The 53,639-nt window shown below is 71.8% G+C and carries 65 protein-coding genes (2 of these 65 running past the window's edge); 9 read left to right on the top strand and 56 right to left on the bottom strand.

Going from position 1 to position 53,639, the window contains the following annotated elements:
* From OF852_RS12560 to guaB, 7 genes are all read right to left on the bottom strand, one after another.
* Positions 1–695, bottom strand: the 5' portion of a protein-coding gene (locus OF852_RS12560; RefSeq protein WP_271119496.1) for an SURF1 family protein. 151 nt of this gene lie to the left of the window's left edge; only the first 695 of its 846 coding nucleotides appear in the window; the start codon lies at positions 693–695; its stop codon lies beyond the left edge, outside the window.
* Positions 673–2,064: a cation:proton antiporter gene (locus OF852_RS12555; protein ID WP_271119495.1), complete on the bottom strand. Its 1,392-nt coding sequence runs from the start codon at positions 2,062–2,064 to the stop codon at positions 673–675. Before OF852_RS12555 ends, OF852_RS12560 begins: the two co-directional genes overlap by 23 nt.
* Positions 2,065–2,067: 3 nt before the next feature.
* Positions 2,068–2,598 (bottom strand): cation:proton antiporter regulatory subunit, encoded by a 531-nt coding sequence (locus tag OF852_RS12550; protein ID WP_271119494.1) that lies wholly within the window; start codon positions 2,596–2,598, stop codon positions 2,068–2,070.
* A 113-nt stretch (positions 2,599–2,711) separates the two neighbouring features.
* Complete coding sequence (locus OF852_RS12545) at positions 2,712–4,487, bottom strand: glycerol-3-phosphate dehydrogenase/oxidase (RefSeq protein WP_271119493.1); 1,776 nt, start codon at positions 4,485–4,487, stop codon at positions 2,712–2,714.
* 105 nt (positions 4,488–4,592) lie between these two features.
* Positions 4,593–5,714 carry a GuaB3 family IMP dehydrogenase-related protein gene (locus tag OF852_RS12540; protein ID WP_271119492.1) on the bottom strand — a complete coding sequence of 374 codons (1,122 nt, stop codon included), beginning with the start codon at positions 5,712–5,714 and terminating at the stop codon, positions 4,593–4,595.
* Positions 5,711–6,745, bottom strand: coding sequence for a type IV toxin-antitoxin system AbiEi family antitoxin (locus OF852_RS12535; protein ID WP_271119491.1), 1,035 nt, complete (start codon positions 6,743–6,745; stop codon positions 5,711–5,713). Before OF852_RS12535 ends, OF852_RS12540 begins: the two co-directional genes overlap by 4 nt.
* A 198-nt stretch (positions 6,746–6,943) precedes the next feature.
* Positions 6,944–8,446 carry an IMP dehydrogenase gene (gene guaB / locus OF852_RS12530; RefSeq protein WP_271119490.1) on the bottom strand — a complete coding sequence of 501 codons (1,503 nt, stop codon included), beginning with the start codon at positions 8,444–8,446 and terminating at the stop codon, positions 6,944–6,946.
* A gap of 244 nt (positions 8,447–8,690) precedes the next feature.
* Here guaB and OF852_RS12525 point away from each other — a divergent pair, with 244 nt between their 5' ends.
* The 4 genes from OF852_RS12525 to OF852_RS12510 are packed head-to-tail and all read left to right on the top strand — an operon-like array spanning position 8,691 to position 12,741.
* Positions 8,691–10,019: a branched-chain amino acid ABC transporter permease gene (locus OF852_RS12525; RefSeq protein ID WP_271119489.1), complete on the top strand. Its 1,329-nt coding sequence runs from the start codon at positions 8,691–8,693 to the stop codon at positions 10,017–10,019.
* 10 nt (positions 10,020–10,029) lie between these two features.
* Complete coding sequence (locus OF852_RS12520; protein ID WP_271119488.1) at positions 10,030–11,007, top strand: branched-chain amino acid ABC transporter permease; 978 nt, start codon at positions 10,030–10,032, stop codon at positions 11,005–11,007.
* Positions 11,000–11,944 (top strand): ABC transporter ATP-binding protein, encoded by a 945-nt coding sequence (locus tag OF852_RS12515; RefSeq protein ID WP_271119487.1) that lies wholly within the window; start codon positions 11,000–11,002, stop codon positions 11,942–11,944. The genes OF852_RS12520 and OF852_RS12515 overlap by 8 nt, the downstream gene beginning before the upstream one ends.
* 59 nt (positions 11,945–12,003) lie before the next feature.
* Positions 12,004–12,741, top strand: coding sequence for an ABC transporter ATP-binding protein (locus OF852_RS12510; protein WP_271121177.1), 738 nt, complete (start codon positions 12,004–12,006; stop codon positions 12,739–12,741).
* Between the two features lie 293 nt (positions 12,742–13,034).
* Here OF852_RS12510 and OF852_RS12505 read toward each other — a convergent pair whose 3' ends face one another.
* From OF852_RS12505 to groES, 4 genes are all read right to left on the bottom strand, one after another.
* Positions 13,035–14,303: an ABC transporter substrate-binding protein gene (locus tag OF852_RS12505; RefSeq protein WP_271119486.1), complete on the bottom strand. Its 1,269-nt coding sequence runs from the start codon at positions 14,301–14,303 to the stop codon at positions 13,035–13,037.
* A 183-nt stretch (positions 14,304–14,486) separates the two neighbouring features.
* Complete coding sequence (locus tag OF852_RS12500; protein WP_271119485.1) at positions 14,487–15,776, bottom strand: ABC transporter substrate-binding protein; 1,290 nt, start codon at positions 15,774–15,776, stop codon at positions 14,487–14,489.
* Between the two features lie 26 nt (positions 15,777–15,802).
* The gene (gene rarD, locus OF852_RS12495; RefSeq protein ID WP_442908629.1) at positions 15,803–16,759 is read right to left on the bottom strand and encodes an EamA family transporter RarD; all 957 of its coding nucleotides are present in this window, start codon (positions 16,757–16,759) and stop codon (positions 15,803–15,805) included.
* 105 nt (positions 16,760–16,864) lie between these two features.
* Positions 16,865–17,161, bottom strand: coding sequence for a co-chaperone GroES (gene groES, locus OF852_RS12490; protein WP_271119484.1), 297 nt, complete (start codon positions 17,159–17,161; stop codon positions 16,865–16,867).
* 155 nt (positions 17,162–17,316) lie between these two features.
* On the opposite strand from groES, the gene OF852_RS12485 reads away from it, so the two are divergent.
* Positions 17,317–18,492: a class I SAM-dependent methyltransferase gene (locus OF852_RS12485; protein WP_271119483.1), complete on the top strand. Its 1,176-nt coding sequence runs from the start codon at positions 17,317–17,319 to the stop codon at positions 18,490–18,492.
* A 98-nt stretch (positions 18,493–18,590) separates the two neighbouring features.
* Here the strand turns inward: OF852_RS12485 and OF852_RS12480 are convergent, their stop codons facing one another.
* From OF852_RS12480 to glmS, 9 genes are all read right to left on the bottom strand, one after another.
* A complete protein-coding gene (locus OF852_RS12480; RefSeq protein ID WP_271119482.1) occupies positions 18,591–19,223 on the bottom strand; it encodes a DUF4190 domain-containing protein in 633 nt (210 codons plus the stop codon).
* Between the two features lie 106 nt (positions 19,224–19,329).
* Complete coding sequence (locus OF852_RS12475) at positions 19,330–19,638, bottom strand: DUF4190 domain-containing protein (RefSeq protein ID WP_271119481.1); 309 nt, start codon at positions 19,636–19,638, stop codon at positions 19,330–19,332.
* A gap of 132 nt (positions 19,639–19,770) precedes the next feature.
* Positions 19,771–20,841 carry a tRNA (adenosine(37)-N6)-threonylcarbamoyltransferase complex transferase subunit TsaD gene (gene tsaD / locus OF852_RS12470; protein ID WP_271119480.1) on the bottom strand — a complete coding sequence of 357 codons (1,071 nt, stop codon included), beginning with the start codon at positions 20,839–20,841 and terminating at the stop codon, positions 19,771–19,773.
* The gene (gene rimI, locus OF852_RS12465) at positions 20,838–21,323 is read right to left on the bottom strand and encodes a ribosomal protein S18-alanine N-acetyltransferase (RefSeq protein ID WP_271119479.1); all 486 of its coding nucleotides are present in this window, start codon (positions 21,321–21,323) and stop codon (positions 20,838–20,840) included. Before rimI ends, tsaD begins: the two co-directional genes overlap by 4 nt.
* Positions 21,320–21,931, bottom strand: coding sequence for a tRNA (adenosine(37)-N6)-threonylcarbamoyltransferase complex dimerization subunit type 1 TsaB (gene tsaB, locus OF852_RS12460; protein ID WP_271119478.1), 612 nt, complete (start codon positions 21,929–21,931; stop codon positions 21,320–21,322). The genes rimI and tsaB overlap by 4 nt, the downstream gene beginning before the upstream one ends.
* An 85-nt stretch (positions 21,932–22,016) precedes the next feature.
* A complete protein-coding gene (gene tsaE, locus OF852_RS12455; protein WP_271121175.1) occupies positions 22,017–22,460 on the bottom strand; it encodes a tRNA (adenosine(37)-N6)-threonylcarbamoyltransferase complex ATPase subunit type 1 TsaE in 444 nt (147 codons plus the stop codon).
* 50 nt (positions 22,461–22,510) lie between these two features.
* Positions 22,511–23,677 (bottom strand): alanine racemase, encoded by a 1,167-nt coding sequence (gene alr, locus OF852_RS12450; protein WP_271119477.1) that lies wholly within the window; start codon positions 23,675–23,677, stop codon positions 22,511–22,513.
* Positions 23,674–24,066 (bottom strand): holo-ACP synthase, encoded by a 393-nt coding sequence (locus tag OF852_RS12445; RefSeq protein ID WP_271119476.1) that lies wholly within the window; start codon positions 24,064–24,066, stop codon positions 23,674–23,676. The genes alr and OF852_RS12445 overlap by 4 nt, the downstream gene beginning before the upstream one ends.
* 4 nt (positions 24,067–24,070) lie before the next feature.
* Positions 24,071–25,921: a glutamine--fructose-6-phosphate transaminase (isomerizing) gene (glmS, locus tag OF852_RS12440; protein ID WP_271119475.1), complete on the bottom strand. Its 1,851-nt coding sequence runs from the start codon at positions 25,919–25,921 to the stop codon at positions 24,071–24,073.
* A gap of 48 nt (positions 25,922–25,969) precedes the next feature.
* Between glmS and coaA the strand changes: the two genes are divergently transcribed.
* A complete protein-coding gene (gene coaA / locus OF852_RS12435) occupies positions 25,970–26,911 on the top strand; it encodes a type I pantothenate kinase (protein ID WP_271119474.1) in 942 nt (313 codons plus the stop codon).
* Between the two features lie 159 nt (positions 26,912–27,070).
* On the opposite strand, the gene glmM is transcribed toward coaA, so the two are convergent.
* The 4 genes from glmM to truA form a co-directional block, all read right to left on the bottom strand.
* A complete protein-coding gene (glmM, locus tag OF852_RS12430; protein WP_271119473.1) occupies positions 27,071–28,435 on the bottom strand; it encodes a phosphoglucosamine mutase in 1,365 nt (454 codons plus the stop codon).
* Positions 28,436–28,452: 17 nt separating this feature from the next.
* On the bottom strand, positions 28,453–28,947 hold the full coding sequence (gene rpsI / locus OF852_RS12425) for a 30S ribosomal protein S9 (protein WP_271119472.1): 495 nt from the start codon (positions 28,945–28,947) through the stop codon (positions 28,453–28,455).
* Between the two features lie 28 nt (positions 28,948–28,975).
* Positions 28,976–29,422, bottom strand: a complete 447-nt coding sequence (gene rplM, locus OF852_RS12420; RefSeq protein ID WP_271119471.1) for a 50S ribosomal protein L13 — start codon at positions 29,420–29,422, stop codon at positions 28,976–28,978.
* 151 nt (positions 29,423–29,573) lie between these two features.
* Entirely contained in the window at positions 29,574–30,452 is an 879-nt protein-coding gene (gene truA, locus OF852_RS12415) for a tRNA pseudouridine(38-40) synthase TruA (RefSeq protein WP_271121174.1), read from the bottom strand.
* A 115-nt stretch (positions 30,453–30,567) separates the two neighbouring features.
* On the opposite strand from truA, the gene OF852_RS12410 reads away from it, so the two are divergent.
* The 3 genes from OF852_RS12410 to OF852_RS12400 all read left to right on the top strand — a co-directional run bounded on the left by OF852_RS12410 (position 30,568) and on the right by OF852_RS12400 (position 34,591).
* Complete coding sequence (locus tag OF852_RS12410) at positions 30,568–32,436, top strand: acyltransferase family protein (RefSeq protein ID WP_271119470.1); 1,869 nt, start codon at positions 30,568–30,570, stop codon at positions 32,434–32,436.
* A gap of 149 nt (positions 32,437–32,585) precedes the next feature.
* On the top strand, positions 32,586–32,942 hold the full coding sequence (locus tag OF852_RS12405; RefSeq protein WP_271119469.1) for a DUF485 domain-containing protein: 357 nt from the start codon (positions 32,586–32,588) through the stop codon (positions 32,940–32,942).
* Positions 32,939–34,591, top strand: a complete 1,653-nt coding sequence (locus tag OF852_RS12400; RefSeq protein ID WP_271119468.1) for a solute symporter family protein — start codon at positions 32,939–32,941, stop codon at positions 34,589–34,591. The genes OF852_RS12405 and OF852_RS12400 overlap by 4 nt, the downstream gene beginning before the upstream one ends.
* A gap of 64 nt (positions 34,592–34,655) precedes the next feature.
* Here OF852_RS12400 and OF852_RS12395 read toward each other — a convergent pair whose 3' ends face one another.
* The 32 genes from OF852_RS12395 to OF852_RS12240 all read right to left on the bottom strand — a co-directional run.
* A complete protein-coding gene (locus OF852_RS12395) occupies positions 34,656–35,678 on the bottom strand; it encodes a GNAT family N-acetyltransferase (RefSeq protein WP_271119467.1) in 1,023 nt (340 codons plus the stop codon).
* Between the two features lie 79 nt (positions 35,679–35,757).
* Positions 35,758–36,303 carry a 50S ribosomal protein L17 gene (gene rplQ, locus OF852_RS12390; protein ID WP_271119466.1) on the bottom strand — a complete coding sequence of 182 codons (546 nt, stop codon included), beginning with the start codon at positions 36,301–36,303 and terminating at the stop codon, positions 35,758–35,760.
* Between the two features lie 38 nt (positions 36,304–36,341).
* Entirely contained in the window at positions 36,342–37,334 is a 993-nt protein-coding gene (locus OF852_RS12385; protein WP_271119465.1) for a DNA-directed RNA polymerase subunit alpha, read from the bottom strand.
* A gap of 144 nt (positions 37,335–37,478) precedes the next feature.
* Positions 37,479–37,877 carry a 30S ribosomal protein S11 gene (rpsK, locus tag OF852_RS12380; protein WP_271119464.1) on the bottom strand — a complete coding sequence of 133 codons (399 nt, stop codon included), beginning with the start codon at positions 37,875–37,877 and terminating at the stop codon, positions 37,479–37,481.
* Positions 37,877–38,257, bottom strand: coding sequence for a 30S ribosomal protein S13 (gene rpsM / locus OF852_RS12375; protein ID WP_271119463.1), 381 nt, complete (start codon positions 38,255–38,257; stop codon positions 37,877–37,879). The genes rpsK and rpsM overlap by 1 nt, the downstream gene beginning before the upstream one ends.
* Positions 38,258–38,396: 139 nt before the next feature.
* A complete protein-coding gene (gene rpmJ / locus OF852_RS12370) occupies positions 38,397–38,513 on the bottom strand; it encodes a 50S ribosomal protein L36 (RefSeq protein ID WP_055821300.1) in 117 nt (38 codons plus the stop codon).
* A gap of 76 nt (positions 38,514–38,589) precedes the next feature.
* Positions 38,590–38,811, bottom strand: a complete 222-nt coding sequence (gene infA / locus OF852_RS12365) for a translation initiation factor IF-1 (RefSeq protein WP_100365313.1) — start codon at positions 38,809–38,811, stop codon at positions 38,590–38,592.
* A gap of 143 nt (positions 38,812–38,954) precedes the next feature.
* The gene (locus OF852_RS12360; RefSeq protein ID WP_271119462.1) at positions 38,955–39,548 is read right to left on the bottom strand and encodes an adenylate kinase; all 594 of its coding nucleotides are present in this window, start codon (positions 39,546–39,548) and stop codon (positions 38,955–38,957) included.
* Positions 39,545–40,873, bottom strand: a complete 1,329-nt coding sequence (gene secY, locus OF852_RS12355) for a preprotein translocase subunit SecY (RefSeq protein ID WP_271119461.1) — start codon at positions 40,871–40,873, stop codon at positions 39,545–39,547. Before secY ends, OF852_RS12360 begins: the two co-directional genes overlap by 4 nt.
* Before the next feature lie 84 nt (positions 40,874–40,957).
* Positions 40,958–41,725: a 50S ribosomal protein L15 gene (rplO, locus tag OF852_RS12350; RefSeq protein WP_271119460.1), complete on the bottom strand. Its 768-nt coding sequence runs from the start codon at positions 41,723–41,725 to the stop codon at positions 40,958–40,960.
* Positions 41,725–41,910, bottom strand: a complete 186-nt coding sequence (rpmD, locus tag OF852_RS12345) for a 50S ribosomal protein L30 (protein WP_271119459.1) — start codon at positions 41,908–41,910, stop codon at positions 41,725–41,727. Before rpmD ends, rplO begins: the two co-directional genes overlap by 1 nt.
* Positions 41,910–42,635: a 30S ribosomal protein S5 gene (gene rpsE, locus OF852_RS12340; protein WP_271121173.1), complete on the bottom strand. Its 726-nt coding sequence runs from the start codon at positions 42,633–42,635 to the stop codon at positions 41,910–41,912. The genes rpmD and rpsE overlap by 1 nt, the downstream gene beginning before the upstream one ends.
* Positions 42,636–42,664: 29 nt before the next feature.
* A complete protein-coding gene (gene rplR / locus OF852_RS12335) occupies positions 42,665–43,024 on the bottom strand; it encodes a 50S ribosomal protein L18 (protein ID WP_271119458.1) in 360 nt (119 codons plus the stop codon).
* Complete coding sequence (gene rplF / locus OF852_RS12330; protein ID WP_271119457.1) at positions 43,024–43,560, bottom strand: 50S ribosomal protein L6; 537 nt, start codon at positions 43,558–43,560, stop codon at positions 43,024–43,026. The genes rplR and rplF overlap by 1 nt, the downstream gene beginning before the upstream one ends.
* A gap of 6 nt (positions 43,561–43,566) precedes the next feature.
* The gene (gene rpsH / locus OF852_RS12325) at positions 43,567–43,965 is read right to left on the bottom strand and encodes a 30S ribosomal protein S8 (RefSeq protein ID WP_271119456.1); all 399 of its coding nucleotides are present in this window, start codon (positions 43,963–43,965) and stop codon (positions 43,567–43,569) included.
* A gap of 84 nt (positions 43,966–44,049) precedes the next feature.
* Positions 44,050–44,640, bottom strand: a complete 591-nt coding sequence (gene rplE / locus OF852_RS12320; protein WP_271119455.1) for a 50S ribosomal protein L5 — start codon at positions 44,638–44,640, stop codon at positions 44,050–44,052.
* Positions 44,640–44,999 carry a 50S ribosomal protein L24 gene (gene rplX / locus OF852_RS12315; RefSeq protein ID WP_271119454.1) on the bottom strand — a complete coding sequence of 120 codons (360 nt, stop codon included), beginning with the start codon at positions 44,997–44,999 and terminating at the stop codon, positions 44,640–44,642. The genes rplE and rplX overlap by 1 nt, the downstream gene beginning before the upstream one ends.
* Positions 45,000–45,002: 3 nt before the next feature.
* The gene (gene rplN, locus OF852_RS12310; RefSeq protein WP_271119453.1) at positions 45,003–45,371 is read right to left on the bottom strand and encodes a 50S ribosomal protein L14; all 369 of its coding nucleotides are present in this window, start codon (positions 45,369–45,371) and stop codon (positions 45,003–45,005) included.
* Positions 45,372–45,374: 3 nt separating this feature from the next.
* Positions 45,375–45,665: a 30S ribosomal protein S17 gene (gene rpsQ / locus OF852_RS12305; RefSeq protein WP_271119452.1), complete on the bottom strand. Its 291-nt coding sequence runs from the start codon at positions 45,663–45,665 to the stop codon at positions 45,375–45,377.
* Complete coding sequence (gene rpmC / locus OF852_RS12300; protein ID WP_271119451.1) at positions 45,665–45,982, bottom strand: 50S ribosomal protein L29; 318 nt, start codon at positions 45,980–45,982, stop codon at positions 45,665–45,667. The genes rpsQ and rpmC overlap by 1 nt, the downstream gene beginning before the upstream one ends.
* Positions 45,982–46,401 (bottom strand): 50S ribosomal protein L16, encoded by a 420-nt coding sequence (rplP, locus tag OF852_RS12295; RefSeq protein WP_271119450.1) that lies wholly within the window; start codon positions 46,399–46,401, stop codon positions 45,982–45,984. Before rplP ends, rpmC begins: the two co-directional genes overlap by 1 nt.
* Positions 46,402–46,403: 2 nt before the next feature.
* On the bottom strand, positions 46,404–47,159 hold the full coding sequence (gene rpsC / locus OF852_RS12290) for a 30S ribosomal protein S3 (protein WP_271119449.1): 756 nt from the start codon (positions 47,157–47,159) through the stop codon (positions 46,404–46,406).
* A complete protein-coding gene (gene rplV, locus OF852_RS12285; protein WP_271119448.1) occupies positions 47,159–47,566 on the bottom strand; it encodes a 50S ribosomal protein L22 in 408 nt (135 codons plus the stop codon). Before rplV ends, rpsC begins: the two co-directional genes overlap by 1 nt.
* Positions 47,567–47,588: 22 nt before the next feature.
* Positions 47,589–47,870, bottom strand: a complete 282-nt coding sequence (gene rpsS, locus OF852_RS12280) for a 30S ribosomal protein S19 (RefSeq protein ID WP_271119447.1) — start codon at positions 47,868–47,870, stop codon at positions 47,589–47,591.
* A gap of 12 nt (positions 47,871–47,882) precedes the next feature.
* On the bottom strand, positions 47,883–48,722 hold the full coding sequence (gene rplB / locus OF852_RS12275; RefSeq protein ID WP_271119446.1) for a 50S ribosomal protein L2: 840 nt from the start codon (positions 48,720–48,722) through the stop codon (positions 47,883–47,885).
* Positions 48,723–48,738: 16 nt separating this feature from the next.
* Positions 48,739–49,038, bottom strand: a complete 300-nt coding sequence (rplW, locus tag OF852_RS12270) for a 50S ribosomal protein L23 (RefSeq protein WP_271119445.1) — start codon at positions 49,036–49,038, stop codon at positions 48,739–48,741.
* On the bottom strand, positions 49,035–49,679 hold the full coding sequence (rplD, locus tag OF852_RS12265) for a 50S ribosomal protein L4 (protein ID WP_271119444.1): 645 nt from the start codon (positions 49,677–49,679) through the stop codon (positions 49,035–49,037). The genes rplW and rplD overlap by 4 nt, the downstream gene beginning before the upstream one ends.
* 2 nt (positions 49,680–49,681) lie before the next feature.
* A complete protein-coding gene (gene rplC / locus OF852_RS12260; protein ID WP_271119443.1) occupies positions 49,682–50,332 on the bottom strand; it encodes a 50S ribosomal protein L3 in 651 nt (216 codons plus the stop codon).
* Positions 50,333–50,360: 28 nt separating this feature from the next.
* On the bottom strand, positions 50,361–50,669 hold the full coding sequence (gene rpsJ, locus OF852_RS12255) for a 30S ribosomal protein S10 (RefSeq protein ID WP_141145294.1): 309 nt from the start codon (positions 50,667–50,669) through the stop codon (positions 50,361–50,363).
* Between the two features lie 445 nt (positions 50,670–51,114).
* A complete protein-coding gene (locus tag OF852_RS12250; RefSeq protein ID WP_271119442.1) occupies positions 51,115–52,014 on the bottom strand; it encodes a hypothetical protein in 900 nt (299 codons plus the stop codon).
* A gap of 213 nt (positions 52,015–52,227) precedes the next feature.
* Positions 52,228–53,373, bottom strand: a complete 1,146-nt coding sequence (hutI, locus tag OF852_RS12245) for an imidazolonepropionase (protein WP_271119441.1) — start codon at positions 53,371–53,373, stop codon at positions 52,228–52,230.
* Positions 53,370–53,639: the 3' portion of a formimidoylglutamate deiminase gene (locus OF852_RS12240; protein WP_271119440.1), read on the bottom strand. 1,083 nt of this gene lie beyond the right edge of the window; the window shows 270 of its 1,353 coding nt (coding positions 1,084–1,353); its start codon lies beyond the right edge, outside the window — the gene reads right to left on this strand; the stop codon is at positions 53,370–53,372. Before OF852_RS12240 ends, hutI begins: the two co-directional genes overlap by 4 nt.

Genomic DNA, 53,639 nt, shown 5'->3' with positions numbered 1-53,639 from the left:
TCGGGCGGCGGCGCGTCGATGAGCTCGAGGCCCTCGGGCGCCTGATCGAGCACGAGGTAGCCGCCGTACACGGGCCCGGGCTCCGGCCACAGGTTCACGAGCTCGGCGACCGAGAGCGCCGTGCGCTCGCCGCTGCGGAGCTCGCTCGTGTCGGGCGACTCGGTGCCGAGATAGCGGCCCGAGAGGGTCGTGGGTCCCGTCGGCAGCGCGGCGGCGGCGCGCTGCGCCTCGGCCTCGGTCGCCGCCCAGCCGGCCGCGACCGCGAGCGACTCCCCCGCATCCGTGACCGCGTGCGCGACGAGCCAGTACCCGGTGCCGCCCTCGTGGATGCGGCCGCTCAGCACCGTCTCCTCGCCCGGCGCGATGGCGGCGCGGACCTCGACGAGCTGCCCCTCCTGCTGACCCGTGGTCTGGGATCCGGTGGTCGCGATGTCCTCGAGCGGCACCGTCTCCTCCGTCGCGCGCTGCTCGACGTTCGCCGACTCGACGCTCCGCGAGACCTGCCACTGGGCGAGCGCCGCGAACGCGGCCGCGACCGCGAGGACGAGCGCGAGCGCGCCGATCCAGCGGGGCCGCCGCGCGATCCCCAGGAACTCGCGCCGGGTCATGCGGCGCGCCGGCGGCTGGGCGTGCTCGGCCGCGCCGGGCTGCGCGGGCGAGCCGGCCTCCCGCTCAGTACTCCGGGTCGCGCTCACGACGCCCCTCCCCTGTCGTCTCCGCGCCCGGCTCGACGTCGATCACGTCGCCCTCGAGCGAGTCGGTCAGCTCCTCGTCGTCGATGCCGCCCGGCACCGCGACCGGCATGTCGTCGCCGCGCATCGCCGCCTCCGCGAGCGCGAAGTCGAGGTCGCGGCCCGCATCCGGGCGTCCCGGCTCGGTCGCGAGCGCGCGGCGCCGCCGGCGTCGGACGAGCTCGCGCCCGACGCGGTCGGAGTTGTTCGCGATGAGCGGGCCGGCGATCGCCATGATGAGCACGTAGAGCCCCGCGAAGGGCGTGAGCCGCGGATCGAGGCCGGCCGCGGCGGCGAGGGTCGCGAGGATGAGCGCGAACTCGCCGCGGTTCGTGAGCATGGCGCCCACGTTGATGCCCTCGGCGGGCGTCAGCTTCGCGAGCACCGCGATGAGCTGCCCGCCCGCGAGGTTCACGACGATCGTGAGGACGACCGCGACGAGCACCGGGCCGATCACCTCGCCGAAGCCGGAGACGTCGAGCACGAGGCCGAAGTTGAGGAAGAAGAAGGCGCCGAAGAGGTCGCGCAGCGGCAGCGCGAGCTGCTCGATCCGCGCCCGGAACCGGCTCGCGCCGAGGACGAGCCCGATGAGGAAGGCGCCGATCGCATCCGAGACGCCGATGAGCTCGCCGATGCCGCCGAACGCGACCGCGAGGCCGAAGAAGAGCACCGTGAAGAGCTCGTCGTCCTTCGTCTGCACGATGCGCGACACCAGCCGCCCGCCCCAGCGCGCCGCCGCGAACATAATCGCGAGGAAGAGGAAGGAGACCGTGAGCTGGACGACGATCGGCCACGGGTCGGTCTCGCCGCTGAGCACGACCGAGACGATCGCGAGGTAGAGGGCGATGAAGACGTCCTCGACGACCGCGATGCCGAGGATCGTCGGCGTCTCGCGGTTCGCGAGCCGGCCCAGCTCGATGAGGAGCTTCGTGATGATCGCGCTCGAGGAGACGGCCGTCATCCCCGCGATGATGAGCGCCTCCCGCGCACCCCAGCCGACCCACATCCCGAAGGCGAAGCCGACCGTCATGTTGATGAGGATGCGCGAGCCGCCCGAGATGAGCAGGGCGCGGGCGTTGCCGAAGAACTCGTCCTGGTCGAACTCCAGTCCCAGGCTGAAGAGCAGGAAGATCAGGCCGAAGGTCGCGACGAGCTCGACGTTGTCGCTCGGCAGCTCGAGCGGGAAGAAGTCGCTCTCGGTCGAGAACAGCAGCCCCACGAGCATGTAGACGGGGATCGCGGGGAGGCCGATCCGCTTGCCCAGGCGCCCCAGCCCCCAGGCGAGCACGAAGAGCAGGCCGAGGACGAGGAGGTCCTGGCCGACGTGCTCCATGCTCTACGCCCCGCCGGGTGCGTCCGCAGGCGCCTTCGCCTTCATCTCCCCGGTCCGGTAGAAGTGGAAGGCCTTCGCGACCTTCTCGGGGCTCCCGGCGACGACGAGCGTGTCGCCGGGGAAGACCTTGAAGTCGTCGGCCGGCGCCGGGTTCGCGGACTCGCCGCGCACGACCGCCACGACCGTGAGCCCCACGAGCCCGCGGCTGATCATCGAGCCGAGCGGCTGACCCGCGATGTGGTCGTCGTAGTCGACCGAGAACCAGTCGATGGAGAGGCCCGGGAGGCTGTCGAGCGCGCTGAGGGACTCGGTGATCCGGGTGCCGCCCAGCAGCTCCGCGAGCGTGTGCGCCTCGTCGTCGTCGAGGCGGAGCGAGACCTTGCTCGCCTCCGCGTCGCCATCGGCGTCCGAGAAGGCGATGAGGTCGCTCTGGCCGGAGCGGTGCGTGATGACGCCCACCTTGCCGCCGTCCTGCGTCACGAAGGTGTGCAGGACGCCGACGCCGGGCAGCTTCACGCGGCGGACATCGACCATGGCAGGCTCCTCAGACTCGGGACGCGCTCGAGTCTAATCGCGTGCGCCGACGCCGGCCGGGCGGTTCGCCGTCGGCGTGCGGCGGCTCCCCCGATCGGCTCAGCGCGACGGCGTCAGCGCACCGGCTCCGAGCTCGGCTCGTCGGCCGCGCTCGGGAGGCTGGCGACATCCGCGATGTCGGGCGCCTCGAGGCGCACCCGGTCGGCGGCCTCGTCGTCCGGCTCCTCCTGGCTCGCGCGCTCGGCGGCGACCCGGCGCAGGTAGTTGTTGATCTCCTGCTCGATGCGGGCCTCGTCCCAGCCGAGCTCGGCGCCCATGAGCCGAGCCGCGACAGGCGCCGCGGCGACCCCGCGATCCCAGGACTCGATCGAGATACGGGTGCGGCGGGCCAGGACGTCCTCGAGGTGCAGGGCCCCCTCGTGGGTCGCCGCGTACACGACCTCCGCGCCGATGTAGTCGTCGGCGCCGGGCAGCGGCTCGAGGAGCTCCGGCCGCTCCCGGATGAGATCCAGCAGCTCGTCGGTGAGGACGCCGTAGCGGTTCAGCAGGTGCTCGACGCGCGCCTTGTGCACCTTGAAGGCGCGGGCGATCTTGCCGCGCTTGTTCCACGCCGCCTGGTAGCCCTCGGCTCCGAGGAGGCCGATGTTCTCGGTCACCGAGTCCGACCATCGGCCGTCGAGCGCCGCGACCGCCTCATCCACGGCGTCCTTCGCCATGACGCGGTATGTCGTCCACTTGCCGCCCGCGACGACCACGAGGCCCGGGACCGCGTGGGCGACGACGTGCTCGCGGCTGAGCTTCGAGGTCTGCTCGCTCTCGCCCGCGAGGAGGGGACGGAGCCCCGCATAGACGCCCTCGACATCCTCCCGGGTCAGCTTCACGGCGAGGACCTTGTTGACGTGGTCGAGCACGTAGTCGATGTCGGCCGCCGTCGCCGCCGGGTGCGCCTTGTCGAGGTGCCAGTCGGTGTCGGTCGTGCCGATGATCCAATGGCGGCCCCACGGGATGACGAACAGCACGCTCTTCTCCGTGCGGAGGATCATGCCGATCTTCGACTGGAAGCGATCGCGGGGGACCACGAGGTGGATGCCCTTCGAGGCCCGCACCTTGAACTGGCCGCGCTCGCCCACCATGGCCTGGGTGTCATCCGTCCAGACGCCGGTTGCGTTGACGACCTGCTTCGCCATGACGTCGAAGCGCTCGCCGGTCGCGAGGTCGTGCGCCTTCACGCCGACGACCCGCTGCCCGACCTTGATGAAGCCCTCCACCCGGACCCGGCTCGCGACATGCGCGCCGTAGAAGCTCGCCGTGCGCGCGAGCGTCGAGACGTAGCGCGCGTCGTCGACCTGCGCGTCGTAGTAGGTGAGGCCGCCCGTGAAGGCGTCCTTGTCGAGGCTCGGCATCGCGCGGAGCATCTGCGCCTTCGAGAGGTGCCGGTGGTGCGGGACGCCGGGCGGGCGGCCGCCGCTCCACGAGAAGAGGTCGTAGAGGAGCATGCCGGCGCCGATGTAGAAGCGCTCGAACACCGGCTTCGTCAGCGGGTAGAGGAAGCGAACCGGCTTCACGAGGTGCGGCGCGATGCGCTGCAGCAGCAGGCCGCGCTCGATGAGCGCCTCGCGCACCAGCCGGAAATCGAGCTGCTCGAGGTAGCGGATGCCGCCGTGCACGAGCTTCGAGGATCGGCTGGAGGTGCCGGAGGCCCAGTCGCGCGCCTCGAGCATGCCGACCCGGAGGCCGCGCGTCACGGCATCCAGCGCCGCGCCCGAGCCGACGATCCCGCCGCCGACGACGAGGATGTCGAGCTCCTTCGCCTTCATCGACTCGATCGCTGCGGCCCGCTCCTCCGGGCCCAGCTTCGAGGAACGCGTCACCGATCGTCTGCTCGCCATGAAGGCCTCCTCCGCCGGGGGTCTCCAGCCTACGCCGGACCCGCGTGATCCCGCCTGGACAGCGGCTGGGATGCGGCTCCGCGCCGCCGGTGCGCGCGGCCCGCGTCAGCTGTGCTGGTACGGGGCGATGACGACCTCGACCCGCTGGAACTCCTTGAGGTCGGAGTAGCCGGTCGTCGCCATCGAGCGCCGGAGGGCCCCGATGATGTTCGTGCGGCCGTCCGCGGTCTCGGCGGGGCCGAGCAGCAGCGTCTCGAGCGGCGCGACCGTGCCGACCTCGACGCGGTGGCCGCGCGGCAGCTCCGGGTGGTGCGCCTCGGCGCCCCAGTGCCAGCCGCCACCGGGCGCCTCCTCGGCGCGCGCGAGGACCGAGCCGAGCATGACGGCATCCGCCCCCATCGAGACGGCCTTCACGATGTCGCCGCTCGAGCCGAGCCCGCCGTCGGCGATGACGTGCACGTAGCGCCCGCCCGACTCGTCGAGGTAGTCGCGGCGCGCGCCCGCGACGTCGGCGACCGCGGTCGCCATGGGCGCGTGGATGCCGAGGCTCGCGCGCGTCGTGCTCGCGGCCCCGCCGCCGAAGCCGACGAGGACGCCCGCCGCACCCGTGCGCATGAGGTGGAGGGCGGCCGTGTAGGTCGCGGCGCCGCCGACGATCACCGGCACGTCGAGCTCGTAGATGAACTCCTTGAGGTTGAGCGGCTCGGTCGACTTCGAGACGTGCTCCGCGCTCACCGTGGTGCCGCGGATCACGAACAGGTCGACGCCGGCGTCCACGACCGTCTTCGAGTGCTCGGCGGTCCGCTGCGGGCTGAGCGCACCCGCGACCGGGACCCCGGCCTCCCGGATCTGGGCGAGGCGGTCCTTGATGAGGCCCGGCTTGATCGGCTCGGCGTAGAGCTGCTGCATGCGGCGGGTCGCCGTCTCGGGGTCGAGGCCGCGCAGCTCGCGGAGCACCGGCTCCGGATCCTCGTAGCGCGTCCACACGCCCTCGAGGTCGAGGACGCCGAGACCGCCGAGGCGCCCGATCGCGATCGCGATCTCTGGGCTCACGACCGAGTCCATGGGGGCCGCGAGCACCGGCATGTCGAAGGTGAAGGCGTCGATCGTCCAGCTGACGCTCACATCCCGCGGGTCGCGGGTGCGCCGGCTCGGCACGATCGCGATGTCGTCGAAGGCGAAGGCGCGGCGGGCGCGCTTGGCGCGGCCGATCTCGATGTCGCTCACCACCCCACCCTACCGGCGTGCCCTTCCGCGATAGACATGTCTCTCGCCGCGCGGACGGCCGTACGCGGCGGTCTGCGGAACACTTCAGATGTCTGCGCTCGCAGGCGCGGCACCCCGGCCGCCGCGAGGATCGCTGCCAGCTCCTGCGGCGCATCGAGGTGCCGCCACAGGATCCGCTCGACGCGCCGGACCTGTCGACGCAGCCGGTCCTCGCGCTTCTTCTCGCGCCAGAGGACCGCCGCGGGGTCGCCGCCCGACATCGCGGGATCGGCGTACTTCACGTGGCCGTCGAACTCTGCGACGACCGAGACGGACGGCCAGTGGAAGTCGACCCACATGTCGCCCTCGCGATCCGAGAACCTCGCCTGGAGCACGGGCGGCGCGAAGCCGAGCTCGTGGATGACGACGCGCGCTCGCGACTCGCCGACCGATTCGGATGCGGCATCGGCGAGCTCGAGGGCGCGCCGGATGCGCGCGAAGCCGGGCGAGCCGCCCGCGCGAGCCAGCTCCTCAGCGAGTGCCGCCGCTCCGACACCGGGGCCGAGCGTGCGAAGCGCCCAGTCGAGAACCGCCACGCCGCGCCACGAGCTCGAGGCTCTCGCGAGGTCGATCGCCGTCCGCGCGATCGAGGTCACGGGGATGCCGTCGACGAGCTGCGAGCGGACCGAGCCGCCTGCGATCGCGGTCCGGCGCACTCCGGATGCCGACGACCCTCCGCCGCGGTACGGCACCGCCATGGTGACGTCGTCCGGCCATCGAGCCGCTCCCGGCATCCCCCACACGGCTGCGGCCGACGGCCCGGCGATCGCGAAGGGCAGGGCGGCCCGGCGGGCGACGGCCCTCGCCGCGAGCACGTGACGCTCCTCGCCCGGGAGCGGGTCCCAGACCTCCCGCGGGCAGTAGGCGCCGCGCCGCACACGGATGAGTCGACCGGCGCGGCACTCGCGGATGAGATCGAGCGGATCGTCGCCGCGGGCACGGGTGTCGTCGGCGTAGAGGAGCGGGTCGGTTCGCGATTCGATCGCCGTCATGCCGCGAGCGTCGCGCATGCCGGGGCGCTGTCGCTGCGCGCCGGCGCTGATCGTGGAGCGAACGCCGCGGGAGCACCTGTGGAGGACGGCCACGGGGCATGCCCCTGACGGCCGCGGAGGACACTCGCACTTCGCCGCGGACACCCGTACATACGTGTCCGGGGCGCAATAGACATGTCTATTGCGCCCGGATGAGCGCTAGCGGGTGTAGTTGGGGGCCTCGACGGTCATCTGGATGTCGTGGGGGTGCGACTCCTTGAGGCCGGCCGGCGTGATGCGGACGAAGCGGCCGCGCGACTTGAGCTCGGGGATGGTGCGCGCGCCCACGTAGAACATCGACTGCCGGAGGCCCCCGACGAGCTGGTAGACGGTCGCGGCGAGCGCCCCGCGGTAGGCGACGCGGCCCTCGATGCCCTCCGGGATGAGCTGCGCGTCCGAGGGGACGTCGGCCTGGAAGTAGCGGTCCCGCGAGTACGAGGTCTTCTTGCCGCGCGTCTGGAGCGCGCCGAGCGAGCCCATGCCGCGGTAGTTCTTGAACTGCTTGCCGCCCACGTAGATCAGCTCGCCCGGGCTCTCGTCGGTGCCCGCGAGCAGCGAGCCGAGCATGACCGTGTCGGCGCCCGCGACGAGCGCCTTCGCGATGTCGCCCGAGTACTGGAGGCCGCCGTCGGCGATCACGGGGATGCCGAGCTCGCGCGCGGCGAGCGAGGCCTCGTAGACGGCGGTCACCTGGGGCACGCCAACGCCGGCGACGACGCGCGTCGTGCAGATCGAGCCCGGTCCGACGCCGACCTTGATCGCGTCGGCACCCGCATCCACGAGGGCCTGCGCCCCCGAGCGGGTCGCGACGTTGCCGCCGATGACGTCGACGCCCGCGAAGGCCGGGTCGCCCTTGAGGCGGCGGATGATCTCGAGCACACCGGACGAGTCGCCGTTCGCGGTGTCGACGACGATCGCGTCGACCCCGGCGTCGAGCAGGGCGCCGGCGCGGTCCCAGGCGTCGCCGAAGAAGCCGATCGCGGCGCCGACGCGGAGGCGGCCCGCGTCGTCCTTCGTCGCGTTCGGGTACTTCTCCGTCTTCTCGAAGTCCTTGACGGTGATGAGCCCGCGCAGCCGGCCGGACTCGTCGACGAGGGGCAGCTTCTCGATCTTGTGCTGCGCGAAGATCGCGATCGCCTCGTCGGGATCGATGCCGACCGGCGCCGTCACGAGCGGGGCCGTCGTCATGACGTCGCGGACCAGCGTCGAGTCCTTCTCGAAGGGCGAGACGAAGCGCATGTCGCGGTTCGTGATGATGCCGACGAGCCGGCCGTCGCCCTCGACGACGGGGAGGCCGGAGACCCGGAACTGCCCGCACAGGGCGTCCACCTCGGCGACCGTCGCATCCGGCGTCGTCGTCACGGGGTTCGAGATCATGCCCGACTCGGAGCGCTTCACCTTGTCGACGTGGGTCGCCTGCTCGTCGATGGAGAGGTTGCGGTGGAGGATGCCGATGCCGCCCTGCCGCGCCATCGCGATCGCCATGCGCGACTCGGTCACGGTGTCCATGGCGCTCGAGGCGAGCGGCGACGCGACCGTGATCCGCTTCGTCAGCCGCGAGGAGGTGTCCGCCTCGCTGGGGATGACGTCGGTGTGCCCCGGCAGGAGCATGACGTCGTCGTACGTGAGTCCGACGAAGCCGAACGGATCGGGCTGGTCCATGAAACCCCTTGCCTTGCGCTGCTGAGATCACCGGATGCGCCGTCGGATTCCGGTATCACATCTTAACCATCCGAGCGGGTCAGGATTCCCGCGCGGGAAGGTAAGGTCGGGACCGGTCGGTCGCGATTGTGGACAACTCCGGTGTCGGAAACACGGTCGTCACAAACCGCAAGTAATGTCAGCGCGACGGTGCGCGGCGGCACACGCAGGATCGCGTGCGCGGGCGTGCCGTCTTGGAGGTTCAGTGACACTCACCCGCAGGCCACGGCCGTCGACGATCCGACGCACCCTGGTCACCATCGGCACAGCCCTCGCGGCCGCCGCCCTCGCCCTCACCATGGCGGGTCCGGCATCCGCGACGGAGAGCCCCGAGCCCAGCCCGACGCCGACCGGCGACTTCACGACGGAGTTCCAGGTCGGCGGCACGATCCGCAGCGGCGACGAGCCGCTCGAGGGCGTCGAGGTGCTCGTGGCCGGCGACGGATTCGAGGAGACGGGCGTGACCGGCGCCGACGGCAAGTGGTCCGTCGCGCTCCCCGGCCGCGGCGAGTACACGGCGACGCTCGTCGTCGAGTCGCTGCCCGACGGCGTCGCGCCGCGCGACCCCGACAACATCGAGCGGCAGGTCTCGATCGGCACGACGAACACGGTCAACGTGCTCTTCCCGACCGGCGAGGGGTCGACCGCGCAGCGCAATCCCCTCGACCAGCTCTGGGCGAAGCTGATCTACGGCCTCAACTTCGGCCTCCTCCTCGCGCTCGCCGCGATCGGCATCTCGCTGATCTTCGGCACGACCGGCGTCAACAACTTCGCCCACGGCGAGATGCTGACGCTCGGCGCGATCGTCTTCTGGGCCTTCGTGACGGCCGGCATCCCGGTCGTCGTCGCGGCGCTCATCACGCTCGCGATCTCGGCCGCCTTCGGCTGGATCCAGGATGCCTGGCTGTTCAAGCCGCTCAGGCGCCGCGGCGTGGGGCTCGTGCAGGTCCTCATCGTGACGATCGGCCTCTCGATCGTGCTCCGCTACGGGTACCTCTACTTCTACGGCGGCGGCACGGAGAACATCCCGACGGGCTTCAACGAGACCGCATCGCTCGGCCCGGTGACCCTGCAGGTGTCCTCCTTCGTGAGCATGGGCATCAGCATCGCGGTGCTGATCCTCGTCGGGCTGTTCCTCACGCGCACCCGCATCGGCAAGGCGACGCGCGCCGTCAGCGACAACGCCGCGCTCGCGGCGAGCTCCGGCATCAACGTCGACCGGGTGATCCGGATCGTGTGGGTGCTCGCGGCGACCCTGACCGGCCTCTCGGGCATCCTCTACGGCATCTTCCGCGGGGTCACCTGGGACATGGGCTTCGCGATCCTGCTGCTGCTGTTCGCCTCGGTCACCCTCGGCGGGCTCGGCAGCGCATTCGGCGCCCTCGTCGGCGCCCTCATCATCGGCATCTTCACGGAGCTCGCGACCTTCGTGGTCGACCCCGACCTCCGCTATGCCGTGGCCCTCATCGTCCTGATCCTCGTGCTCCTGTTCCGCCCCCAGGGCGTGCTCGGGCGCAAGGAGCGGATCGGCTAGGAGACGGAACATGGACTTCGGATCGATCCTCCTCAGCGCGGGAACCGCGCTCATCTCGCCCACCACGGCGGCGTACGCGCTCGCCGCGATCGGGCTCGGCGTGCACTTCGGGTACGCGGGGCTCCTCAACTTCGGCCAGGCCGGCTTCATGGCGGTCGGCGCCTACACCTTCGCGATCACGACGCTCACGCTCGGGTTCCCGTTCTGGCTCGCGATCCTCGCGACCATCGTGGCGGCCTCGGTCTTCGCGCTGATCCTCGGCATCCCGACGCTGCGGCTCCGGGCCGACTACCTCGCGATCGTGACGATCGCGGCCGCCGAGATCGTGCGCTTCATCGTCACGACCTCGACCGGCGGCCTCGACGACACGACGGGCGGCGCCTCGGGCCTCAACGGCTACAACGCCGAGTTCGCAGGCATGAACCCGCTGCCCGCCGGCACCTCGCTGCTGGGCCTCTCGGGCACGCCGCTCTGGGGCGCGATCTTCGGCTGGGCGCTCGTCATCATCGCCACGGTCCTCGTCTGGGCCCTCATGCGCAGCCCCTGGGGGCGCGTCGTGAAGGGCATCCGCGAGGACGAGGATGCGGTGCGCAGCCTCGGCAAGAACGTCTACTCGTACAAGATGCAGGCGCTCGTGCTCGGCGGCGTCATGGGTGCGATGGCCGGCGTGATCTTCATCCTGCCGCGCGCCGTCCAGCCCGGGAACTACGGCACGGCCCTGACCTTCTTCATCTGGACCGCGCTGCTCCTCGGCGGCGCCGCCACCGTCTTCGGGCCGATCGTCGGCGCGATGATCTTCTGGGGCGTCCTCACCCTGTCCGACGGCCTCCTCCGCGGCCTCGTCGCGGCGGACGTGCTCACGTTCATCTCGTCGACCCAGGTGGGGCAGATCCGCTTCATCATCGTCGGCATCGCGCTGATGCTCCTGGTCGTGTTCAGGCCGCAGGGCATCTTCGGCAACAAGAAGGAGCTGTCGTTCAATGTCTGATGCGACCAGCACGACGACCGCCGCGACGCACCCGCTCGTCAAGGGCGAGGTCCGGCCCGGCTGCGAGAAGGTCGACCCGATCGTCGTCGCCCACCACGTGACCCGCCAGTTCGGCGGCCTCACCGCGGTGGACGTGGATCACGTGGAGATCCCGCGCGGCGCCATCACGGCCCTCATCGGCCCGAACGGCGCCGGCAAGACGACCTTCTTCAACCTGCTGACCGGCTTCGACAAGCCGAACACCGGCTCGTGGAGCTTCGAGGGCCGCGACCTCGCCCGCGTCCCCGCCTTCAAGGTGGCGCGCTCGGGCATGGTCCGCACCTTCCAGCTGACGAAGTCCCTCGGCCGGCTCTCGGTGCTCCAGAACATGCTCCTCGGCGCCACGAAGCAGGGGGGCGAGAACCTCTTCAAGGCGCTCATCCCGGCGCTCTGGCGCGACAAGGAGGCGGAGATCACCGCGAAGGCGGACGAGCTGCTCGCCCGCTTCAAGCTCGACGCGAAGCGCGAGGACTACGCGGCCTCCCTCTCGGGCGGCCAGCGCAAGCTCCTCGAGATGGCGCGGGCGCTCATGAGCGATCCGGTGCTCGTGATGCTCGACGAGCCGATGGCGGGCGTCAACCCGGCGCTGACGCAGTCGCTCCTCGGGCACATCAAGGACCTCAAGGCGGAGGGCATGAGCGTGCTCTTCGTCGAGCACGACATGCACATGGTCCGCCACATCTCGGACTGGGTGATCGTCATGGCCGAGGGCCGGGTCGTCGCCGAGGGCCCGCCCGAGACCGTCATGGAGGACCAGGCGGTCATCGACGCGTACCTCGGCGCGCACCACGACACCGACCTCGGCGACATGACGAGCGCCGACCGCGCGGAGATCGCGAGCGAGGCCGAGCACGAGGCCGAGGCGGAGACCGCCGAGGCCGAGGAGGGGAAGAGCTGATGGCCGAATCCGTGACCACCGCGAGCACCGCGACGGACTCCCGCACCGACACCCCGGTGATGCGGACCGACGACCTCGTCGCCGGCTACCTCCCGGGCGTCAACATCCTCAACGGCTGCACGGTCGACGCCTACGACGGCGAGCTGATCGGCATCATCGGCCCGAACGGCGCCGGCAAGTCGACGCTCCTCAAGGCGATCTTCGGCCTCGTGAAGATCCGCGGCGGCAAGGTCCTGCTCAAGGGCGAGGACATCACCTCGCTCAAGGCGGACAAGCTCGTCACCAAGGGCGTCGGCATGGTGCCGCAGAACAACAACGTCTTCCCGAGCCTCTCCATCCAGGAGAACCTCGAGATGGGCATGTTCCAGCGCCCGAAGCTCTTCCAGGAGCGCTTCGAGTTCGTCTCGACCCTGTTCCCGGAGCTCGTGAAGCGCCGCAGCCAGCGCGCCGGCTCCCTCTCGGGCGGCGAGCGCCAGATGGTCGCCATGAGCCGCGCGCTCATGATGGACCCCTCGGTGCTGCTCCTCGACGAGCCGTCCGCAGGCCTCTCGCCGGTCCGCCAGGACGAGACCTTCCTGCGCGTCGCGGAGATCAACCGGGCGGGTGTGACGGTCATCATGGTCGAGCAGAACGCCCGCCGCTGCCTGCAGATCTGCCACCGGGCCTACGTGCTCGATCAGGGCAAGGACGCGTACACGGGCACGGGCCGCGAGCTGCTCAACGACCCGCGCGTGACCGAGCTCTACCTGGGCACGCTCGCGAAGGACGTCGACGCGGAGCGCGCCGCCAAGAAGTAGCGCGGACGCGATCGCGGAAGGGCGGGTGCCTCGGCACCCGCCCTTCCGCATGTCCGCACGCCGCACCGCCCCCTCCCGCGCTCCGCTTCCCCTTCCCGTCCCCGCGTGCCGAGACGTGAGTTGTCACATATCGCCCTTCAGGTGGCCTCTGGAGGGCGGAATCCGACAACTCGAGGCTCTCGAGGCTCTCGGGACGGGCGGGGGATGTGCGGGTGGAGTGGGGTGCACAGGGCCCGGGGACGCCGAAGGGCCCCGGCGCGCTGCGCCGGGGCCCTCGGGGTGTGCGAGGTCGATCAGCCCGCGAGGCTGCCGAACTCCGCGTTGAGGAGCGTGTACGTGTTGTCGGCACCGTACTGGTAGATGCCGATGTACGCCTCGGTCGGGTCGCCGTTCTCATCGAAGGTGATGGGTCCGGAGACGCCCTCGTAGTCGATGTCGGTCCCGGCCTCGATCAGCTCGAGGCAGTCGGCGAAGGTCGAGCACTTCTCGCCCTCCTTGGAGACCGACTCGAGGTTCTGCTTGATCGCCTCGGGGTCGTCGTTGCCGGCCTGGGCCGCCGCGAGGGCCGCGACGATGACCGCGTCATAGGACTCGGGAGCGTACGAGAAGTCGGACAGTCCGGAGTCGATCTCCTTCAGGCGCGCCTGGAAGTCGTCCTTCGCCGGGTTGCCGGGCAGCGTGCCCTTGGCGCCCTCGAGCGTGCCCTCCGGGAAGGAGTAGTCGTTCGAGAGGTTGCCGTCGACGAAGTAGACCTTCGAGCTGTCGAAGCCCTGCGTGTTGACGAGCTCGGGGACGATCGACGCCGTCTCCTCGAAGGCGATGACCGCGACCGCGTCGGCGCCCGCGCCGAGGATCTCGTCGACCTGCGTGGTGAACACGGTGTCGCCCGCGTTGTAGGAGACCTCGGAGGTGACGGTGCCGCCGGCCGACTCGATGGCCGCCTTCGCGTTGTCCTTGAGTCCCTCGCCGTAGGGGTCGTTGATGTAGATGATGCCGACGTTCTCGTTGCCGTCGCCGACCATGAGGTTGCCGAGCACGCGGCCCTGGAGCACGTCCGAGGGGGCGGTGCGCCAGTAGATGCCGTTGTCGTCGTAGTCCGTGAACTCCGGTGCCGTGTTGGCGGGGGAGATCTGGATGATGTTCGCGTCGACGAGCTGGTCGATGAAGGTCTTCGAGACGCCGGAGCTCGCGGCGCCGATGACGACGTCCACCTTCTCCTGGACGAGCTCGGAGGCCGAGGTCGTCGCGATGTCGGTGGTCGCGTCGCCCGAGTCGCGCTCGGTGAGCTTCGTCTCGAAGGGGAACGCGTCGCCGGCCTCCTCGATCTCCTGGACCGCGAGCTTGACGCCCGCGATCTCGGGCGGGCCGAGGAAGGCGAGGTTGCCGGTCTCCGGGAGGATCGTGCCGACCGAGAAGACGCCATCGCCCTCGGGGATCTCGGCGGACGGCTCCTCGGCCTCCGGGGTGCTGGCACACGAGGCCAGCAGCAGGGCGCCGGCGCCGAGTGCGAGGAACTTGGCCCCGGTCGAGAACCCGCGGGTCCCCTTCGAGAATGCGCTCATCATGCTCCTTGATGATCTGTGAGATGAGACAGGACACTGCGGGGCGATGCACCCCGACGTGTCCTGTCACGGTACGGAACCCCGTGCTCCGGCACAATACGGACGTGTTACGGGGGTGTAACGCGGCCCAATCGTTATATTCCGTGACCTTCATAGGGCGGCGGCGGGCCGGACGGCGCCCGCTCAGCCGGCGACCGCATCCCCGATCGGGCGCCAGGTGCCGTCCTCCCGATAGCGCACGAGCGTGAGGCGCGGGTCGAGCAGGATGCCGTCCGCCCCGGCCGCGAGCGAGCCGGCGAGCCCGTCGTAGTCGGGGTCGCTCCCGGCCGCGAGCACCCCGAGGCACTCGGCCGGGTCGCCGCAGCGGATGCCGCCCGCCGCGACCCCGGGCAGCGCCCCCGCGATCGACTCGCCGCCGTCGTCGCCGGCGACCGCCGCGGCGAGCCCGATGAGCACGGCCGCGTCGTAGGCCTCGGCGGCGTAGCGCGCGGAGGCGAGGTCGGCATCGACCTGACGGAGCCGGCGCTCGACGGCGCGCGGCAGGCGCACCCCGTCGAGGACCGCGCGGACGCCGGCCGCCTCGCCGTCCTCGAGCCGCCGCGAGAGGTCGCCCGCGTTCGTCGCGGTCAGCCAGAGGCGCTCGCCCGCGAGCCGCCGCGCGTGGAGCGCGCGCACGAGCGCCGCCGTGACCTCGCCGTCGCCGTCCTGCGTCGCCACCACGACCGCATCCGGCCGGAGGTCCGCGGCGCGACGCGCGACCGCCGCCGCACCCCGGCCGCGCTGCGGCGCGTCGAGCACCTCGACCCGCACCCCCGCCGCCTCGAGCGGCTGCCGCAGGGGCGCGAGGAGCGAGCGGCTCTCGGCGTCCTCCCCCGCGACCACCGCGACCGACTCCACGTCGCCCTCCGCGAGGAGCTGCGCGGCGAGCGCGGGCCCCTGCTGCGCGAGCGTCGCGACCGTGCGGTGCAGGATCCACCCCGTCGCCTCGTCGGGGGCGACCGGCAGCGTCGCCGAGGGGCTCACGAGCGGGATGCCGCGGGCGGCGGCGAGCGGGAGGGCGCGCTGCGCGACGCGCGAGGTCGCCGGCCCGACGATCGCGTCGACGCCCGCCTCGGCGAGCGCGTCGATCGCCTCCGCGAGGTCGTCCTCGCCGCCGTCGCCGGTGCTCCGCACGACGACCCGGGGCGCCTGGCCGCCGGCGCGGCCGAGGTCGCGGGCCGCGAGGCGGACGCCCGCCGCGATCGGCGCGGCGAGGAACTCGCGCGTGCCCGCGCGGGGCACGAGCACGCCGAGGCGGAGCTCGCCGTCGCCGGACGGCGCGGGGCCCGTCGAGGGCGCGGGCGACGGGGATGCGCGCGAGGGGGAGCCCGCCGGTGCCGGGGCGCCCGTGCACCCCGCGAGGAGGGCGAGGACCGCGAGCGAGGCGACCGCCGCGCCGGGGCGCCACCGCATCCCGTGCCGGCCGCCGCTCATGTCGGCACCCTATCGGCGGCCGCGCCTCAGACGCGCTCGAGCGAGGCCCGGCGCGGTCCGCGGCCGGCGACGATCATGTCGATCGTGAGGATCGCGAGCGCGATCCAGACGAGCCCGAAGCCGATCCAGCGCTCGAGCGGCATCGGCTCGTGCATGATGACCACGCCGACGAGCAGCTGCAGCACGGGCGCGAAGTACTGGGTGAGCCCGAGCACGGTGAGCGAGAGGCGCCGCGCGCCGGCCGCGAAGAAGAGGAGCGGCACGGCGGTGACGGCACCCGCGGCGAGCAGGAGGAGGGTGTGCCCCGCGCCCTCGCTCGCGATCGTGAGGCCGACCACGCCGTTCACGACGAACAGCTGCACGACCGCCACCGGCACGAGCCACATGGTCTCGAGCGTGAGGCCGCTCACCGCATCCACCCGGCCCCCGACGCGCTTCTTGATGAAGCCGTACACGCCGAAGGAGCCGGCCAGGGCGAGCGAGATCCACGGGAACTGCCCGTAGCCGATCGCGATGACGAGCACGGCGGCGAAGGAGACGCCCACCGCGACCCACTGCCAGCGCCGCAGCCGCTCGCGGAGCACGATGACGCCGAGCAGGACCGTCACGATCGGGTTGATGAAGTAGCCGAGCGAGGCCTCGACGATGTGGCCCGTCGTCGAGGCGAGGACATAGACCTGCCAGTTGACGTAGATGAGCGCGCCGGCGCCCGCGAGCGTGAGCATGACGCGCCGGTCGCGGGCGAGCGCCATGAGCGGACGCCACGCGCGCGTCGCCGTGATGAGCAGCGCGCAGAAGACGAGCGAGAAGAGGATGCGCCAGCCGACGATCTCGAAGGCGCTCGCCACCGAGAGGAGGACGAAGTAGACCGGCAGGAATCCCCAGAGGACGTAGGCGCCGATCGCGAACAGGAGGCCGGCGCCGGATCCGGCTCCCGCCTCCGCGGGCTGAGCGGGGGCTCCGGGAGCGGGCGGCGGGGTCACCGACTCAGGCTAGTGGCCGCCCCCGACCGGCACCGGACGGCGGAGACGCGGAACGGCCCCGTGGCAGGACCACGGGGCCGTTCGGCAGGACTTCGAGGATGCGGGCTAGCGCTCCACGACCGCGAGCACGTCGCGGGCCGAGAGGACGAGGAGGTCCTCGCCGCCGACCTTGACCTCGGTGCCGCCGTACTTCGAGTAGATGACCTTGTCGCCCACGGCCACGTCCACCGGGACGCGGTTGCCGTTGTCGTCGACGCGGCCGGGGCCGACGGCCACGACCTCGCCCTCCTGGGGCTTCTCCTTGGCGGTGTCGGGGATGACCAGGCCCGACGCGGTGACCTGCTCCGCCTCGACCTGGCGGATGACGATGCGATCCTCGAGCGGCTTGATGGAAACCGACACGGCTGACCTCTGCTTTCGCTTGCTCAAACTCTGGGGCTGGCACCCGCTGCTTGCGAGTGCCAGACAACTCTAGCGGGCAACTGGCAGTCTCTCAACGCGAGTGCCAGGACGGGATGCCGGATCCGGGCCGCGCGACCCGGTGGGAGGATGGGGCGATGGATACCGCCGAGCTGCGCGCGCTCCTCTCGCCCGAGGGGCTCCGCCTCCTCGACGAGGTCGGCGGCATCGGCGCGCAGGCCGACGTCGTGCGCGCCGTCTCCAGGCTGCGCAAGGCCGGCCACCCGCCGGAGCTCGTCGCCGCCGTCCTCACGCAGGCGCGCCTCCGCGAGAAGGCGCGCGCGAAGTTCGGCGACTTCGCCGGGCGGATGCTGTTCACCCCCGCCGGGCTCGAGCAGGCGACGCGGCTGCGGGTCGCCTCCCTCCACGCGGGGCGCTACCAGCGGGCGGGGATCGGGCACGTCCACGACCTCGGCTGCGGGATCGGCGGCGACGCGCTCGCGCTGGCCGCCCTCGGCATCCGCGTGACCGCCGTCGAGCGCGACGAGGCGACCGCCGCGGTCGCCGCCTACAATCTCGCCCCGTTCCCCGGCGCCGAGGTCGTGGGCGCCGACGCGGAGGACATCGGCCTCGAGGATGCGGAGGGGCTCTGGCTGGACCCGGCGCGCCGCGAGGGCGCCCGCCGCCTCGCCGATCCCGCGGACTGGTCCCCCTCGCTCGACGTCGCCTTCGATCTCGCGACCCGCATCCCGACCGGCATCAAGCTCGGACCCGGCCTCGACCGCGACCTCATCCCCGAGGGCCTCGAGGCGCAGTGGGTCTCGATCGACCGCGAGGTCGTCGAGCTCGCGCTCTGGTCGGGTCCGCTCGCGCGACCCGGGGTGGGCCGCGCCGCGCTCGTGCTCCGCGAGGGCGCCGCCCACGAGATGACGGCGCCCGCCGACCGCGAGGACGCCCCGGTCGGCCCGCTCGGCGCGTGGCTGTACGAGCCCGACGGCGCGGTGATCCGCGCCCGGCTCATCGGCGACCTCGCCCGCGCGGTCGAGGGGCGGATGCTCGACCCGCAGATCGCCTGGATCACGGCCGACGAGCCGATCGACACCCCCTTCGCGCAGCGCTTCCGCGTGCTCGAGGAGCTGCCGCTCGATCCCCGCGTCCTCAAGCGCGAGCTCGCGGCGCGCGGCATCGGCACGATCGAGATCAAGACGCGCGGCGTCGACCTCGACCCCGCCGAGCTGCGCCGGCGGCTCGCGCCGAAGGGCGCGGGCCGCGCGACGCTCGTGCTCACGCGGCGCGGGGCGGCGCGGATCGCGATCCTCGCCGAGCGGGCCTAGGCGTCCTCCCGTTCTGCAGGAGTTCCGGACGCCGGGGCCGTCGATCGGCGCGTGAAGGCCGGATCTCCCGCAGAACGGAGCGCTCGCGGCGGCGGTGGCTACGGGCCGTAGGTGCCCGAGCCGGCGGCGGCGCCCGCGCCGATCAGGACGAGGATCGGCAGCAGGATGCCCACCACGAACACGAAGAGCCAGAGGGCGATGCCCGCGTAGCCGGTGATGAGCCCGGTGATCGCGAAGCCGCGGCCGGCCGGCTCGCGCTTGAGACCCATGTGGCCGAGGATGACGCCCGCGATCGAGCCGATGAACGGCAGGATGATGAGGCCCGCGATGCCCGCGGCCATGGCGATGATGCTGAGCGTCTTCGGCGGCGCCGGTGCGTAGCTCTGCTGGTAGGCGGGCGCCGCGTAGCCGGGCTGCGCGGGCTGGCCGTAGACGGCCTGCTGCGCGGGCTGGCCGTAGCCGGGCTGCTGACCGTAGCCGGGCTGCTGACCGTATGCGGGCTGCGCCGGCTGGCCGTAGCCGGGCTGTGCCGGCTGACCGTAGGGGTCGACCTCGGGGCGGCTCGCGTCCGGGGCGGGAGGCGTGACCGGCGCCGCGGGGGCGGCCGGGGCCTCGGGAGCGGACGGGGCGCCCGCGGCGCGCGTCGTCGTCTCCTCGTCGATGGCGGACGTCGCGGCGTCGTCGGACCGCTCGCCGTCCTTGGGGGCGTCGGGAATCGGGGGGATGCTCACCTGAGGAGGCTACCGCGTCCAGGCCCTTGCCCGACAGGGGGCGGACACGCGGGAGGGGGCCGCCGGCGCGATGCCGACGGCCCCCTCCGCACGCGTGCTCAGCGGATCAGTAGCCGCTGGGGTAGGTCGCCGCGGCGCCGGCGAGCGCGATGCTCGCGATGATCGCGATGATGCCGCCGACGATGCCGATGTAGCCGAGGATGAGGCCCGCGAGCGCGAGGCCGCGGCCGCCCTCGCCCGTGCGCTTGATCTGGCCGAGCGCGATGTGACCGCAGATCACGGCGCCGAGCGAGACGACGAACGCGAGCACGAGCGACACGATCGCGAGGACGTTCGTCTTCTGCGCGACGGGGGCGCCGGCGGCGTAGGGGGTCGGCTCGGGCTGGGCCGCACCGTACGGGGTGGGGTCGGTCATGGAGGGGCTCCTTGAGAGATGAGGGATGCGCGTGATGCGCGTGAACAGTGTGTCAGCGCCGCAGAAGGGGTGTCAACGTGGAGGACTCCCCATGACCCCGCGGCACCGGTGCCGATCGGATGCCCGTCCCGCTCAGGAGCGGATGGCGGTGACCGGCAGCGTGGAGTCCGCGCCGAAGTCGAGCGTCGACGGGGCGTGGCCGCCCATCACGAGCCGGGCGCCGAGCGCCGCGATCATCGCGCCGTTGTCGGTGCAGAGGCTGAGCGGCGGGATCCGCAGCTCGATGCCGGCCGCATCCGCCCGCTCCCGGGCGAGCTCGCGCAGGCGCGCGTTCGCGACGACGCCGCCGCCGAGGAGCAGCCGCGGCACCCCGAGCTCGCGGCAGGCGTCGATCGCCTTCGCGGTGAGCACATCGGCGACCGCCTCGCGGAAGCCGGCCGCGACATCCGCCGTCGGCACCTCCTCGCCGCGGTCGCGGGCGCCCTCCACCCAGCGCGCGACCGCCGTCTTGAGGCCCGAGAAGGAGAAGTCCCAGCGGTGGCGCTCGCGGTCCTTGGGGGCCGTCAGCCCGCGCGGGAAGCGGATCGCGGCCGGGTCGCCGCCGATCGCCGCGCGATCGATCTGCGGACCGCCCGGGTACGGCAGGCCGAGCAGCCGCGCGACCTTGTCGAAGGCCTCCCCCGCGGCGTCGTCGATCGTCTCCCCCAGCAGCTCGACGTCCCGCTCGAGATCGCGGACCAGGAGCAGCGAGGTGTGCCCGCCGCTCACGAGCAGCGCGACCGTCGGCGTCTCGAGCGGGCCCGACGCCCCGTCGCCGGTCGCGAGGAGGTCGGCGCCGACATGGCCGACGAGGTGGTTGACGGCGTAGAGCGGCTTCTCGAGGCCGATCGCGAGCGCCTTCGCCGCGCCGACCCCGACCATGAGCGCGCCCGCGAGGCCGGGGCCGTTCGTCACCGCGATCGCGTCGAGCTCGGCGAGCGACACCCGGGCCTCCGCGAGCGCCTGCTCGATCGCGGGCGCCATCGCCTCGAGGTGGGCGCGCGCCGCGACCTCGGGGACGACGCCGCCGTAGCGGGCCTGCTCCTCCATCGAGGAGGCGATCACGTTCGCGAGCAGGCGGTCGCCGCGCACGATCCCGACGCCCGTCTCGTCGCAGCTCGTCTCGATCCCGAGGACGAGCGGCGCGGATGCGGCGGCGCTCACGAGGGCCGCCCCGTCGCCGGGAGGGTGCGCGGCGCCGGCACCTCGAGCCGCATAATGAGCGCGTCGACGACGCCCCGGTAGTAGCGGGGGCGGACGGCGATCTGCTCGAAGCCGAGCCGCTCGTAGAGGGCCTGCGCGCCCGGGTTGTCGGCACGGACCTCGAGGAACACCTCGAGCGCACGCCGCTCGCGCGCCTCGCCGATGAGCGCGAGCATGAGCGCACGGCCGAGCCCGCCGCGCCGGGCCTCGGGCACGACCGCGATCGTCTGCACGTCGGCCTGGCCCGAGCCGCGGGGGGCGAGGAGGCCCGCGTAGCCGATCACGGCATCCCCCTCGACCGCGACGAGGTACCAGCCGTGCTCGCCGGCGAGCTCGCGCTCCATCGAGTCGCGCGACCAGGCGTCGTCGGGGAAGGTCGCCTCCTCGATCGCCATGATCGCGTCGAGGTCGTCCGTGCCCGCCCGACGGAGGTGCGGCGTCATGCCGTGACCCGCTTCGGCTGGAGCTGCGGGGTCGCGTCCGGCGGGCGGAGGTAGAGCGGCTCGCCCTGGGCGAGCGCGAGGCCGGGCGCCTCGCCCCGCTCGAGGCGGAGCGCGAGCCGCCCGAGCGCACCCGCGTCGACGAGCGCGGCGTCGATGCGCTCGAGCTCGGCGTACCCGGGCACGACCGTCTCGAGCGCGTCCGGCGTCGCGAGCTCGGGGCCGTGCGTGCGCCGGCCGCCCTCGTAGCGCGACCAGGCCACCTCGCGGCGGCGGGCATCCGTCACGACGAGCGCCGGGCCGGATGCGTCGAGCGCGACCGCGTCGTGGCTCACCACGGGGAGGACGCGGGCGCCGACCGCGAGGGCGAGGACCCGTCCCGCGGCGATGCCGACGCGGAGGCCCGTGAAGGGGCCGGGGCCCATGCCGACCGCGACGGCGTCGAGGTCGCGGGCGCGGATCCCGGCCTCGGCGAGGGCCGCCTCGATCGCGCGGCCGATGAGCTCGGCGTGGCCGCGGGTGCCGGGGTCGCCGGCCCTGGCGAGGACGACGCCCTCCCGATCGACGACGGCGACGCTCGTCCCCGTGGAGGAGTCGATCGCGAGCAGCACCCCCCGAGCCTACGCCGCCTCCCGCGAGGTGGGTTTCTCCGCGTCCGCCGCGCGGATCCGCGCGGCGGACGCGGAGAAACCCACCTCAGGCGGTCAGCGCGGCGACGAGCCCCGCCCAGCGGGCGCCGTGGCCCTCGACGACGACGCGGCGCGGCTCGTCCTCCGCCTCCGGGTCGCCGCCCGTCGGCCGCTCGATCGCGACCGCGATCCACGCCTCGGCGACGCCGTCGACCTTGCCGGCACCCCACTCGACGACCGTGATGCTGCCGTCCCAGTCGATGTCGAGGTCGTCGAGCTCGCGCGCGCTCGCGAGGCGGTACGCGTCGATGTGCACGAGCGGCGCCCCGCCGGACTCGCGCGGGTGCGTGCGCGCGAGCACGAAGGTCGGGCTCGTGACCGCGCCGCGGACGCCCAGCGCCGCCCCGAGCCCGCGGGTCAGCGTCGTCTTCCCGGCCCCGAGCTCGCCGTCGAGCAGCACGAGGTCGCCCGCGCGCAGCAGCCCCGCGAGTCGCGCGCCGAGCCGCTCCATGGCGGCCGCATCCGGCACCGTGAGCTCCAGCCGCCCCGCGGGCTCGGGGCTCACGCCTCCGCCTCGGCCGCGCCCTCGGGGCCACCGACGTGCACGCGCTCGACGCGCCCGCCGACGCGCGTCACGAGCTCGTAGTCGATCGTGCCGACCGCATCCGCCCACGCCTCGACGGACGGGGCGCCCGCCGCGGGGTCGCCCCACAGCACGGCGCGGTCGCCGACCTCGACGGGGGCGTCGCCGATGTCGACGACGAGCTGGTCCATCGCGACCCGGCCCGCGATCGTGAAGCGCTCGCCGCGGATCACGACGATGCCGCGATCGGAGGCGGCGCGCGGGATGCCGTCGCCGTAGCCGAGCGGGAGGAGCGCGAGCCCGGTCTCGCGCGGCGCCCGCCAGGTGAGGCCGTAGGAGACGCCGTGGCCGGCGGGCACGCGCCGCACCGCGACGACCTCGGCGCTGAGCTCCATGACGGGCTCCAGGCCGAGAGGTGCGACGTCGACGCGCGGGTCCGGCGAGAGGCCGTAGCTCGCGATGCCGAGGCGGACGAGGTCGAGCCTCGTCTCGGGGAGGGCGAGCGCCCCCGCGGAGGCGGCGAGATGCCGCAGCTCGGGCTCGACGCCCTCGCCGCGGGCGAGCTCGACGAGGCGCTCGAAGGCGGCGAGCTGCCCGAGGTCCTCCTCGCGGTCGGTGTTGGAGAGGTGGCTGAAGAGCCCCACGACGCGGACCCGCCCGGCGTGCTCGAGCTCGGCGGCGCGCCGGAACACGGCCTCCACGTCCCGCGGCGGGATGCCGTTGCGGCCGAGCCCGGTGTCGAGCTTGAGGTGCACGCGCACCGGCCCGTCGGCCCCGCCGGCGTCCCCCGCGTCGGCGGCGCGCTCCAGCTGCAGCAGCGAGCTCAGCCCCAGGTCGATGCCGGCGGCCGCCCCCGCGCGGAAGTCGGCCCCCGTCCCGTGCAGCCAGGCGAGCAGCGGCGCGCGCACCCCGCCGCGGCGCAGCGCGAGCGCCTCCTCGAGGTCGGCGGTGCCGAGCCAGTCGGCGCCGGCCGCCTCGGCGGCGAGCGCCGCGGGGAGCGCGCCGTGCCCGTAGGCCTGCGCCTTCACGACGACCATGACCTTCGCGGGCGCGACCGCCTCCCGCAGCCGCACGACGTTGCGGCCGAGCGCGTCGAGGTCGATGCGCGCCTCGCGGGTGCGGCGCCCGTCCGCGGCCCGGGTCACGAGCCCGCCCCGGGGCCGCGCTCGGGCGCCGTCTCCGGCGCCGTCTCGGCGACGACCATCGCGATCGCGACGCCGGCATCGTGCGACATCGTGAGGTGGATGCGGGCGGCGCCCCGGCGCTCGGCGATCGCCTTCGCGGCCCCCGAGAGCCGGAAGGACGGGTCGCCGTCGGCGTCGGCCGTGACCACCATGTCGTGCCAGCGGATGCCGGTGGTGTCGCCGAGCGCCTTCATGAGCGCCTCCTTCGCGGCGAAGCGGCCCGCGAGCGAGCGGAGGGGCCGATCGCGTTCGCTCTCGGCGAACAGGCGCTCGCGGAGGGCCGGGGTGCGGCCGACCGCGCGCTCGAAGCGCGCCAGGTCGACGACATCCACCCCGATCCCGACGATCACGGCACTACTCGACCGTGACGGACTTCGCGAGATTGCGCGGCTGGTCGACGTCGAGGCCCTTCGCCGCGGCGAGCTCCATCCCGAAGATGTGCAGGGGCACGACCGCGAGCAGCGGCTCGACGAGCGGCGCCGCGAGCGGGATGCGGATGACCTCGTCCGCGAAGGGGACGACCGCGACATCCCCGAGCTCCGCGATCGCGATGACACGGGCGCCGCGGGCGCGGATCTCCTGGATGTTCGAGACCACCTTCGGGTGCAGCGAGGAGGGCTCGCGCGGGCTCGGCACGACCACGAAGACGACCTGGCCGGGCTCGATGAGCGCGATCGGCCCGTGCTTGAGCTCGCCCGCCGCGAAGCCCTCCGCGTGGATGTAGGCGAGCTCCTTGAGCTTGAGCGCGCCCTCGAGCGCGATCGGGTAGCCGACGTGCCGGCCGAGGAAGAGCACCGACTGGGTGTCGCCCATCCAGCCCGCGAGCTCCGCGATGCGCGCCGAGCTCGACTCGACGACCGCGGCCAGCTTCTCCGGCAGCGCCTGCAGCTCCTCCAGCCGCTCGGCCGCCTGCTCCTCGGTCGAGACGCCGCGCACCTCCGCGAGATGGAGCGCGAGCAGGTAGAGCGCCGTCGCCTGCGCGACGAACGCCTTCGTCGACGCGACCGCGACCTCGGGTCCCGCGTGGGTGTAGAGGACGGCGTCGGACTCGCGCGGGATCGTCGCGCCCTGCGCGTTGCAGATCGAGAGCGTGCGCGCGCCCGCCTCGCGGGCGTACTTGACCGCCATGAGCGTGTCCATGGTCTCGCCCGACTGGCTGACGCTCACGACGAGGGTGCGGGAGGTGAGCACCGGGTCGCGGTAGCGGAACTCGTGCGAGAGCTCCACGTCCACGGGCACCCGCGCCCAGGCCTCGATCGCGTACTTGCCGAGCATGCCCGCATAGGAGGCCGTGCCGCAGGCGATCACGATGATGCGGTCGATGTCGGCGAGCGCGCCCGCGAGCGGCTCGAGCTCCGGCAGGACGACCGCGCCGTCGACGATGCGGCCGCGCAGCGTGTTCGCGACGGCGTCCGGCTCCTCCGAGATCTCCTTCTTCATGAACGACGGCCAGCCGCCCTTCTCGGCCGCCGAGGCATCCCAGGCGACCTCGAACTCCTTCGCCTCGACGGGCGCGCCGGCGAAGTCGGTGACCTCGACGGAGTCGGGGCGGATCGCGACGAGCTGGTCCTGGCCGATCTCCATGGCGCGGCGGGTGTGCTCGACGAAGGCCGCGACATCCGAGCCGAGGAAGTTCTCGCCGTCGCCGAGCCCGATCACGAGCGGGGAGTTGCGGCGCGCGCCGACCACGACGCCCGGCTCGTCGCGGTGCATGACGAGCAGGGTGAAGGCGCCGTCGAGGCGGTTCACGACCGAGCGCAGGGCCGCCTGGAGGTCGCCCGTCTCCCGGTAGGCGCGGCCGACGAGCAGCGCCGCGACCTCGGTGTCGGTCTCGGACTCGAAGGCCTCGCCCGCATCCAGGAGCTCCTGCTTGAGCTCCGCGAAGTTCTCGATGATGCCGTTGTGGATGAGCGCGAGCCGGCCCCCGTCGCCGAGGTGCGGGTGCGCGTTGCCGTCGGTGGGGCCGCCGTGGGTCGCCCAGCGGGTGTGGCCGATGCCGGTGCGGCCGTCGGCGATCGGCGCCTCCTGCAGGTCGTCCGTCAGGACGCTCAGCTTGCCCGCGCGCTTGCGCGTGGCGAGCTCGCCGGACTCGTCGAGGATCGCGACCCCGGCCGAGTCGTAGCCCCGGTACTCGAGGCGCTTGAGGCCGCCGAGGAGGACGTCGATGCTGCTGCCCGGGCCCACGTAGCCCACGATTCCGCACATTCCGCCGATTCTAGCGGCGGCGCCTGCGAGGACTACGCTTGAGCACCGATGAGCGACAGCGGCGGGACGCCCTCCCCCTTCCTCGACCTGCCCCGCCGGGACTGGGCCGAGCTCGCCCCCAACACGCCGAATCCCCTCACCGAGTTCGAGATCGCGCAGCTCCGCGGCCTCGGCGACAGCCTCGACCTCAGCGAGGTGGGCGAGGTGTACGTGCCGCTCAGCCGGCTCATCAACCTCTACGCCGCGAACGCGAAGGCGCTCCACGCGGCGACCCGCGGCTTCCTGGGCCAGGGCGGCGGCGCCCCGACGCCCTTCGTGATCGGGATCGCGGGCTCCGTCGCGGTCGGCAAGTCCACCATCGCGCGACTGCTCCGCGAGCTCCTCGCCCGCTGGGACGACACGCCCCGCGTCGAGCTCATCACGACCGACGGCTTCCTCCACCCGAACGCCGAGCTCGAGCGGCGCGGCATCCTCACCCGCAAGGGCTTCCCCGAGAGCTACGACCGGCGGGCGCTGCTCCGCTTCGTCAGCCGCGTCAAGGGCGGCGCGGCCGAGGTGCGCGCGCCCTTCTACTCGCACCTGCGCTACGACATCGTGCCGGACGCCGAGATCGTCGTGAACCGGCCCGACATCCTCATCGTCGAGGGCCTCAACGTGCTCCAGCCGCCGGCGCCCGGCCGCCGTCTCGCCGTGAGCGACCTCTTCGACTTCACGATCTACGTCGACGCCCGCACCGCTGACATCGAGCGCTGGTACGTCGACCGCTTCCTGCGCCTCCAGCGCGGCGCCTTCGCCGACCCGGGCTCGTACTTCCACCGCTACGCCTCGCTCTCGGAGGAGCAGGCGGTCAGCCGCGCGCGCGAGATCTGGCGCACCATCAACGAGCCGAACCTCGTCCAGAACGTGCTGCCGACGCGGCCGCGCGCGGACCTCGTGCTCCGGAAGGGCGCGGACCACCAGGTCGCCGCGGTGCAGCTCCGCAAGATCTAGCGGCACTCGGCCGCGACGTGTCGACGTGTCGACGTGTCGATCCGCGGCACCCGAGGTGCGGGTTTCTCCGCATTCGCGGCGCGGATCCGCGCGGCGGATGCGGAGAAACGCCCTTCGGGACGGGCGGGCGGGGCGGGGCGGGCGGACGGGCGGCGCGGCTCAGACCGCGAGGTTGGCGCGCACCGCGTCCGCGATGTCGGCCGCGAGCCGGTCGGCCGTCGCCTGCGAGGTCGCCTCGACCATGACCCGCACGAGCGGCTCCGTGCCCGAGGGACGCAGCAGCACACGGCCGCCGTCGCCGAGCTCGGCCTCCGCCGCCTCGACCGCCCGGCGCACGCCCGCATCCTCGCCGAGCAGAGCGCGGTCGACGCCGGAGACGTTCACGAGCACCTGCGGCAGCACCGTCATGACGCCCGCGAGCTCCGCGAGCGAGCGACCCGTGCGCACCATCTCGGCGACGATCTGGAGACCCGTCAGGATGCCGTCGCCCGTCGTCGCGTGACGGCGGAACACGATGTGGCCCGACTGCTCGCCGCCGAGCGCGAGGTCGTGCTCGGCGAGCGCCTCGAGCACGTAGCGGTCGCCGACCGCCGTCTCGAGCACGCGGATGCCCCGCTCCTGCATCGCGATGCGGAGCCCGAGGTTCGACATGACGGTCGCCACGAGCGTGTCGCCGGTGAGCTCGCCGCGCGACTGCATCGCGACCGCGAGGACCGCCATGAGCTGGTCGCCGTCGACGACCCGGCCCTCGGCATCCACCGCGAGGCAGCGGTCCGCGTCGCCGTCGTGCGCGATGCCGAGATCGGCGCCGACCTCGAGGACCTTCGCCTGCAGCTGCTCGAGATGGGTCGAGCCGATGCCGTCGTTGATGTTGACGCCGTCCGGGTCCGCGCCGATGACCGTCACGGTCGCGCCGGCATCGGTGAAGACCTGCGGCGAGACGCCGGCGGCGGCGCCGTGCGCGCAGTCGAGGACGACGTGGATGCCGTCCAGCGACACGTCCAGCGTCGAGAGCAGGTGGAGGAGGTAGCGGTCCTCGGCGTCGGAGAAGCGGCGGATGCGGCCGACGCCCGCGCCCGTGGGGAGGAGATGCGGGAGGCCGAGGGCCGCCTCGATCCGGTCCTCGACCTCGTCGGGGAGCTTCACGCCGCCGAGGGCGAAGAACTTGATGCCGTTGTCGGGCATCGGGTTGTGGGAGGCCGAGACCATGACCCCGAAATCGGCGCCCGTGTCGCCCACGAGGTAGGCGGCCGCCGGCGTCGGCACGACGCCCGCATCGAGCACGTCGATGCCGGAGCTCGCGAGGCCGGCGGCGACCGCGGCCGAGATGAACTCGCCGCTGACGCGGGGGTCGCGCGCGAGGACGGCACGCGGACGACGACCGCGGGCGCGGTTCTCGTCGGCGTGCCGACCCTGCGTGAGCACGACCGCCGCCGCCTGGGCGAGGCCCAGGGCGAGGTCCGCGGTGATGATCTCGCCGTTGGCGAGCCCGCGGACCCCGTCCGTGCCGAAGAGGCGAGGCATCCCGGTGCCCGTCGCGACTAGCGCTTCGAGAACTGCGAGGCCTTGCGCGCCTTCTTGAGACCGGCCTTCTTGCGCTCGATGACGCGCGCGTCGCGCGTGAGGAAGCCGGCCTTCTTGAGGGCGGGGCGGTTGTTCTCGCGGTCGATCTCGTTGAGCGCGCGCGCGATCGCGAGGCGCAGGGCGCCCGCCTGGCCCGAGGGGCCGCCGCCCGTGATGCGGGCCGTCACGTCGTAGCTGCCGAGGAGCTCGAGGACCTTGAACGGGTCGTTGATGAGCTGCTGGTGGAGCTTGTTCGGGAAGTAGTCCTCGAGCGCACGGCCGTTGACCGCGTAGCCGCCGTTGCCGGGGACGAGGCGCACGCGCGCGATCGCCTCCTTGCGACGGCCGACGGCCGCGCCGGACACGTTGAGGACGGGGCGCGGCGTGGAGGCCGCTGCGGTCTCACCCGCGGGGGTCTCGGTCGAGTAGTTCCCGAGAACCTCGCCGGAGATGGAGTCTTCGATCTTCGCCATCAGTCGATTCCTTCGATCGGGGCGGGCGCTACTGCGCGACCTGGGTCAGGGTGTAGGACGTGGGCTGCTGGGCCGCGTGGGGGTGCTCGGCACCCGCGTAGACCTTCAGCTTCTTGATCTGGGCACGGCCCAGCGAGTTCTTCGGGAGCATGCCGCGGATGGCCTTCTCGACCGCGCGCGCCGGGTGCTTCTCGAGGAGCTCCGTGTACGAGGTCGCGGTGAGGCCGCCCGGGTAGCCCGAGTGGCGGTAGGCCATCTTCTTCTCGAGCTTGGCGCCGGTGAGGGCGACCTTCTCGGCGTTGACGATGATCACGAAGTCGCCCATGTCCATGTGGGGGGCGAAGGTGGGCTTGTGCTTGCCCCGCAGGAGGGCCGCAGCGTGGCTGGCGAGTCGGCCGAGCACGACATCCGTCGCGTCGATGACGACCCAGTTCCGCTGGACATCCGCCGGCTTGGGGCTGAAGGTGCGCGTCACAGGAGCAACCGCTTTCTTGGTCGAGTTGGTCGTGAATCCCGCTCCGATGTGCGTTCGACGCCGATGGCGTGGAACCCGACGGTGGAGGGCTTCGACATCATCTGCGCGGTGCAGACAACCTGCCCAGAGTAGTCGCTGATCGAGCGGCCCGTCAAACCGGGCGCAGGGGGTCCTCGCGCCGGGCGCGGGTCTGCGCCGCGCGGTCCGCGAGCTCCGCGTCATCCGGGTAGCCGACCTCGGTGAGCACCAGCCCCTTCGCGGGCACGACCTTGAAGGCGGAGCTGCGCTCGCGCGCATCCCTGAGCACGACGAGCTCGGCCGGATCCAGCCGCCCCTCCCCCACCGCGACCGAGGCGCCCACGAGCGCCCGCACCATGCTGTGGCAGAAGGCGTCGGCCTGGAGGTGCGCGACCAGGACGCCCTCCGCATCGCGCCGCCACGCGAAGTCCTGCAGGGTGCGGATCGTCGTCGCGCCCTCGCGCGGCTTGCAGTAGGAGGCGAAGTCGTGGAGGCCCGTGAGCGAGGCGGCCGCGATCCGCATCGCCTCGAGGTCGAGCTCGGCGGGGATGCGGAGGGTCGCGTTCCGGCGCAGCGGGTCCTGCACCGCGAGCCGGTCGGCGATGCGGTACTCGTAGCGGCGCCAGATCGCCGAGAAGCGCGCGTCGAAGCCGGGCGGCGCGATCCGCGCCGAGCGCACGAGCACATCCGCATCGAGCCCCTGGATGCCGTTGAGGCGCCGCGCGATCGCCGCGACCCCGAGCGGCCCGCGCGGGTCCTCGCCGCCGCGGTGCGGCCGCTCGAGCGAGGCGAGCTGCGCGGCCGTGAGATCGAGGTGGGCGACCTGCCCGCTCGCGTGGACGCCCGCATCCGTCCGCCCCGCGACCGTGAGCAGCGGGGTCGGCGCGTGCCGGCGGAAGATCGTCGCGAGCCCCGTCTCGAGCTCGCCCTGCACGGTCCGCAGCCCCGGCTGCCGGCTCCAGCCGGAGAAGGCGGTGCCGTCGTAGGCGACGTCGAGGCGGATGCGGGTCAGCGGCCCGAGCGGCGACGCCGCCTCCGACTCGCCCGAGGCCTCCCGGCCGGCCCCCTGCGCATCCACGACGCCGAGTCTAGGGCGACGGCGGCGCCGCGTATCCTCGTTCACGCCCATGACCCCGAGCGACGACCACCCGAGCCCCGGCCCGCCGCCGCGCTTCCGCATCCGCGGACTCGACGGCCTCCGCGCGCTCGCGGTCGCGCTCGTCGTCGTCGCCCACCTCTTCGACGGCGCGATGCCGGGCGGCTTCCTCGGCGTCGACGTGTTCTTCGTCATCAGCGGCGCGCTCATCACGACCCTGCTGCTGCGCGAGCGGGCCGAGCACGGCCGCATCCGGCTGGGGGCCTTCTGGCGCCGCCGCGCCCGTCGCCTCCTGCCGGCGCTCGCCCTCGTCGTGCTCGGCGCCTGCGCCGCCGCCTGGGCCCTCGGCGGCGACGTGCTCGTCGGGCTGTGGAGGCAGGTCGCGGGGGCGGCGAGCTTCAGCCTCAACTGGCTGCTCGTCGCCGAGGGCGGCGACTACTTCGACGACACGGCGCCCGAGCTGCTCCGCAACCTCTGGTCGCTCGCGGTCGAGGAGCAGTTCTACCTGCTCTGGCCGCTCGCGGTGCTGCTCATCGTGCGCCTGTCGCGCGCGGTCCGGATCGCGCTCGTCGCCGCGCTGCTCGCCGCCTCCTCGACCGCCGCCTGGCTCCTCGCCGACACGGGGGCGCGCGTGTACTACGGCACCGACACGCACGCCGGCGGCCTCCTCGCGGGGGCGCTCGTCGCCCTCCTCGCCGAGCGGATGCCGGAGACGCAGCTGGGTCTCTCCCGCTGGCAGCGGCGCACCGCGCCCTGGCTCGGGCTGCTCGCGGTCGCGGGCGTCGTCGCGCTCGCGGTCGTGCTCCCGGACGACGAGGCGGCCGCGGCGCGGGGCGGCATCCTCGCGGCGGTCGTGCTCTCCGCGCTCGCGGTGTGGGCGCTCATGCTGCCCGGCTCCATGCTCGGCACGCTGCTCGAGCGGCGGCCGCTGCGCTGGGTGGGCGAGCGGAGCTACGGCCTCTACCTCTGGCACTGGCCCGCCGTCGTGCTGCTCGCGCAGGCGGTGCCCGACTGGGGTCCCGGCGGCGACTGGCCGTGGCTGCGCGGCGTCGCGGCGCTCGCCATCACGGTGCTCGCGGCGGCGCTGTCGTACCGGCTCGCCGAGATGCCGGTGCGCCGACTCGGCTTCCGCGGGGCGCTCCGCGCGATGGGCGGCCGGATGCGGGGGTCGCGTCGCGCGCTCGCCGCCGGCATCGCGGTCATCGCCCTGCTCGCGGGCGCGGGCACCGCGAGCGGGCTCGCCCTCGCCGCCGACCCCGGCGTCGGCGAGACGCAGGCGCAGATCGAGGCCGGCGAGTCGGCGATCCGCGACGGCGACGCGAGCCCGGCGCCCGGGCCCGAGGCGCCCGACGCCGACCGGGTGGAGCCGTACCGCGGCGAGCAGATCGTGGCGATCGGCGACTCCGTCACGGTCGCGGCGGCCGACGAGCTGCAGCGGCGCCTCCCCGGCATCCTCGTCGAGGCCGCCGTGTCGCGGCAGATGCGCGAGGCCCCGGACCTCGTGCGGGCGCTGCGGGACGCGGGCCGGCTGCGCGAGGTCCTCGTCCTCGCGCTCGGCACGAACGGCTCCATCGGCGCCGACACCCTGGAGCGCGTCCGCGAGCTCATCGGCCCCGAGCGGGTGCTCGTCGTCGTGAACGTGCAGGCACCCCGCGGCTGGACGGAGGGCGTCAACCGCACGCTCGAGTCCTTCGCGGCGCGCTACCGCAACGTCGAGCTCGCGAACTGGCACTCGAGCGCGCAGCGCATCCTCGGCGAGCTCAACAGCGACCGCATCCACTTCGGCCCGGCGGGGGCGCGGGCGTGGACGAAGACCGTCCGGCAGGCGCTGCTCCGGCTCGCCGCCCTCCCGCCGCTGCGCGACGAGCGGGACGACGCGGGCACGCCGATCCCGCGCTGAGTCCCGTGTGCGACGCACGACACTCGTCGCGCACGCGTCTCGACATGTCGCGATCGCCCCCGTTAGGGTGACACCTGGATCGAGGCGACGACGCCGACATGCTCCCTGCGGTCGGCCGGATCGCGCCGCGATCGTGACGAGGAGGTCACATGTCCGGCACATCCCCGGCTCCCGGCGCGGACGGCGCCGAGCGCGGCCCCGTCGACTTCGAGGCGGTCGCCGCCTCCGAGCGGTTCCAGCGCCTCCGCCGGACCCACCGCCGCTTCGTGTTCCCGCTCGCGGTGCTGTTCCTCGTCTGGTACTTCGTCTACGTGCTGCTCGCGGCCTACGCGCACGACCTCATGTCGACGCCGGTGATCGGCGACGTCAACCTCGGCCTCCTGCTCGGGCTCGGCCAGTTCGTCACCACCTTCGCCATCACGATGGGCTACGTCGCCTTCGCGAACCGCAAGCTCGACCCGCTCGCGACCGAGATCCGCACCGAGCTCGAGGAGGTCTCGAGGTGACCGCCGTGCTGCCCCTCGCCACCGCGCCCGCGCAGGCCGAGAACAACCCCGTCCTCAACATCTCGATCTTCCTCGCCTTCGTGATCGTGACGCTCGTCATCGTCTTCCGGGCGAGCCGCAACAACCGCTCCGCCGCCGACTACTACGCCGCCGGGCGCTCCTTCACCGGCCCGCAGAACGGCGTCGCGATCTCGGGCGACTATCTCTCGGCCGCATCCTTCCTCGGCATCTGCGGCGCGATCGCCGTCAACGGATATGACGGCTTCCTCTACTCGATCGGCTTCCTCGTCGCCTGGCTCGTCGCGCTCCTGCTCGTCGCCGAGCTCATGCGCAACACCGGCAAGTTCACGATGGCCGACGTGCTCTCGTTCCGCCTCAAGCAGGGCCCGGTGCGCACCGCGGCGGCCGTCACGACGCTCGTCGTCTGCTTCTTCTACCTGCTCGCGCAGATGGCGGGCGCCGGCGGCCTCGTCGCGCTGCTCCTCGGCATCACCGACAAGACCCTCGTCGGCGTCGTGATCGCGGTCGTGGGCGTGCTCATGATCCTCTACGTCCTCATCGGCGGGATGAAGGGCACGACCTGGGTGCAGATCGTCAAGGCGGTGCTGCTCGTCGGCGGCGCCGGCATCATGTCGATCTGGGTGCTCGCGGTCAACGGCTTCGACTTCTCGGCGCTGCTCGAGAAGGCGGTCACGGTCTACGGCGGCAGCGAGCAGGCGGCGGCGGTCGGGGCGACCGGCACCTCGATCCTGGAGCCCGGCCTGCAGTACGGTGCGAACCCGCTCGACTTCGTCTCGCTCGCCCTCGCCCTCGTGCTCGGCACCGCCGGCCTCCCCCACGTGCTGATGCGCTTCTACACGGTGCCGACGGCGAAGGAGGCCCGGCGCAGCGTCGTCTGGGCGATCTGGATCATCGGCGTCTTCTACCTCTTCACGCTCGTGCTCGGCTACGGCGCCGCGGCGCTCGTCGGCCCCGATGCGATCCTCGCGGCGCCCGGCGGCGTGAACTCGGCGGCGCCCCTGCTCGCGCTGCAGCTCGGCGGCCCGGTGCTGCTCGGCATCATCTCGGCGGTCGCGTTCGCGACGATCCTCGCGGTCGTCGCCGGCCTCACGATCACCGCGGCGACGAGCTTCGCCCACGACATCTACGCGAACGTGCTCAAGAAGGGCGATGGATCCGGCTCCGGCTCCGTCGACGAGGTCAAGATCGCGCGCCGGACGGTCGTCGTGATCGGCATCGTCGCGATCCTCGGCGGCATCCTCGCGCAGGGCCAGAACGTGGCGTTCCTCGTCGCGCTCGCCTTCGCGGTCGCCGCGAGCGCGAACCTGCCGACGATCCTCTTCTCGCTGTTCTGGAAGCGCTTCACGACGCGCGGCGCGGTGTGGAGCATGGTCGCGGGGCTCAGCTCGGCGATCGTGCTCATCATCTTCTCGCCCGCCGTCTCCGGCGGGGCGACGCCGATGATCCAGGGCGTCGACTTCCACTGGTTCCCGCTCTCGAACCCGGGCATCGTGTCGATCCCGATCGGATTCCTCGCGGGCATCGTCGGGACGCTCGCCTCGAAGCCGACCGAGTCGGCGAAGCTGCGGGCCGAGATGGAGGTCCGGTCGATGACCGGGCACGGCGCCGAGAAGGCCGCCGAGCACTGAGACAGGGTGCCCGCATCCGCCTGGGATGCGGGCACTCCTCCACCCCGACGGTCGAGCGGCGCGCCTAGAACTCGATCGTGAGCGACGCGCTCCGCTGCGCCTCGGTGAAGCCCAGGGCCGCGTAGAGGCCGGTCGCGCCCGTCGGCGACTCGCTGTCGACGTCGAGCACCGCCCGCTCGAGTCCCGCGTCCCGGCTCGCGCGCAGCACCTCGGCGAGCAGCGCGGGCGCCACGCCGCGCCGCCGGTGCTCGCGGACCGTGCCGACGAGCCCGATGTACGCACCCGAGAACCCCTGCGCCGGGGTGTCCTCGGGGTTGTGCTCGACGAGCACGAAGCCCGCGACGCTCCCGTCGGGCGCGAGCGCCACCCTGGACAGGTCCGGCCGCTGCACCTCGCGGCGCATCGCGGAGGCCCACACCTCGGGGGCGCTCGGCTGACTCGACCAGTGGTCCCGGAAGGCGTCGTTGCGCGCGAGCCGCGTGGCCTCGTGCAGCTCTGAGGAGAGCGGCACGATCTGGTACCCCGCGAGCTCCCGCGCCGCGATCGGCTCGGCCAGGTCCCGGTGGAGATCCTGGAACCAGCGGGCGATGCGGAAGCCGCCGTGCTCGAGGAGCCTGACCTGCGGCCCCTCGACGTCGTAGGCCCAGGTCTGGAACCAGCCGGGCACCCGGTCGTCGAGCGCGCGCAGCTGCTCCGCGCCCCGGGCGAGCTGCCAGTCGAGGATGCGGCGGCCGATCCCCCGGCCGCGGTCGTCCGGGCGGACGCCGCCGAGGAGGATCGACTTCTGGATCGTCTCCTGGCCCGGATACCGGAGCGCCAGCCCGTAGCCGAGGACGCGCCCGGTGCCGTCGTGGGCGACGAGGCTGTCGCGGTCGAGATCGGCGAAGTCGGCGCGCAGGTCCTCCTCGACCTCCTCGCGCGGGATCGTGAAGTGCGGGTGCTCGGCCCGGCCGACGTCGGCGATCGCGTCGTGCAGCGCATCGACGTCGTCCAGCGCCGCCGGGCGCCAGTGCACGCCGTCGGGACCGGCGGGGATGCCGGGCACCCCGAGCGCGGGGACCCGGTCGGAGAGGGGCGGGAGCGTCATCCCTCCACCGTAGCCCCGGCCGGAGATGCCGCGAGGGCCCCGACCGGACGGTCGGGGCCCTCGTGCGGTGCTGCGGGAGCTACTTCGTGTCGCCCTCGGCGGCGTCCTCGGCGGGCGCCTCCTCGGCCGGCGTCTCCTCGGCGTCGGTCGCGGTCTCCTCGACCTCGGTCTCCTCGGCCGGGGTCTCCTCGACCGGGGTCTCCTCGACGGCGGGCGTCACCTCGGCGCGCGCGGCCGACTTCTTCGACGACGCGGGCTTCTTCGAGACGGGCTCGAGCACGAGCTCGATGACCGCCATGGGCGCGTTGTCGCCCTTGCGGTAGCCGGTCTTGATGATGCGGGTGTAGCCGCCCTCGCGCTCGGCGACCTGCGGCGCGATCTCCGTGAAGAGCTCGTGCACGACGCCCTTGTCGCCGATGATGCCGAGCACGCGACGGCGCGCGTGGAGGTCGCCGCGCTTCGCGAAGGTGACGAGGCGCTCGGCGAAGGGGCGAAGGCGCTTGGCCTTCGTCTCCGTCGTCTGGATGCGCTTGTGCGTGAAGAGCGCCGCGGCGAGGTTCGCGAGCATGAGGCGCTCGTGCGCCGGGCCGCCTCCGAGGCGGGGACCCTTGGTGGGCTTAGGCATTGTTCTGTATCTCCAGTGTCACGGTCCTGAGCAGCGGCTCAGGCGTTGGTCTCGTCGTCGTAGCCGCCGTAGAAGTGCGCCCCGTCGAAGCCGGGGACGCTGTCCTTCAGCGAGAGGCCGAGCTCGACGAGCTTGTCCTTGACCTCGTCGACGGACTTCTGACCGAAGTTGCGGATGTTCATGAGCTGCGTCTCCGAGAGGGCGACGAGCTCGCTGACGGTGTTGATGCCCTCGCGCTTGAGGCAGTTGTAGCTGCGCACCGAGAGGTCGAGGTCCTCGATGGGCATCGACAGCTCGCTCGAGAGCACGGCGTCGACCGGCGCGGGGCCGATCTCGATGCCCTCGGCCTGCGTGTTGAGCTCGCGGGCGAGGCCGAAGAGCTCGACGAGGGTGCGGCCGGCGGACGCGATCGCGTCGCGCGGGCTGATCGCCGGCTTCGTCTCGACGTCGACCACGAGGCGGTCGAAGTCGGTGCGCTCGCCGGCGCGGGTCGCCTCGACGCGGTACGTCACCTTGAGCACCGGCGAGTAGATCGAGTCGATCGGGATCTGGCCGGCCTCGGAGAACTCGGAGCGGTTCTGCGTCGCCGACACGTAGCCGCGGCCGCGCTCGATGGTGAGCTCCAGCTCGAACTTCGCCTTGTCGTTGAGCGTCGCGATGACGAGCTCGGGGTTGTGGATCTCGACACCCGCGGGCGCCGAGATGTCGGCGGCCGTGACCTGTCCGGCGCCGGTCTTGCGGAGGTACGCGGTGATCGGCTCGTCGTGCTCGCTCGAGACCACGAGGTTCTTGATGTTGAGGACGATCTCGACGACGTCCTCCTTGACACCGGGGACGGTGTCGAACTCGTGCTGGATCCCGTCGATCCGGATGCTGGTGACGGCGGCTCCCGGGATGGAGGAGAGCAGCGTGCGGCGCATCGAGTTGCCGAGGGTGTACCCGAAGCCCGGCTCGAGGGGCTCGATGACGAACCGCGACCGGAACTCGGAGATGCTCTCCTCGGACAGGGTGGGGCGCTGTGCAATGAGCACTATGGATTCCTTTCGGCTGAGCGTCCGCCATATGACGCTCGCAGGGTGACGACGGGTGGCTGGGCCGTCGGTCGTATTGAGTTGTGGAGGTGCACGTGCATCGACCGGGGAGCGGATGCGGATCCGGCTCCCCGGTCGATCAGGTCAGACGCGGCGGCGCTTGGGCGGGCGGCATCCGTTGTGCGCCTGGGGCGTCACGTCGTTGATGCTGCCGACCTCGAGGCCCGCGGCCTGGAGCGAGCGGATCGCGGTCTCGCGACCCGAGCCCGGGCCCTTGACGAAGACGTCGACCTTCTTCATGCCGTGCTCCTGCGCCTGGCGCGCGGCCGACTCGGCGGCGAGCTGGGCGGCGAACGGCGTCGACTTGCGCGAGCCCTTGAAGCCCACGCCGCCGGAGGAGGCCCAGCTGATGACGGCACCCGAGGGGTCCGTGATCGAGACGATCGTGTTGTTGAACGTCGACTTGATGTGGGCCTGGCCCACGGCGATGTTCTTCTTGTCCTTGCGACGCGGCTTGCGGGCGGCGGTCTTGGGAGTGGCCATTACTTCTTGCCTGCCTTCTTCTTGCCGGCGACGGTGCGCTTCGGGCCCTTGCGGGTGCGCGCGTTGGTCTTCGTGCGCTGGCCGCGGACGGGGAGGCCGCGGCGGTGGCGGATGCCCTCGTACGAGCCGATCTCGACCTTGCGGCGGATGTCGGCCTGGACCTCGCGTCGGAGGTCGCCCTCCACCTTGAAGGTGCCCTCGATGTAGTCGCGAAGGGCGACGAGCTGCTCGTCGCTCAGATCCTTCACGCGGATGTCACCGGAGATCCCGGTGTCCTTGAGCGTGGTCAGAGCGCGAGTGCGCCCGACCCCGTAGATGTAGGTGAGTGCGACCTCCACGCGCTTGTCGCGCGGGATGTCGACGCCGGCGAGACGTGCCATGTGGCTTGCTCCTGGGTGTCGTGGAGGTGTGGAGCGCATCCGGTTCCGGGGCCTCCAACCCCGGGTTCCCCGCATCCTGTCGGAGCGGTTCTGGTGCGCTGTCTGTTCGTGTTGAGTTGTGGGTCGTGCTGCTGCGGGTCTAGCCCTGGCGCTGCTTGTGGCGCGGGTTCGACTTGCAGATGACCATGACGCGGCCGTTGCGGCGGATCACCTTGCAGTGATCGCAGATCGGCTTGACGCTGGGGTTGACCTTCATGTGCTGTGCTTCGCTTTCGCTGTCGTCGTGCGCGCCGCGCTCCGGAGAGCTCGGCGGCCGTTACTTGCCCGGCCGTCTACTTGTAGCGGTAGACGATCCGCCCGCGGGTGAGGTCGTAGGGGCTGAGCTCCACGATCACGCGGTCCTCGGGGAGGATGCGGATGTAGTGCTGGCGCATCTTTCCGGAGATGTGAGCCAGGACCTTGTGTCCGTTGCTGAGCTCCACGCGGAACATCGCGTTGGGCAGAGCCTCGAGCACCGAGCCCTCGATCTCGATCACGCCGTCTTTCTTCGCCATACCCTCGTTCTCACTGCAGCGGGCGCTGCCGGTCATGCGGATGGATTTCGGTGGGCGCGCATGCACGATGGCAGGCGGCACGCACCAAGGGTCTACAGTACGCCATCCCCGGCGTTTCCGCCAATCGGGATGAGGTCTCCGTGCTAGGCGGTCCGGGCGCCCAGCCCGCGGTCCTCGAGGGCCGCGAAGATCCGCTCCGTGATCTCGTCGATCGCGCCGAGGCCGTCGACCTCGAGGAGGACGCCGCGCTCGCGGTACGCCGCGATGAGCGGCTCCGTCTCGCGCAGGTAGACCTCCTGGCGGTGCCGGATGGCCTCCTCCGAGTCGTCGACGCGCCCCTGCTCGAGCGCGCGCTTGCGCAGCCGGCGGACGATCTCCTCCTGGTCGGCGACGAGGCGGATGACCGCATCCAGCGCGTGGCCGTGGCTCGTCAGGAGCTCGTCGAGGTAGCGGACCTGCTCGGTCGTGCGCGGATAGCCGTCGAGCAGGAAGCCGGTCGTGGCGTCGGCCTCCTCGAGGCGGTCCGTCACGAGCGCGTTCGTGAGCGAGTCGGGGACGTAGTCGCCCGCATCCACGATCGCCTTCACCTGGAGGCCGAGCTCGGTCTCGTTCTTGATGTTGGCGCGGAAGATGTCGCCCGTCGAGATGGTCGGGATGCCGAAGCGCTCCGCGATCCGCTCGGCCTGCGTTCCCTTGCCGGCCCCCGGGGGGCCTACGATCAGCAGCCGCGCGGTCATCGGAGGAGCCCTTCGTAGTGGCGCTGCTGCAGCTGCGAGTCGATCTGCTTGACCGTCTCGAGGCCCACGCCGACGATGATGAGGATCGAGGCGCCGCCGAACGGGAAGTTCTGGTTGGCGCCGACCGTCGAGAGCGCGATGAGCGGGATGAGCGCGATGAGGCCCAGGTACAGCGAGCCGGGCAGCGTCACGCGCGTGAGCACGTAGTCGAGGTACTCGGCCGTCGGACGGCCCGCGCGGATGCCCGGGATGAAGCCGCCGTACTTCTTCATGTTGTCCGCGACCTCCTCCGGGTTGAACGTGATCGCGACGTAGAAGTACGTGAACCCGACGATGAGGAGGAAGTAGACCGCCATGTAGAGCGGGTTGTCGCCGGTCGACAGGTTGTCGTTGATCCAGCTGACCCAGGGCGCGGGGGCCTCGCCCGCCGGCGGCTGGTTGAACTGGCTGACGAGCGCCGGGAGGTAGAGCAGCGAGGAGGCGAAGATGACCGGCACGACGCCCGCCATGTTGACCTTGATCGGGATGTAGGTGCTGTTGCCGCCGTAGGTGCGGCGCCCGACCATGCGCTTCGCGTACTGCACCGGGACCCGCCGCTGGGACTGCTCGACGAAGACGACCGCCATCATGATCACGACGCCGACGATGAGCACCATGATGAGCGTCTCGATGTTGCGGCTCTGCGCGATCGTGACGAGCGCGCCCGGGAAGGTCGCGGCGATCGAGGTGAAGATGAGGAGCGACATGCCGTTGCCGATGCCGCGCTCCGTGATGAGCTCGCCCATCCACATGATGAGGCCGGTCCCCGCCGTCATGGTGATGACCATGAGGAGCGTGCCGTACCAGACGTCGCCGCCGGGGACGATGAGCTGCTGGCACTCCGCGACCCCCGACTGCCCGAAGAGCGAGCCGGAGCGGGCGACCGTGATGAGCGTCGTCGACTGGAGGACGCCGAGCGCGATCGTGAGGTAGCGGGTGTACTGCGTGAGCTTGCCCTGGCCCGACTGGCCCTCCTTGTAGAGGGTGTCGAAGTGCGGGATGACCACGCGGAGCAGCTGCACGATGATCGACGCCGTGATGTACGGCATGATGCCGAGCGCGAAGACCGAGAGCTGGAGGAGCGCGCCGCCTGAGAACAGGTTGACGAGCTCGTAGAGTCCGGAGGCGCCGGAGTTGGCGCGGAGGCAGGCCTGCACGTTGCCGAAGTCGACGAACGGCGCCGGGATGAAGGAACCGAGTCGGAACAGCGCGACGATGCCGAGCGTGAACGCGATCTTCCTGCGCAGGTCAGGCGTGCGGAAGATCCGCGCGACGGCGCTGAACACAAGGCCTCCCAAGTGGGTTGTCGGGATGTCGGTGCGAAGACACCGACGGCGGTGGCCCCGAGCGGGGCCACCGCCGAGCGATGACTACTTGATGGAGCCGCCCGCGGCGACGATCTTCTGCTCCGCGGAGCTCGAGACCTTGTCGACCGCAACGTTCAGCTTAACCGAGATCTCGCCGGTGCCGAGCACCTTGACCTTCTCGTTCTTGCGGACCGCGCCCTTGGCGACGAGGTCGCCGATGGTCACGTCGCCGCCCGAGGGGTAGAGCTCGGCGAGCTTCTCGAGGTTGACGACCTGGTACTCGACCCGGAACGGGTTCTTGAAGCCGCGCAGCTTGGGCGCGCGCATGATCGAGTTCAGGTTGCCGCCCTCGAGCCCGACGCGCACCTGGTAGCGGGCCTTCGTGCCCTTGGTGCCGCGACCGGCCGTCTTGCCCTTCGAGCCCTCACCGCGTCCGACGCGCGTCTTCGCCTTCTTGGCGCCGACGGCGGGACGGAGGTGGTGGGCCTTGAGGACCTGCGGGCGAGCCTCGGCGACGTCCTTCGACGGCGCCTTCTTCGCGGCCGGCTTCGTCGCGGCGGGCTTCTCGGCCGCCGTGTCGTCCGACTTCGCGGCCGCGGCCGTCGACGTGCTCGCCTTGGCCTTGGCGGCGGGCTTCGCCTCGGCCTTCGCGGCGGGCTTCTTGGCGGCCGCCTTGGGAGCGGCCTCCTTCTTCTCCGCAGCGGCCTTCGTCTCGGTCGCCTTCGCGGCCGGCTTCTTGGCCGGGGCCTTCTTCTCGGCCGTCTCCGCCTTGGGGGCGGCGGCCTTCTTCACGGGCGCCTTCTTCTCGGCGTCCTTCTTCTCTTCAGCCATCAGTCAATCTCCTCGACCTTCACGAGGTGGGCGACCGTGCGGACGTAGCCGCGGTTCGCCTGCGTGTCCTCGCGGACGACGACATCGCCGATCCGCTTGAGACCGAGGCTCCGCAGCGTGTCGCGCTGGTTCTGCTTCTCGCTGATAACGGACTTGATCTGGGTCACCTTGAGCCGAGCGGCCATCAGGCACCTACCTTCGCTGCAGCGGCGGTCCGGGCCTCGGCCTCGGCGCGCACGAGACGCTCGGGGGCGACGTCCTCGAACTCGAGGCCGCGACGCGCGGCGACCGCACGGGGCTCCTCGAGCTGCTTGAGGGCCTCCACCGTCGCGTGGACGATGTTGATCGTGTTCGACGAGCCGAGCGACTTGCTCAGGACGTCGTGGATCCCGGCGCACTCGAGCACGGCGCGGACGGGACCGCCCGCGATGACGCCGGTACCGGCGGCGGCGGGGCGCAGGAGCACCACGCCGGCCGCGGCCTCACCCTGGACGGGGTGCGGGATCGTCTGCTGGATGCGGGGGACGCGGAAGAAGTTCTTCTTCGCCTCCTCGACGCCCTTCGAGATCGCGAGCGGGACCTCGCGGGCCTTGCCGTAGCCGACGCCCACCATGCCGTTGCCGTCGCCGACGACGACGAGCGCGGTGAAGCTGAAGCGACGACCGCCCTTGACGACCTTCGACACGCGGTTGATCGTGACGACGCGCTCGAGGAACTGGCTGTCCTCGCGGCCTCCGCGGCCGCCGCGGTCGTTGCCGCCGCGCCCGCCGCGGTCGTTGCCGCCGCGGCCGCCGCGGTCGTTGCCACGGCGTCCGCCGCGGTCGTCGACCTGGGGCGCGGTGCCGGCAGCGGTCTCGACCGGCGAGGAGTTGACCGTGACGTCGGTCGCGGCCTCCTGCTTCTCGGCCACGGAATCCGTCTTGTTGCTCTTGTCGTCGCTCACAGGCTCAGACCACCCTCTCGAGCTCCCTCGGCGATCGCGGCGACACGACCGGCGTACTTGTTCCCGCCGCGGTCGAAGACCACGGTCTCGATGCCCGCCTGCTTCGCGCGCTCGGCGACGAGCTCGCCGACCTTGCGCGCCTTGGCGGTCTTGTCGCCCTCGAAGCCGCGGAGCTCCGCCTCGAGCGTCGAGGCGAAGGCGACCGTGTGGCCCTTCGCGTCATCGACGACCTGGACGAAGACGTGGCGGGCCGAGCGCGTCACGACGAGGCGCGGACGGTCGGCCGAGCCGACGATGCGCTTCCGCAGGCGCGCGTGACGACGGCCCCGCGCGGCGGACTTGCTCTTGACAGCCATTACTTCCCACTCTTTCCGGCCTTGCGGCGCACGACCTCGCCCGCGTAGCGGACGCCCTTGCCCTTGTACGGCTCCGGCTTGCGCAGCTTGCGGATGTTGGCGGCCACCTCACCGACGGCCTGCTTGCTGATGCCCTTGACGGTCAGCTTGTTGTTGCCCTCGACCTCGAAGGAGATGCCCGCGGGCGGGTCCACCGTGATCGAGTGCGAGTAGCCGAGCGCGAACTCGATGCTCGAGCCCTTCGCGGTGACGCGATAGCCCGTGCCGACGACCTCGAGGCCCTTGGAGTAGCCCTCGGTGACGCCGACGATGTTGTTCGCGATGAGCGTGCGGGTGAGCCCGTGGAGCGAGCGCGACTCGCGCTCGTCGTCGGGACGGGTGACGAGCACCTGGCCCTCCTCGAGCTTCACCTCGATGGGGGACGCCACGGTGAGCGACAGCTCGCCCTTGGGGCCCTTGACGGCGACGGCCTGGCCGTCGACGGTCACGGTGACGCCGGCAGGGACGTCGATGGGGAGTCGACCGATACGCGACATGTCAGATCACCACACGTAGGCCAGCACTTCGCCGCCCACGCCCTTCTTGGTCGCCTCGCGGTCCGTGAGGAGCCCCGAGGAGGTGGACAGGATCGCCACGCCGAGGCCGCCCAGCACGTGGGGGATCTCGGTCGACTTCGCGTAGACGCGGAGGCCGGGCTTCGACACGCGCTTGATGCCCGCGATCGAGCGCTCGCGGTTCGGGCCGTACTTGAGGTCGATGGTGAGCGTCGAGCCGACGCGCGCCTCCTCGACCTTCCAGGCCGCGATGTAGCCCTCGCGCTTGAGGATCTCGGCGATGTGCGCCTTGAGCTTGCTGTTCGGAAGCGACACGGTCTCGTGGTGCGCCGAGTTCGCGTTCCGCAGTCTGGTCAGCATGTCTGCGACCGGATCTGTCATCGTCATATCTGAGTTTCCTTACTCATCTGGTTTCGACATCCGCTAGCTCCTCTAGAGCACGGACCGGATGCCGACCTGGGTGGGTTCCGCCTAGTTGGCGGCGTCGTCCGCCTTGAAGGGGAAGCCGAGCGCGCGCAGCAGGGCGCGACCCTCGTCATCCGTCTTCGCGGTCGTGACCACGGTGATGTCGAAGCCGCGGACGCGGTCGATCCTGTCCTGGTCGATCTCGTGGAACATGGACTGCTCCGAGAGGCCGAAGGTGTAGTTGCCGTTGCCGTCGAACTGCTTCGCGCTCAGGCCGCGGAAGTCGCGGATGCGCGGGAGCGCGAGCGAGAGCAGACGGTCGAGGAACTCCCAGGCGCGGTCGCCCCGGAGGGTGACGTGGGCGCCGATGGGCATCCCCTCGCGCAGCTTGAACTGCGCGATCGACTTGCGCGCCAGGGTGACCTGGGGCTTCTGGCCGGTGATCGCGGTGAGGTCCGCGACCGCGCCGTCGATCACCTTGGAGTCGCGGGCCGCCTCGCCGACACCGGTGTTCACGACGATCTTCACGAGACCGGGAACCTGGTTCGGGTTGGCGTAGGAGAACTGCTCGGTGAGCTGCTTCGCGATCTCCTCGCGGTACTTCTGCTTCAGGCGCGGCTGGATCTTGCCAGTCTGCGCGGCAGCCGTGGCGGTCATCAGATGTCCTCTCCGGACGTCTTCGCGTACCGGACGCGAACGGTCTTCTTCACGCCGTCCTTCTCGACGACCTCCTCGCGGAAGCCGACGCGGGTCGGCTTCTTCGACTTGGGGTCGACGAGTGCGACGTTCGAGATGTGGATGGGCGACTCGTGGGTCTCGATGCCGCCGGTCTTGGTGCCGCGCTGGGTCTGGCCGACCTTGACGTGCTTCGTGACGTAGTTGACGCCCTCGACCACGACGCGGTTCTGCTCCTTGAGGACCTCGATGACCTTGCCCTGCTTGCCGCGGTCGCCGCCGCGCTTCTGCGAGGGGCCGCTGATCACCTGGACCAGGTCGCCCTTCTTGATGTTCGCCATGACTTAGATGACCTCCGGGGCCAGCGAGACGATCTTCATGAACTTCTTGTCGCGGAGCTCACGGCCGACCGGCCCGAAGATGCGGGTCCCGCGGGGGTCCCCGTCGCCCTTCAGGATCACGGCGGCGTTCTCGTCGAACTTGATGTAGGAGCCGTCGGGACGACGGGTCTGCTTGACGGTGCGGACGATGACGGCCTTGACGACCTCGCCCTTCTTGACGTTGCCGCCGGGGATCGCGTCCTTGACGGTCGCGACGATGACGTCACCCAGGCCGGCGTAGCGACGGCCGGAGCCGCCGAGCACGCGGATCGTGAGGAGCTCCTTGGCCCCCGTGTTGTCCGCGACCTTGACGCGAGATTCCTGCTGCAGCATGGGTTACTTCGCCTTCTCTGCGATCTCGACCAGACGCCAGCGCTTCGACGCCGACAGCGGGCGCGTCTCGGCGATGACGACCAGGTCGCCGATGCCGGCGCTGTTCTTCTCGTCGTGCGCCTTGACCTTCGAGGTGCGGCGGATGACCTTGCCGTACAGCGGGTGCTTCACGCGGTCCTCGACCTCGACGACGATGGTCTTCTCCATCTTGTCGCTCGTGACGTAGCCGCGGCGCACCTTGCGGTACGGGCGCTGCTCGGCGGGCGCAGCCGCCGTCTCTTCGACCTTCGCCATTACTTCTTCTCCTCGGCAGCCTCGGCCGGGGCCTCAGCGGCCTCCGACTTCTTGCTGGACTTCTTGCCCTTCGCGGGAGCCTCGAGCGGCGCCGGGGTGGCCCGGATGCCGAGCTCGCGCTCGCGGATGACGGTGTAGATGCGCGCGATGTCGCGCTTGACGGCACGCAGGCGGCCGTGGCTCTCGAGCTGACCGGTCGCCGACTGGAAGCGCAGGTTGAAGAGCTCCTCCTTGGCGCGCTTCAGCTCCTCGACCAGGCGGTCGTCCTCGAACGTGTCGAGCTCGACCGTGGCGAGCTCCTTGGATCCGACGGCCATTACGCGTCGCCCTCCTCGCGCTTGATGATGCGTGCCTTGAGCGGCAGCTTGTGGATTGCGCGGAGCAGCGCCTCGCGGGCGAGCTCCTCGCTGACGCCGGCGACCTCGAAGAGGACGCGACCCGGCTTGACGTTCGCGACCCACCACTCCGGCGAGCCCTTGCCGGAGCCCATGCGGGTCTCGGCGGGCTTCTTCGTGAGGGGACGGTCGGGGTAGATGTTGATCCAGACCTTGCCGCCGCGCTTGATGTGGCGGGTCATGGCGATACGGGCCGCCTCGATCTGCCGGTTCGTGACATACGCGGGCGTGAGCGCCTGGATGCCGTACTCGCCGAACGAGACCTTGGTGCCGCCGGTCGCCTGACCCGAGCGCTTCGGGTGGTGCTGTTTGCGGTGCTTGACCTTACGGGGAATGAGCATGGTTACGCCTCGGCTCCTGCGGTGGCGGGCTGCTCGGCACGGGGGCCGCGGCCGCGGCCGCCGTCACGACGCTCGGGGCGCGACGACTTCTGGGCCGCCTGCTCGCGAGCGAGTTCCTTGTTGGTGATGTCGCCCTTGTAGATCCAGACCTTCACGCCGATCCGGCCGAAGGTCGTGCGGGCCTCGTAGAAGCCGTAGTCGACGTTCGCGCGGAGGGTGTGCAGCGGCACGCGGCCCTCGCGGTAGAACTCCGAGCGGCTCATCTCCGCGCCGCCGAGGCGGCCCGAGACCTGGATCCGGACGCCCTTGGCGCCGGCGCGCTGCGCACCCTGCAGGCCCTTGCGCATCGCGCGGCGGAAGGCCACGCGGGCGGAGAGCTGCTCGGCGATGCCCTGCGCGACGAGCTGGGCCTCGGCCTCGGGGTTCTTGACCTCGAGGATGTTGAGCTGGATCTGCTTGCCCGAGAGCTTCTCGAGGTCGGCGCGGATGCGCTCGGCCTCGGCGCCGCGGCGGCCGATCACGATGCCCGGGCGGGCGGTGTGGATGTCGACGCGGACGCGGTCGCGGGTGCGCTCGATCTCGATGCGGGCGACGCCGGCGCGGTCGAGGCTCTTGAGGAGCATCGTGCGGATCTTGACGTCCTCGGCCACGAAGTCCGAGTAGCGCTGACCGGGCTTCGTCGAGTCGGCGAACCAGCGCGACGTGTGGTCGGTGGTGATCCCGAGACGGAAGCCGTAGGGGTTGACCTTCTGGCCCATTACTTACCTGCCTTCTTGCCGCTGCGGCCCGCACCCGAGGCGGCCTGGGCGGCCTCGTCCGGGGTCGAGAGCACGACCGTGATGTGGCTCGTGCGCTTGTTGATGCGGAAGGCGCGGCCCTGGGCACGCGGCTGGAACCGCTTGAGGGTCGTGCCCTCGTCGACGAACGCGTTCGCCACGACGAGGTCCTGCTCGTCGAGGTACTGGTTCGTTGCATCGGCCTTGACGCGAGCGTTCGCGATGGCCGAGGCGACGAGCTTGAAGATCGGCTCGCTCGCGCTCTGGGGCGCGAACTTCAGGATCGCGAGGGCCTCCTGGGCCTGCTTCCCCTTGATGAGCGCGATGACGCGACGGGCCTTCTGAGGCGTGACGCGGATGTGTCGCACGCGGGCGATGGACTCCACCATTTCTCTCTCCTCCTCGGTCGCCTTAGCGGCGACGGCCCTTCTTGTCGTCCTTCTCGTGCCCGCGGAACGTGCGCGTGGGCGCGAACTCGCCGAGCTTGTGCCCGACCATGGTCTCCGTCACGAAGACGGGGATGTGCTTGCGGCCGTCGTGCACGGCGATCGTGTGGCCGAGCATGGCCGGGATGATCATCGAGCGGCGCGACCAGGTCTTGATCACGTTCTTGCTGTTGGCCTCGTTCTGCGTCTGCACCTTGCGAAGCAGGTGGTCGTCGACGAAGGGGCCCTTCTTGAGACTGCGCGGCATCTTCTCTTACCTCTACTTGCGCTTCTTGCCGACGGTACGGCGGCGGACGATGAGCTTGTCGCTCTCCTTGTTCGGGCGACGCGTGCGGCCTTCCTTCTGGCCCCACGGGCTGACCGGGTGGCGACCACCGGAGGTCTTGCCCTCACCACCACCGTGCGGGTGGTCGATCGGGTTCATCGCGACACCGCGGACGGTGGGGCGGACGCCCTTCCAGCGCATGCGGCCGGCCTTGCCCCAGTTGATGTTCGACTGCTCGGCGTTGCCGACCTCGCCGATCGTGGCGCGGTTGCGCGCATCCACGTTGCGGATCTCGCCCGAGGGGAGACGCAGCTGGGCGTAGGGGCCGTCCTTCGCGACGAGGCGGACGCTGGCGCCGGCGGAGCGGGCCATCTTCGCGCCGCCGCCGGGGCGGAGCTCGATCGCGTGGATCACGGTGCCCACGGGGATGTTGCGGAGCGGCAGGTTGTTGCCGGGCTTGATGTCGGCGCCGGGACCCGTCTCGACGACATCCCCCTGCTTCAGCTTCGCCGGGGCGAGGATGTAGCGCTTCGTGCCGTCCACGAAGTGCAGGAGCGCGATGCGCGCCGTGCGGTTCGGGTCGTACTCGATGTGCGCGACCTTGGCGTCGACGCCGTCCTTGTCGCTGCGCTTGAAGTCGATCACGCGGTACTGGCGCTTGTGGCCGCCGCCGATGTGGCGGGTGGTGATGCGACCGGTGTTGTTGCGGCCGCCCGACTTGCTGAGGGGGCGGAGCAGCGACTTCTCCGGCGTGGAACGGGTGATCTCGGCGAAGTCTGCGACCGAGGAGCCGCGACGACCGGGGGTCGTCGGCTTGTACTTGCGAATAGCCATGTCTGTCTCCTGGGCCTTATCCGACAGCCGTGAAGATGTCGATCGAGCCGGACTTGAGCGTCACGATGGCGCGCTTGGTGTCCTTGCGCTTGCCGGCGCCGAAGCGCGTGCGACGGGTCTTGCCGTTGCGGTTGAGCGTGTTCACGCCCGCGACCTTGACGCCGAAGATCTTCTCGATCGCGAGCTTGATCTCGGTCTTGTTGGCGCGGGGGTCCACGAGGAAGGTGTACTTGCCCTCGTCGATCAGGCTGTAGCTCTTCTCGCTGACCACGGGCGAGATGATGATGTCGCGCGGGTCCTTGTTGTAGCCGCTCACTGCGCAGCCTCCTCGGTCTTGGTCTTGCTCGACACGAAGGCGTCGAACGCGCCCTTCGTGAAGACGACGTCGTCGCTGACGACCGCGTCGTAGGCGTTGAGCTGGTCCGCGAAGAGGACGTGGACGCTGCGCACGTTGCGGACGCTCTTGAGCGCGACCTCGTCGCCGCGCTCGAGCACGACGAGCACGTTCTTCGAGGAGGTGAGCGCCGAGATGACCTCGACGGCCGCCTTGGTGCTGGGCACGTCCGTGCCGAAGTCCTCGACCACGTGGAGGCGCTCGCCCCGCGCGCGGTCCGAGAGGATGCCGAGCAGCGCCGCGGCGATCATCTTCTTGGGGGTCCGCTGCGAGTAGTCGCGCGGGGTCGGCCCGTGGACGATGCCGCCGCCGGTGTGCTCGGGGGCGCGGATCGAGCCCTGGCGGCTGCGACCGGTCCCCTTCTGCTTGAAGGGCTTGCGGCCCGAGCCGGAGACCTCGCCGCGGCCCTTGGTCGAGTGCGTGCCCTGGCGGGCGGCCGCGAGCTGGGCGGTGACGACCTGGTGGATCAGCGGGACGTTGGTCTGGACGTCGAAGATGCTCGCGGGGAGCTCGACCGTCCCGGCCTTCTTGCCCTTGGTGTCGACGATGTCGAGGGTTGCCATGGTCAGGCTCCCTTCACGGCGTTGCGGACGAAGACGATGCGGCCACGGGCACCGGGGACGGCACCCTTGACGAGGATGAGGCCCTTCTCGAGGTCGACCGAGTGGACCTTGAGGCCCTGCACGGTGACGCGCTCGCCGCCCATGCGACCCGCCATGCGCATGCCCTTGAAGACGCGGCTGGGGGTCGAGGAGGCGCCGATGGAGCCCGGCTTGCGGTGGTTGCGGTGCGCACCGTGGCTCGCGCTGACGCCCTTGAAGTTGTGGCGCTTCATGACACCGGCGAAGCCCTTGCCCTTGCTCGTGCCGACGACGTCGACGAGCTGGCCGGCCTCGAAGATGTCGACGCTGAGCTCCTGGCCGAGCGTGTACTCGGCGGCGTCGGCGGTGCGGACCTCGGTGAGGTGGCGGCGGGGCGTGACGCCCGCCTTGTCGAAGTGGCCGGCGCTCGGCTTGTTGACCTTGCGCGGGTCGATCTGGCCGTAGGCGATCTGCACGGCGGTGTAGCCGTCGACCTCCTCGGTGCGGACCTGGGTGACCACGTTGGGGCTGATCTGGACCACGGTGACCGGCACGAGCTTGTTGTTCTCGTCCCAGACCTGGGTCATGCCGAGCTTGGTGCCCAGCAGACCCTTGGTCGTCTTGACTGCAGACATGGGGTTCCTTCTGGTGTGAGCAGCTCGGCTAGAGCTTGATCTCGATGTTGACGTCGGCGGGCAGGTCGAGGCGCATCAGCGAGTCGACGGCCTTCGGCGTCGGGTCGACGATGTCGATGAGGCGCTTGTGGGTGCGCTTCTCGAAGTGCTCGCGGCTGTCCTTGTACTTGTGGGGAGAGCGGATGACGACCACCACGTTCTTCTCCGTCGGGAGCGGCACGGGGCCGACGACGGTCGCGCCGGCACGGGTCACCGTGTCGACGATCTTCCGCGCCGAGGCGTCGAGACCTGCGTGGTCGTACGACTTGAGTCGGATACGGATCTTCTGTCCGGCCATACTTCTCTCTCTATCTCTGGGGAGTCATCCCTGACGCGCACCCGTCTCCGGGTTCCCGCCGCGCCGCACTTCGTCGGCGCACCACTGTTCTTCTGTCAGCCCTGATCCCCGCCGGCCCTGCGCGCAGCCCGGAGGCGAGCGCAGGTGTCCACGCGGAACACCGGGTTTCGATTGAAGCCTTGCTCTGCTGCCCGCGGCCCAACCTCGCACCAGATGCTCGCGCATCCGGGGGTTGTGCACTGCCCTGGCAGTGATCCGCACGCATGCGCGCGGAATGTCGAACTCGAAGAGTCTGCCACACGCGTGCATTTGCTGCAACCCGGGCGTGTCGCGCCGCGCGACGGCCCTCGCGCTGGGGTCCGTGTCCTCCTCCAGAGTGCCCGAACAGCCTCCAGCGCGCCCATCATGTCAGTCACGCTGGAGGCTGTTCAGGCACTCTGGCGGCTCAGATGAGGCCCGTGTTCTCGAGCTTCCGGCGGAGACCATGACCGTGCCAGACGTCATCCCACTCGACGCGCACGAAGGTCCGGCATCGACGGCGGATCGCATCCTCCCGGCGCTTCTCGTCGCGAAGCGCCTCCGCCGGCATCCGCCCGGCCAGCAGCTCCGGGTCCTCGAGCTTTCTCCAGCCGTCCGCCTCCAGCACGACGCCCTCTCGCCGCCAGAAGAAGTCGACCCGCCCGCGCTCGCCATCGTCGAGGAGGAACTCCACCTGCTGCTCGGGCATCGTGATCCCCAGCTCCGCGAAGCGGACCATGCAGAGGCTCTCGAGGGGGGACTCGGCGAGACCGGTCGCCTGGCGGAGCGCCGCCTCGGCCGGCCGGGCACCGCGGAACGGGCGCCGCCCCTCGATCTCCTCCAGGATCACGGCTCGGAGCGCGTCGGGGTCAGGTGCCGCGGCGAGGAGATGATCTGCCGCCACCACCGCGACGGGATGCGGCCGGTCGGCGGCCAGATCGAGCAGCGTCTCGATGCGGCTCGTGACGCGGAGGCCGCGAGCCCGCTGGGACGCACCGTGGCGATGCTCTCGCCGGTGCCGCACGACATCGCCTCGCGAACGAGCCGCGGACTCGGCCGGGACCTCGACGTGCACGCGCGCGAGCGAGACGCCGACGAGCGGGATCCCCCAGGCGATCGCCGCCGACTCATGACTGAACAGCGGCTCGGTACGCGCTGACGCCGCGACCGCGCGCATCCTGGCGAGATGCCGGCCGGCCGGATCGAGTGCCGCCCAGGTCTCCCGATCGATGTAGGCGTCCCGGCGGATCCGATGGAGCTCGCCGGCGTGACGCCGCGACTGCAGCGAGCGCGGAGCGCCGATGCGCCGGACGTCATCGGTGGACATGACCCTGGGTTCGCTCGGCATCCTTCCACGATCGCGGCACCGCTGGCGCGCGCAGTTCCGCTGAGCCGATCCGTGGATTCTCTGCCGCCTCCTCGCCCTGTGGAGGAGAGTCCGCATCCCTCGCGCCGAGCGTGCCCGAACAGCCTCGAGTGCGCCCTCTGTATCGGGCGCGCTCGAGGCTGTTCGGGCACTTCCGAGGGAGGCGGGGGCGGGTCAGGCGAGGGAGAGGACGCGGTCGACGAGGGGGACGCCGGGGCGGTAGGCGAGGTGGACGTAGGAGGGGGCGTCGAGGAGCGCGAGCCGGGCGCGCGCGCCGACGCGGAGGTGGCCGACATCGTCGCGACGGAGGGCCTCGGCGCCGCCGAGGGTCGCCGCCCGCAGCGCCTCCGCGGGGGTGAGACCCATGTCGCGCACGGCGAGCGCGATGCAGAACGGCAGGGAGCTCGTGAAGGAGGAGCCGGGGTTGCAGTCGCTCGCGAGGGCGACGCGCGCTCCCGCATCCAGCAGCCGCCGTCCCGAGGGGTAGGGCTGTCGGGTCGAGAACTCGACACCGGGCAGCAGGGTCACGACCGTCGGGGATGCGGCGAGGGCCGCGACGTCGGCGTCCGAGAGGAAGGTGGCATGGTCGAGGCTCGCCGCGCCCACCTCGATCGCGAGCGCGACCGCCTCGGAGGACGGCCCGAGCTGCGTCGCGTGGATGCGCGGCTCGAGGCCGCGCGCCATGCCGGCCTCGAGGACGCGACGGGACTCCTCGACCGTGAAGGCGCCCGTCTCGCAGAAGACGTCGACCCAGCGGGCGTGCGGCGCGCAGGCGTCGAGCATGTCGCCCGCGACGAGGTCGAGGTAGGCCCCGCGGTCCTCCGCGTACTCGGCGGGCACGACGTGGGCGCCGAGGAAGGTGGTCTCGGGTGTGACCTCGCGGGCGAGGCGCAGCAGGCGCGCCTCCGTCTCGACGTCGAGCCCGTAGCCGCTCTTGATCTCGAGCGTCGTCGTGCCCTGCGCGTGCATCTCGGCGACGAGCGCGGCCAGCCGCGCTCGCAGTCCCTCCTCCGAGGCGGCGCGGGTCGCGGCGACCGTCGAGCGGATCCCGCCCGCCGCATACCGCTCCCCCGCCATGCGCGCCGCGAACTCCGCGGAACGGTCGCCGCCGAAGACGAGGTGGCTGTGGCTGTCGACGAAGCCGGGGATGACGCAGCGGCCGTCCGCGTCGAGGCGCTCGTCGGCGGCGGGGCCGGACCCCGCGTCCCCGATCCAGGCGACGCGGCCGTCCACGACGAGGAGGGCGGCGTCCTCGCGCTCGGGCCGCTCCTCCTCATGGGTGACGAGGAGGCCGATGCGGTCGATCAGCAGCGAGCTCATGCGCGATCCTCTCGTGCTCGCGTGCGCGCGTCCAGCCGCTCGACGGCCTCCCCGAGGAGCGCCCCGACGTCGCCCGCGCGATGCCGGCCCGCGACGACGACGCGGCGACCCGCGACGACGACCTCGCGGACGTCGGCGGCGCTTGCGGCGAGCGGCAGCTGCGCCGGCGACGCCCCCGCCGTGCGCGGGGTCGCCGGATCGATCGACACGAGATCGCACGCGGCCCCGACACGCAGCTCGCCCGCATCCCAGCCGAGCGCCCGCGC

This window comes from Homoserinibacter sp. YIM 151385, assembly GCF_027912415.1.
Lineage (GTDB): Bacteria > Actinomycetota > Actinomycetes > Actinomycetales > Microbacteriaceae > Schumannella.
This window is presented reverse-complemented; position numbering and strand designations above follow the sequence as displayed.

Coding starts and splice junctions, on each gene's coding strand:
- rpsJ (WP_141145294.1), bottom strand. CDS start 50,669: ATGGCCGGACAGAAGATCCGTATCCGACTCAAGTCGTACGACCACGCA.
- rplQ (WP_271119466.1), bottom strand. CDS start 36,303: ATGCCTAAGCCCACCAAGGGTCCCCGCCTCGGAGGCGGCCCGGCGCAC.
- rpmJ (WP_055821300.1), bottom strand. CDS start 38,513: ATGAAGGTCAACCCCAGCGTCAAGCCGATCTGCGATCACTGCAAGGTG.
- OF852_RS12250 (WP_271119442.1), bottom strand. CDS start 52,014: ATGTCCACCGATGACGTCCGGCGCATCGGCGCTCCGCGCTCGCTGCAG.
- infA (WP_100365313.1), bottom strand. CDS start 38,811: ATGGCGAAGAAAGACGGCGTGATCGAGATCGAGGGCTCGGTGCTCGAG.
- rplR (WP_271119458.1), bottom strand. CDS start 43,024: ATGGCTGTCAAGAGCAAGTCCGCCGCGCGGGGCCGTCGTCACGCGCGC.
- rpmD (WP_271119459.1), bottom strand. CDS start 41,910: ATGGCCGCTCGGCTCAAGGTGACCCAGATCAAGTCCGTTATCAGCGAG.
- rpsM (WP_271119463.1), bottom strand. CDS start 38,257: ATGGCACGTCTCGCCGGCGTCGACATCCCGCGCGACAAGCGCGTGGAG.
- OF852_RS12405 (WP_271119469.1), top strand. CDS start 32,586: ATGTCCGGCACATCCCCGGCTCCCGGCGCGGACGGCGCCGAGCGCGGC.
- rplE (WP_271119455.1), bottom strand. CDS start 44,640: ATGACCGCCACGGCTGCCGCGCAGACTGGCAAGATCCAGCCGCGCCTG.
- glmS (WP_271119475.1), bottom strand. CDS start 25,921: ATGTGCGGAATCGTGGGCTACGTGGGCCCGGGCAGCAGCATCGACGTC.
- OF852_RS12410 (WP_271119470.1), top strand. CDS start 30,568: ATGACCCCGAGCGACGACCACCCGAGCCCCGGCCCGCCGCCGCGCTTC.
- OF852_RS12550 (WP_271119494.1), bottom strand. CDS start 2,598: ATGGTCGATGTCCGCCGCGTGAAGCTGCCCGGCGTCGGCGTCCTGCAC.
- OF852_RS12395 (WP_271119467.1), bottom strand. CDS start 35,678: ATGACGCTCCCGCCCCTCTCCGACCGGGTCCCCGCGCTCGGGGTGCCC.
- OF852_RS12485 (WP_271119483.1), top strand. CDS start 17,317: ATGGATACCGCCGAGCTGCGCGCGCTCCTCTCGCCCGAGGGGCTCCGC.
- OF852_RS12475 (WP_271119481.1), bottom strand. CDS start 19,638: ATGACCGACCCCACCCCGTACGGTGCGGCCCAGCCCGAGCCGACCCCC.
- OF852_RS12555 (WP_271119495.1), bottom strand. CDS start 2,064: ATGGAGCACGTCGGCCAGGACCTCCTCGTCCTCGGCCTGCTCTTCGTG.
- OF852_RS12505 (WP_271119486.1), bottom strand. CDS start 14,303: ATGAGCGCATTCTCGAAGGGGACCCGCGGGTTCTCGACCGGGGCCAAG.
- rplX (WP_271119454.1), bottom strand. CDS start 44,999: ATGGCGAACATCAAGAAGGGCGACCTGGTCCAGGTGATCAGCGGCCCC.
- rplP (WP_271119450.1), bottom strand. CDS start 46,401: ATGCTCATTCCCCGTAAGGTCAAGCACCGCAAACAGCACCACCCGAAG.
- rpsK (WP_271119464.1), bottom strand. CDS start 37,877: ATGGCCACTCCCAAGACCGCCGCCCGCAAGCCGCGTCGCAAGGACAAG.
- rpmC (WP_271119451.1), bottom strand. CDS start 45,982: ATGGCCGTCGGATCCAAGGAGCTCGCCACGGTCGAGCTCGACACGTTC.
- rplO (WP_271119460.1), bottom strand. CDS start 41,725: ATGGCTGAAGAGAAGAAGGACGCCGAGAAGAAGGCGCCCGTGAAGAAG.
- rpsC (WP_271119449.1), bottom strand. CDS start 47,159: ATGGGCCAGAAGGTCAACCCCTACGGCTTCCGTCTCGGGATCACCACC.
- tsaE (WP_271121175.1), bottom strand. CDS start 22,460: ATGGAGCGGCTCGGCGCGCGACTCGCGGGGCTGCTGCGCGCGGGCGAC.
- OF852_RS12510 (WP_271121177.1), top strand. CDS start 12,004: ATGCGGACCGACGACCTCGTCGCCGGCTACCTCCCGGGCGTCAACATC.
- rimI (WP_271119479.1), bottom strand. CDS start 21,323: ATGACGCCGCACCTCCGTCGGGCGGGCACGGACGACCTCGACGCGATC.
- rpsQ (WP_271119452.1), bottom strand. CDS start 45,665: ATGGCGAAGGTCGAAGAGACGGCGGCTGCGCCCGCCGAGCAGCGCCCG.
- rplF (WP_271119457.1), bottom strand. CDS start 43,560: ATGTCGCGTATCGGTCGACTCCCCATCGACGTCCCTGCCGGCGTCACC.
- OF852_RS12520 (WP_271119488.1), top strand. CDS start 10,030: ATGGACTTCGGATCGATCCTCCTCAGCGCGGGAACCGCGCTCATCTCG.
- OF852_RS12545 (WP_271119493.1), bottom strand. CDS start 4,487: ATGGCGAGCAGACGATCGGTGACGCGTTCCTCGAAGCTGGGCCCGGAG.
- rplB (WP_271119446.1), bottom strand. CDS start 48,722: ATGGCTATTCGCAAGTACAAGCCGACGACCCCCGGTCGTCGCGGCTCC.
- OF852_RS12515 (WP_271119487.1), top strand. CDS start 11,000: ATGTCTGATGCGACCAGCACGACGACCGCCGCGACGCACCCGCTCGTC.
- guaB (WP_271119490.1), bottom strand. CDS start 8,446: ATGGACCAGCCCGATCCGTTCGGCTTCGTCGGACTCACGTACGACGAC.
- rplC (WP_271119443.1), bottom strand. CDS start 50,332: ATGTCTGCAGTCAAGACGACCAAGGGTCTGCTGGGCACCAAGCTCGGC.
- rplN (WP_271119453.1), bottom strand. CDS start 45,371: ATGCTGCAGCAGGAATCTCGCGTCAAGGTCGCGGACAACACGGGGGCC.
- OF852_RS12535 (WP_271119491.1), bottom strand. CDS start 6,745: ATGACGGCGATCGAATCGCGAACCGACCCGCTCCTCTACGCCGACGAC.
- rpsH (WP_271119456.1), bottom strand. CDS start 43,965: ATGACGATGACAGATCCGGTCGCAGACATGCTGACCAGACTGCGGAAC.
- OF852_RS12360 (WP_271119462.1), bottom strand. CDS start 39,548: ATGACCGCGCGGCTGCTGATCGTAGGCCCCCCGGGGGCCGGCAAGGGA.
- OF852_RS12500 (WP_271119485.1), bottom strand. CDS start 15,776: ATGAGCGGCGGCCGGCACGGGATGCGGTGGCGCCCCGGCGCGGCGGTC.
- hutI (WP_271119441.1), bottom strand. CDS start 53,373: ATGAGCTCGCTGCTGATCGACCGCATCGGCCTCCTCGTCACCCATGAG.
- rpsI (WP_271119472.1), bottom strand. CDS start 28,947: ATGGCGAAGATCGAAGACTCCATCTCCGGCGAGGTTCTCGGGAACTAC.
- coaA (WP_271119474.1), top strand. CDS start 25,970: ATGAGCGACAGCGGCGGGACGCCCTCCCCCTTCCTCGACCTGCCCCGC.
- rplV (WP_271119448.1), bottom strand. CDS start 47,566: ATGGTGGAGTCCATCGCCCGCGTGCGACACATCCGCGTCACGCCTCAG.
- rpsS (WP_271119447.1), bottom strand. CDS start 47,870: ATGCCGCGCAGTCTCAAGAAGGGCCCCTTCGTCGACGACCACCTGCTT.
- glmM (WP_271119473.1), bottom strand. CDS start 28,435: ATGCCTCGCCTCTTCGGCACGGACGGGGTCCGCGGGCTCGCCAACGGC.
- rplD (WP_271119444.1), bottom strand. CDS start 49,679: ATGGCAACCCTCGACATCGTCGACACCAAGGGCAAGAAGGCCGGGACG.